Origin of the sequence: Lysinibacillus sp., assembly GCF_032093475.1 — a bacterium.
Classification (GTDB): Bacteria; Bacillota; Bacilli; order Bacillales_A; family Planococcaceae; genus Lysinibacillus; species Lysinibacillus irui.
Map to the genome: position 1 here is coordinate 1 of NZ_DAMDAY010000018.1, position 44435 is coordinate 44435.

General features: G+C 36.2%; 43 protein-coding genes. 6 read left to right on the top strand and 37 right to left on the bottom strand.

The genetic code is table 11. The annotated features are described in order from the left end of the window. Positions 1-105: 105 nt before the first annotated feature. Positions 106-792, top strand: coding sequence for a 2-hydroxy-3-keto-5-methylthiopentenyl-1-phosphate phosphatase (locus RT445_RS06325; protein ID WP_312506976.1), 687 nt, complete (start codon positions 106-108; stop codon positions 790-792). Positions 793-849: 57 nt separating this feature from the next. Here the strand turns inward: RT445_RS06325 and zupT are convergent, their stop codons facing one another. The 8 genes from zupT to RT445_RS06365 all read right to left on the bottom strand — a co-directional run bounded on the left by zupT (position 850) and on the right by RT445_RS06365 (position 7971). Then, complete coding sequence (gene zupT / locus RT445_RS06330) at positions 850-1659, bottom strand: zinc transporter ZupT (RefSeq protein WP_274794723.1); 810 nt, start codon at positions 1657-1659, stop codon at positions 850-852. A 164-nt stretch (positions 1660-1823) separates the two neighbouring features. Next, positions 1824-2432 carry a phosphatase PAP2 family protein gene (locus tag RT445_RS06335; protein WP_274794724.1) on the bottom strand — a complete coding sequence of 203 codons (609 nt, stop codon included), beginning with the start codon at positions 2430-2432 and terminating at the stop codon, positions 1824-1826. Positions 2433-2517: 85 nt separating this feature from the next. Continuing rightward, complete coding sequence (locus RT445_RS06340) at positions 2518-2649, bottom strand: hypothetical protein (protein ID WP_312506977.1); 132 nt, start codon at positions 2647-2649, stop codon at positions 2518-2520. 39 nt (positions 2650-2688) lie between these two features. After that, positions 2689-3588 (bottom strand): hypothetical protein, encoded by a 900-nt coding sequence (locus RT445_RS06345; RefSeq protein ID WP_312506978.1) that lies wholly within the window; start codon positions 3586-3588, stop codon positions 2689-2691. A 420-nt stretch (positions 3589-4008) separates the two neighbouring features. Further along, positions 4009-4629 (bottom strand): response regulator transcription factor, encoded by a 621-nt coding sequence (locus tag RT445_RS06350; protein WP_274794728.1) that lies wholly within the window; start codon positions 4627-4629, stop codon positions 4009-4011. Beyond that, positions 4604-6907 (bottom strand): sensor histidine kinase, encoded by a 2304-nt coding sequence (locus RT445_RS06355; RefSeq protein WP_313470152.1) that lies wholly within the window; start codon positions 6905-6907, stop codon positions 4604-4606. Before RT445_RS06355 ends, RT445_RS06350 begins: the two co-directional genes overlap by 26 nt. Beyond that, complete coding sequence (gene comX, locus RT445_RS06360; protein ID WP_274794730.1) at positions 6898-7056, bottom strand: competence pheromone ComX; 159 nt, start codon at positions 7054-7056, stop codon at positions 6898-6900. Before comX ends, RT445_RS06355 begins: the two co-directional genes overlap by 10 nt. 12 nt (positions 7057-7068) lie before the next feature. Next, positions 7069-7971 (bottom strand): polyprenyl synthetase family protein, encoded by a 903-nt coding sequence (locus tag RT445_RS06365; protein WP_312506980.1) that lies wholly within the window; start codon positions 7969-7971, stop codon positions 7069-7071. Positions 7972-8321: 350 nt separating this feature from the next. On the opposite strand from RT445_RS06365, the gene RT445_RS06370 reads away from it, so the two are divergent. Continuing rightward, complete coding sequence (locus RT445_RS06370; RefSeq protein ID WP_274794733.1) at positions 8322-8858, top strand: hypothetical protein; 537 nt, start codon at positions 8322-8324, stop codon at positions 8856-8858. Between the two features lie 93 nt (positions 8859-8951). Here RT445_RS06370 and RT445_RS06375 read toward each other — a convergent pair whose 3' ends face one another. The 12 genes from RT445_RS06375 to putP all read right to left on the bottom strand — a co-directional run bounded on the left by RT445_RS06375 (position 8952) and on the right by putP (position 22489). Further along, on the bottom strand, positions 8952-9266 hold the full coding sequence (locus RT445_RS06375; RefSeq protein WP_274794734.1) for an antibiotic biosynthesis monooxygenase family protein: 315 nt from the start codon (positions 9264-9266) through the stop codon (positions 8952-8954). A 1-nt stretch (position 9267) separates the two neighbouring features. Then, entirely contained in the window at positions 9268-10287 is a 1020-nt protein-coding gene (locus RT445_RS06380) for a siderophore ABC transporter substrate-binding protein (RefSeq protein WP_312506981.1), read from the bottom strand. 67 nt (positions 10288-10354) lie between these two features. After that, positions 10355-11116, bottom strand: coding sequence for an iron ABC transporter ATP-binding protein (locus RT445_RS06385; protein ID WP_312506982.1), 762 nt, complete (start codon positions 11114-11116; stop codon positions 10355-10357). After that, a complete protein-coding gene (locus RT445_RS06390) occupies positions 11113-12066 on the bottom strand; it encodes an iron chelate uptake ABC transporter family permease subunit (protein WP_312506983.1) in 954 nt (317 codons plus the stop codon). Before RT445_RS06390 ends, RT445_RS06385 begins: the two co-directional genes overlap by 4 nt. Continuing rightward, positions 12059-13009, bottom strand: coding sequence for an ABC transporter permease (locus tag RT445_RS06395; protein ID WP_274794739.1), 951 nt, complete (start codon positions 13007-13009; stop codon positions 12059-12061). The genes RT445_RS06390 and RT445_RS06395 overlap by 8 nt, the downstream gene beginning before the upstream one ends. Before the next feature lie 268 nt (positions 13010-13277). Next, positions 13278-14351: a YkvI family membrane protein gene (locus RT445_RS06400; RefSeq protein ID WP_312506984.1), complete on the bottom strand. Its 1074-nt coding sequence runs from the start codon at positions 14349-14351 to the stop codon at positions 13278-13280. Positions 14352-14400: 49 nt separating this feature from the next. Further along, positions 14401-15507, bottom strand: a complete 1107-nt coding sequence (menC, locus tag RT445_RS06405) for an o-succinylbenzoate synthase (protein ID WP_312506985.1) — start codon at positions 15505-15507, stop codon at positions 14401-14403. A gap of 21 nt (positions 15508-15528) precedes the next feature. Then, a complete protein-coding gene (locus RT445_RS06410) occupies positions 15529-16353 on the bottom strand; it encodes a GNAT family N-acetyltransferase (protein WP_274794742.1) in 825 nt (274 codons plus the stop codon). Continuing rightward, the gene (locus tag RT445_RS06415) at positions 16353-17498 is read right to left on the bottom strand and encodes a M20 peptidase aminoacylase family protein (protein ID WP_313470159.1); all 1146 of its coding nucleotides are present in this window, start codon (positions 17496-17498) and stop codon (positions 16353-16355) included. The genes RT445_RS06410 and RT445_RS06415 overlap by 1 nt, the downstream gene beginning before the upstream one ends. Positions 17499-17701: 203 nt before the next feature. Next, complete coding sequence (locus tag RT445_RS06420; protein ID WP_274794744.1) at positions 17702-19189, bottom strand: peptide MFS transporter; 1488 nt, start codon at positions 19187-19189, stop codon at positions 17702-17704. Between the two features lie 397 nt (positions 19190-19586). Then, positions 19587-20870 (bottom strand): GTPase HflX, encoded by a 1284-nt coding sequence (gene hflX, locus RT445_RS06425; RefSeq protein ID WP_274794745.1) that lies wholly within the window; start codon positions 20868-20870, stop codon positions 19587-19589. A 131-nt stretch (positions 20871-21001) separates the two neighbouring features. Next, on the bottom strand, positions 21002-22489 hold the full coding sequence (gene putP, locus RT445_RS06430; protein WP_274794746.1) for a sodium/proline symporter PutP: 1488 nt from the start codon (positions 22487-22489) through the stop codon (positions 21002-21004). A 185-nt stretch (positions 22490-22674) separates the two neighbouring features. Here putP and RT445_RS06435 point away from each other — a divergent pair, with 185 nt between their 5' ends. Then, a complete protein-coding gene (locus RT445_RS06435; protein ID WP_312506987.1) occupies positions 22675-23835 on the top strand; it encodes a class I SAM-dependent methyltransferase in 1161 nt (386 codons plus the stop codon). 121 nt (positions 23836-23956) lie between these two features. On the opposite strand, the gene RT445_RS06440 is transcribed toward RT445_RS06435, so the two are convergent. Next, the gene (locus RT445_RS06440) at positions 23957-25276 is read right to left on the bottom strand and encodes an ABC transporter permease (protein WP_312506988.1); all 1320 of its coding nucleotides are present in this window, start codon (positions 25274-25276) and stop codon (positions 23957-23959) included. A gap of 1 nt (position 25277) precedes the next feature. Beyond that, on the bottom strand, positions 25278-25964 hold the full coding sequence (locus RT445_RS06445) for an ABC transporter ATP-binding protein (RefSeq protein ID WP_312506989.1): 687 nt from the start codon (positions 25962-25964) through the stop codon (positions 25278-25280). A gap of 419 nt (positions 25965-26383) precedes the next feature. Here RT445_RS06445 and RT445_RS06450 point away from each other — a divergent pair, with 419 nt between their 5' ends. The 3 genes from RT445_RS06450 (at position 26384) to RT445_RS06460 (ending at position 30260) form a co-directional block, all read left to right on the top strand. Next, positions 26384-27004 (top strand): DUF47 domain-containing protein, encoded by a 621-nt coding sequence (locus tag RT445_RS06450; RefSeq protein ID WP_274794750.1) that lies wholly within the window; start codon positions 26384-26386, stop codon positions 27002-27004. 21 nt (positions 27005-27025) lie between these two features. Further along, positions 27026-28042, top strand: a complete 1017-nt coding sequence (locus tag RT445_RS06455) for an inorganic phosphate transporter (protein ID WP_274794751.1) — start codon at positions 27026-27028, stop codon at positions 28040-28042. A gap of 106 nt (positions 28043-28148) precedes the next feature. Then, positions 28149-30260: an MMPL family transporter gene (locus RT445_RS06460; RefSeq protein ID WP_312506990.1), complete on the top strand. Its 2112-nt coding sequence runs from the start codon at positions 28149-28151 to the stop codon at positions 30258-30260. 45 nt (positions 30261-30305) lie between these two features. Here the strand turns inward: RT445_RS06460 and RT445_RS06465 are convergent, their stop codons facing one another. From RT445_RS06465 to RT445_RS06535, 15 genes are all read right to left on the bottom strand, one after another. Next, a complete protein-coding gene (locus RT445_RS06465) occupies positions 30306-30914 on the bottom strand; it encodes an alpha/beta hydrolase (RefSeq protein ID WP_274794753.1) in 609 nt (202 codons plus the stop codon). 17 nt (positions 30915-30931) lie between these two features. After that, positions 30932-31123 (bottom strand): hypothetical protein, encoded by a 192-nt coding sequence (locus RT445_RS06470; RefSeq protein ID WP_004231917.1) that lies wholly within the window; start codon positions 31121-31123, stop codon positions 30932-30934. A 21-nt stretch (positions 31124-31144) separates the two neighbouring features. Continuing rightward, positions 31145-31609, bottom strand: coding sequence for a hypothetical protein (locus RT445_RS06475; protein WP_274794754.1), 465 nt, complete (start codon positions 31607-31609; stop codon positions 31145-31147). Positions 31610-31746: 137 nt separating this feature from the next. After that, positions 31747-32367 carry an NUDIX hydrolase gene (locus RT445_RS06480; RefSeq protein WP_312506991.1) on the bottom strand — a complete coding sequence of 207 codons (621 nt, stop codon included), beginning with the start codon at positions 32365-32367 and terminating at the stop codon, positions 31747-31749. An 11-nt stretch (positions 32368-32378) separates the two neighbouring features. Continuing rightward, positions 32379-33476, bottom strand: a complete 1098-nt coding sequence (locus tag RT445_RS06485) for an AI-2E family transporter (RefSeq protein WP_274794756.1) — start codon at positions 33474-33476, stop codon at positions 32379-32381. Between the two features lie 152 nt (positions 33477-33628). Then, entirely contained in the window at positions 33629-35326 is a 1698-nt protein-coding gene (locus RT445_RS06490) for a M3 family oligoendopeptidase (protein WP_274794757.1), read from the bottom strand. A 142-nt stretch (positions 35327-35468) separates the two neighbouring features. Next, on the bottom strand, positions 35469-36044 hold the full coding sequence (locus RT445_RS06495) for a YdcF family protein (RefSeq protein WP_274794758.1): 576 nt from the start codon (positions 36042-36044) through the stop codon (positions 35469-35471). A gap of 75 nt (positions 36045-36119) precedes the next feature. Next, on the bottom strand, positions 36120-37862 hold the full coding sequence (locus tag RT445_RS06500; RefSeq protein ID WP_274794759.1) for a methyl-accepting chemotaxis protein: 1743 nt from the start codon (positions 37860-37862) through the stop codon (positions 36120-36122). 346 nt (positions 37863-38208) lie between these two features. Continuing rightward, complete coding sequence (locus tag RT445_RS06505) at positions 38209-39504, bottom strand: arsenic transporter (RefSeq protein WP_312506992.1); 1296 nt, start codon at positions 39502-39504, stop codon at positions 38209-38211. 65 nt (positions 39505-39569) lie between these two features. After that, positions 39570-40289, bottom strand: a complete 720-nt coding sequence (locus RT445_RS06510; RefSeq protein WP_274794761.1) for a YebC/PmpR family DNA-binding transcriptional regulator — start codon at positions 40287-40289, stop codon at positions 39570-39572. Between the two features lie 201 nt (positions 40290-40490). Continuing rightward, complete coding sequence (locus tag RT445_RS06515) at positions 40491-40952, bottom strand: low molecular weight protein-tyrosine-phosphatase (protein ID WP_274794762.1); 462 nt, start codon at positions 40950-40952, stop codon at positions 40491-40493. A gap of 60 nt (positions 40953-41012) precedes the next feature. Next, complete coding sequence (locus RT445_RS06520) at positions 41013-41615, bottom strand: lysophospholipid acyltransferase family protein (RefSeq protein ID WP_274794763.1); 603 nt, start codon at positions 41613-41615, stop codon at positions 41013-41015. A gap of 78 nt (positions 41616-41693) precedes the next feature. After that, a complete protein-coding gene (locus RT445_RS06525; protein ID WP_274794764.1) occupies positions 41694-42527 on the bottom strand; it encodes a putative RNA methyltransferase in 834 nt (277 codons plus the stop codon). Positions 42528-42529: 2 nt separating this feature from the next. Then, positions 42530-43897, bottom strand: a complete 1368-nt coding sequence (locus RT445_RS06530) for an MATE family efflux transporter (protein ID WP_312506993.1) — start codon at positions 43895-43897, stop codon at positions 42530-42532. Between the two features lie 138 nt (positions 43898-44035). Next, the coding region (locus tag RT445_RS06535; RefSeq protein WP_313470170.1) for a tyrosine-protein phosphatase at positions 44036-44435 on the bottom strand (400 nt) is incomplete at its 5' end.

Sequence of the window (44435 nt, forward strand, 5' to 3'; positions counted from 1 at the left end):
GGCGTTTTTTCTTGAAAGGAAGTATGGTTAAAACTAATATTATAGAAGTATAAGGTTAGACATTTATAGATTACTAGGAACTTATGTTTCTAAGGAGGAACTATCTTGCAACCAATAATATTCTGTGATTTCGATGGCACGATAACAGAAACTGATAATATCTTTTCACTTATGACTGAATTTGTACCCGAGGAATCTGAGAAAATTGCCAAAGCTATGATGGAGCAAACAATTTCCTTTAAAGATGGGCTTTCAGCTATGTTTCGTTTACTTTCTACTCAACAAAAGGATGATGTAATACAGTACCTTATGAATTCTGCGGTCATCCGTGAAGGCTTTGGCGAATTTGTTCGCTATGCCCAAGACAACAATATTCCATTTTATATTGTAAGTGGTGGGGTTGATTTTTTCATTAAACCTTTAGTTGAGAAATATGGGCCGTTTTCAGGTATTTACTGTAATAAAGCAGATTTTTCTGGTGATCAGATAGAGCTGATTTATCCAAATAGCTGTGACGAGGCATGTACTAAATTTAGCACGCAAGGTTGCGGCTGCTGCAAGCCTAGCGTTATGCGGAAGGTTGCTACAGAAGATCATTATAAAATTGTGATTGGTGATTCTTTATCTGATTTCGAGGCAGCCAAACTAGCCGATATAGTCCTTGCTAGAGACCACCTTATCCAGCGCTGTGAGGAGCTTCATGTTCCTTATAAACCTTTTACTACTTTCCATGATTGTTTACACATTGTCCAAGAACTTCTGGATTCAACAAACACTGTTCCCACTATTTAATGTGAGAATAAACAAGAGAGCCACTTTTACTAAGATGGCTCTCTTGTTTTCTACTTATTATGCTAATAACACTAAGCTAATGGCCATGACCGCCATTCCCCCTACTAAACCATACATCGACAAATGTGTTTCATCGTATCTTTGCGCTGCGGGTAATAATTCATCTAATGAAATAAAGACCATTATTCCAGCAACACCTGCAAAGACGATACCAAACATTACATCCGTTAAAAATGGCATAAGAAGCAAAAATGCTACTAATGCACCGACAGGCTCTGCTAATCCTGATAAAAAGGATAATTTAAAAGCCTTTCGACGATTACCCGTTGCAAAGAAAATTGGAACGGATACAGCAATGCCCTCTGGAATATTATGAATGGCTACCGCAATGGCAATGGCAATCCCAACATTCGGGTCATTAATAGCTGACATAAATGTGGCGATCCCCTCTGGGAAATTATGAATGCCAATAGCGAGAGCAGTAAATATCCCCATCTTCATCAAATGATCTTCATTGACCTTTGGTTTAATCGCATTCACATCTTCAACTAGCTTTACTTCATGAGGATTAGTCGCTTTAGGAATAAATTTATCGATCAAAGCAATAAATAACATCCCCCCAAAAAAACCGAGGATTGTCATCCAATAGCCATTTGTTGTGCCTAATGCATTGGTTAAAGCATCTTTAGCTTTAACAAAAATCTCTACTAGGGAAACATAGATCATGACCCCTGCTGAAAAACCTAATGCTAATGATAAAAATTTTGTATTTGTACGTGATGTAAAAAATGCTATTAAACTACCTACACCCGTTGCAAGCCCGGCAAAAAGAGTCAATCCCAATGCCAGTAAAACATTTCCGTCCATTCCCTTCTTCCTTTTCTCTTTTTCTTATTGTACTCATCTTAACGTAGAAGTTTCCTATACGCAATTCTTTTTTATAAGGTGAATATCATTCTTTACTAAGGCCCAATAGAACATAAAAAAGCAGTATCAATTCACACAAATATTGAATGATACTGCTTACATGTTTATTTATGATTCAATTGAAAGTTTCGTTTACGACGTTCATACCAAATGACACAGATGACAAACCATGTATAGCCCATACACCACCCAGCAAGCACATCTGTAGCAAAATGCCGGGCTCCAGCAATACGTGATAGTCCGATAAGTATCATAAGTATAATTGCTGCAAGCCATAAAAGGATTTTCCGGCTCTTACTATTATTTTCAGCTAAAAGATAAGCAGTTGTGAACAAGTACAAAATACCTGTCATAGCATGTCCAGATGGAAAGCTAAAGGATGTCAGTTGATCCTCCAGTTCTGGTCGTGGTCGTTGAACCCATTTCTTTAGTAATTGATTTAATACGTTGCCCGCAGCAAACGTTAACACAACAAATAGCATACCTCGATAATTTTTTACCTTCCATGCTAAATAAACGATTAACACTACTGCCACAATCACAACAAATTTGGGCTCCCCTATATAATGAAAGAACTCGATAAACCGATTACCTAAAAAAATATCTGCCACTTTCGCATCAAATGTATTCATAAACGGTTTTTGATAAGTTGCTCTTAAAACAATAAAGATAACTAATGTTAAAATTGCTAATGGATAAGCCCATTTTTTCATATTTTCACCTCTAAAACATTTATGCTATGTTCTTCACATCATAACACAAATACGTTCTTCCTAAGTGAAAATATAGGCTTTCGCATTAAGAAAGGTTTATATTCTTGTATTCTTGATAAATCATGATTGATTCTTCATCTTGTCTGTGAAAATAATCGGAAACTGCTAAGGCAACAATAAATAAAATGGCTACTATAGGTAGTATTTTTCTAAACATCCTAAACACTCCCTTATCCTTTTATTGTTCCAACTTTGGTTACTTGATTAATACCGGATCAAACAGCCAATCTGTAGGACCAAAGTTTGGATCTTTCTCTCCTCTTACTTCTCGAGAAATACCATTTTTTATAATAGCTTCTCTAAATCTTTTACTAAACAATGTCTTTCTATAAAGATATAATCCATCATGACTAAACTCAGCTGAGTAGAACACATCACCTTTTAAATCCTTTAAATCCTCATGATGATAAGTATCAGGGCCAGTGATTACTCCATTTAAACCACAGCTACATGGAGGCTGTTCAGTGGCAAAGTATAATTTCACTCTGTCCTTGCTACTTTCAGGTAGCATTTGTCTAGGAATGATTTGATAAGCTGGTTGTTTTCCTTCTTCAGGTCCTTGATGGATAACTTCCAAAAGCTCGTAGCCTTCTAGATTTTCCTTTTTCATTAATGACACCAGTTCCTCAGAGGCTACCCAATAACCATTTACATGGACCAAATGTCTATCCTTCATCTGCGTTGTATCAATTACTATTGGTGATAACTGCTCTTTATCCATAAGACCGCAACATTTACAATGGGTACTTAAAGAGAAGAGTGTCCCTTTGTCTTCTAAAAACATTTCTGGAGAATTCCCTGTTGAATTTAAAGTAAATAAAGGTGCCCTTTCATATTCGATATCTGAAAATTCAAAATAAAAACGTTCTCCTATTGACACAATACCAAATTCACGTTCTAAAGATTCGTACAACGCTGTAACCTTCTCGTATGTTACATCTTCGTTGAGTGTAAAAATGGGATTAAACTTTGTTTTTAAATTTCTTTTTCTAATTTCAGGCGCACCAATAGCAATACCATGACGATTATAAACGTTAATAACTTGATCTTCACTAGTTTCATCTATGGAAAACAAATTTTCAAGTTCTACTTTCACAATACACGCCTACCTTTATAAAGTTTTATGGTGAAGTATATTGACTAGCTAGTAACATTCTACAATCTACTAACGTTACTTTATTCATAGATAGTCAGGCTGCTTTATTAATAAAATCATTTGTATATTACTTACTATAGCAAATCTACTTAACCACGGTTAAATTAAGCGTACCAGTTGTTATACCGTATTTTCAACTTCGGGTTTACGCCAATTTTTTGGCGTGATTCAGGTCAATTTTTGGCGTGATTTGGCGGATATAGAAAAACACCGCCACTTTTTTGGCGGTGTTTTCCTTATACTATAGGCTATTTTACATAGAATTTTGGATTTATTTTACTAAGTTAAGAGTTGGTTATTTATTTTCAATAAGTACCCTCTTTATTGAAAAATATACCAACAGTATAGCATAGTACGAAATTAGAGTAAATTCATTCTTTCAGCAAGATTCACAGCTTCTGTTCGTGAATCTACATTTAACAAAGAAAAAAGTTGAGTTAAATATCTCTCTGTTGTGCGCTGTGGAATATTGAGTTCAATAGCAATGGCTTTATTCGTATGCCCCTCCGCTATTAGTCTTAATATTTTCTTTTCTTTTTCATTTAAATGAATATCTTTAGCATCCTGCAGTTTAAATTTATCATCCAGAAAATCTAAGAAGTTTTTAGGTAAAACAATTTCACCATTTGCAATCGCTCTTACTGTTCTTAAAATTTGCTCCTTAGAGGCAGTTTTAGCTAAAATTCCTTCTATTTTTCTTTCCAAAATGAGTGGATAATAATCCGTGATATCATCCCCTGTATAGAGAATAACGGAAGCATTTGACTGAATGGCTTTAATATTACGAGCTAAGTTAATTCCATTTTCTAAAGGCATATTGATATCGATTAAATAGATATCATATGGCTTATTATTTATTCTTTGAATGACACAGGTCGCATCACTTTCAGTATCAATAATAATATCTTCATTGTCTTGAAATAAATTTTTAGTTCCTTCTAACACTATAGGGTGATCATCCACTATGAGCATCGTAATCATGTGTTTCACTCCCTTCTATCACAATTATTCTAATAGCCATTCCTCTGTTGACGTTTGAGTCAATATAAAATTGTCCATTAAATGCTTTCACACGCTCCTGCATACCTCGAATACCCATCGACTCTGCTACAATTATATCCTCCACGTTACATCCTACACCATCATCTATATATACAATTTCAAAGCCATCATTCTTTTCTTTTAAATGAATCTCAACTGAAGTTGCATAAGAGTGTTTTAAAGCATTATTCAGTAGCTCTTGAAACAATCGATAGATCATTAAATTCATACGCTCATCCTCTAAATAGAGACGATCAATCGTATAAATTAACAAAAAGTTAGCCCTCTCCTGAACTTTTCTTATTAATTTTTCTAATGCTGCGTTTAAACCTAGTGTGTCTAGTAACGGCGGCTTTAGATTTTCACAATAGGTACGTAATTCATGTAGAGAGGTAATCATTTGTTTATGAATCTCTGCCAGCTTTTCTTGCATATTCGTTGTATCTTTTGCATTAACTAGGACATCCACCTCTCGGGCTATATGGAGTTGTTCCTGTAAATTGGTGTCATGCAACTCTTGGGCTAGCAAATACTTTTCTTCTTCGAATCTCATCCATAATAACTTATTCAGCCATGGTAATTGACCATCGTCAGCTTGCTTCATATGCTTTAGTTCCTCTAATAGTTCTTCTACCATCTTTGTATTTTCAATAAAATTATTTACATACAATAGGAGTAACTCAAGCCATAAAAGCTCTTCATCTTTTAAATGAATCGTATTATTATGCCCTAGCACTAAAGCTCTCTTATATCGTGCATCCTGATGAAGAAAGGCTACATAAACCTTGTCAACCTTTCTTATTTCTCCTAACCTTATTTCTTCCATTGTATCAGGATGGATCGTGAAATTTTCCTCAGCAACTGTCATGAATTCATTTGTTTCATAGTTATATGTTAGGACAAAAACATCTTCCAGCTCAAGGTGCATAGAAACCTCATAAGCAAATTTTCCTAAGAGCTCGTCAATTTTAATGGTCTTACCGATTTTATCCACAGCAGTATATAGTTGATGAATATAATCGCCCTTCGTCGAAAATAGTATCTTCCGTTTTCGATAATCGACCTTTTCTTTTATATAAAAAAGGATAACTAATGAGGAAAATGTAAAGAAAGCAACCCCTGATACAGCAGTCATAGTTAAATACTGACCAGCAATAAAATAAAGTCCCACAGTAAACCATACTGTAAAGATTAAAGAAAAAATAACGTAATAACGTAATCTTGTAATATGGTACTCAATATCAAATAACCTTTCTGCTAATTGTGTAAAGATAAAGCTAAAAGGGATAAGCAATAGAAATAATGAGCTAATCTCAGATGAAAGAATGTACGTATGAAAAAGTACTTTTGGGAGTGCATATAAAAATAGGAACGGTAGAAACGGTATTAAAATACTATTTAAGAAAATTTTCAACTGAGGTGAGCTATATTTGAAATAGCTTATTAATAAAATACTAAGGATAATCACAAGGAGAATTAGAAACATAGCTAATACAATATTTGAAAGAATATCGTTAGCAGTAGGGTATATAGTGCCCATTAACCCTAGTATAAAAGCGAATATAGGAAGTATATAAAAGAGCCTGATATTATTGGTAAACATCCAATTTGTTTTCACAAATGAATAATAATTTCTTAAAAAATGTAATAAGACGACTAAACATAACAGCATACTACTACGATTTACAATAATTCCAATAGCATCTAACCTGCCAGAGACACCGCTACTTACATATGCTAATGAAACAGATAATACAAAAAGAATAAGTAAGTCTACTAACTTTGAATTCCTTTGTTTAAAATGTAAGTAGAACGCAACAAATAACGTTAGTAAATAATAACAAGCTGGTATGATTAATACATAGATAAACTGCTGAGGGATGTCCAAATGCTTAATATGTATATTAATTAAATCTCCATTGGGCTTCATTATGGTTAAATCATTGGCAGATAGTATTCTAGATTTATACCTTAGCTGATCAAAAGAGTCAATTGGACGCTTATCTACAGTTAAAATGGCATCGCCAATGGATAAATTTTGCCTATTAGCCCAGTCTTTATAATACAGTCTTGTTACTAGCCACTTTCCATCTTCTTTTTCTACCTCTATTTCAATATACGGCGCGCTATAATTCACATAATTTAAATACAGACCTATAATTAAATAGAGAATTATAGCTGGCCAAAACAATTTATTACGCAATGTTTTTAGTTCCAAATTTCACTTTCTGCATTCATATCACCGTTAAACGATTCTAAAATTGCTTTTTGTTCTGTAGATGAGACACCAATTAATGCGGCTTTTTGTTCCTTTAATAGTGCAACTAGGCTAGGATTTTGCTCTAAATACTGGATTACATTAATCATTTTAATCTCTCCTCATCTCAATAGTTTTTCTAGATACTCTCTACCTAGGTTATTTAAAGCTACATTTTCTAGATAATTCAGCGCTTTAAACTTGTAAATATTCTTTATCGTAATGGCATAACGTATTGCCCCACCATTTGTCAACTCGTTTTCTGTTGCTTTATTATCCAAAACTGTAACTATATCATCATTATAATAGCTGGCAACAGAATTTGAAACATCATTTTTCTTTGATAAGAGATAAATAATAGGCAAGGAGTATCTTTTATTTAGCAGGTCATTTTTAGGGCCCCATACTTTCAAACTTTGAATGTCATTTTTAATTTGTTGGATAATACCTATGTATTTCCCGTATTCCTCTACTTCTTTCGTAACTTCCCCCTTTGCAAGCACCTCGCCTATTAAACAACCCATCGCTGTTAAAGAGCCCGATTTCTGAGTAATCATTTGGACATAAGATTCCTCATCACGACAAATATTAAGTAAGTCTAATTGTTGACCACTAATGCTCATTAAGGCGTATTTCTCAAGTAGTCTTATAGCAGCGCTTTTATGCTCAAATGACGTTTCATTTATTGCTTTAGAGGCCATGATCAGCATTGCTAGGGCAACATTTAATGATAGCTCAGGTGTATTGTTCCAAATATAGTCTGAATCCTTATCTTGCAGATCATCGATAATATCAAAAGACAATATTAAAAGTTCAATTGCTGCAGCTACTTTATAGATATCTTCATTTATGCCATCCGAAAATGCTTCATAATGCAAAAAACATAACTTACCAAAAGAAAAACCTACGGCAGTTTTCTCTTCTAGAAAACTTTTTAACAGCAATTTAAGCTCATCACCAAGTAATGTTTCGTTTTCTATAAGAATGTCCAATGATTCATGAATACGTTCATCAAAACCGTTCAATAGTCCTCTCTCCTCTCCCGTTTATTACTAGATATTATATATATTAGTGGCAAATAATACTAGACAAAACAATTTTAAATACATTTAATACCATCAAATCCCACAAAAAGGTTATGTCCGCCAAAAAGTGGCGTTATTTACATAAAGCACGCCATTTTTTTGTTAATTAATGCTAAAAAAATGGCGGTGGAGAACCATGTCCCGCCATTAAAGTGGCGTAAACTCACCATTGAAATGGCGTTCTGATAGATGTTACGCTTATATTAATAAGATTTTGATAGATATAAAGTCAGAATCGATGTGAATAAATTGATACATATAAATTCTTTTGCACTGGGAGTGATTTAAAAATGAAAAATGGATTAAACGAATCGCTTTTAATACTTACGGCTACTTTTTCATGTAATATCTCTGTCTCAGCTGAAGAAATTACAATTAAACAGCCTACAACTGATCAACTACAGATTGAGCAAATAATTATTCAATCTGAGTTAAAAGCTTATCAAGAAACGTTAGCAACCTATAAAAACATTTCAACCTTTTCATGCCTTATTAGTGACACCCCTGGATTTGAGGATTGTTTCCAACAAAAAAGAGATCAGTATATGGAGCAGTACGGCATTATAAGAATATCGGATGAGAGCTTATCTAGTATGCCATCCATTCATCCATTTCCTTTTGGATTAAATATTGAATCTCCTTCTATTTATGTAACGCCACAATACACCATCATTAATGCTAGAGGACTAGAAACGAAGAAGACTATTCAAGAGTTGGATGGGCTCAATAATGCCAACATCTCAGGATTATCCATTAACGAAAGCTCTATTTCCTTTAATTTGGATTCAACATTTAGCGGATGGAGAAAAACATCGATCAAACATTAAAGTACAATTAACTAAGCAGTCATAATAATTGTGCTGACTGCTTTATATATAACAAAAAAGGTGTCTCAATTTACTTGAGACACCTTTAACGTATTAACCTTTTACGTAATAAACTTCTTGTCCGCTTTCAATGACGTATTCAGGTTTCGGTTTACCTGCGTTTGCCTTATGACCCGCAATGTGCTCGGGACTCTTTTCCCAGTTTTTCCATGCTTCTTCTGATTCCCAGCGAACCATAATTAGCACTTCTTCATCACCACGGCGAACTTTTTTTACAAGCACCTGCTTATCAATATAACCAGGTTGTTGTTCAAGTAATGACGGACCATCAGGTTTAGCGCCAAAACGTTCCACAACCTTATCCGAATTCCCTTCCGTTACAACGATACGTTTAATTTGTACAAACATATTAGTTAAACGCCTTTAATACATCATCAATTTTTTGTGTTTCAGATTGTAAGCCGCCACCTGATAGATACCAAATTTCTGGGTCTAGGTAGAATACTTTGCCGTTTTTCACAGCGTTTGTTGCACTAACGATTTCGTTTTCAATCGCAGCTTTTGTACCTGATTCACCATTTTCATTTACAACAGCGTCACGGTCAACTACAAATAAAATATCAGGATTTGTATCACGCACATATTCAAATGATGCGTTTGCACCATGTGTAGAAGCTTCAATTTTTTCATCAGCAGCTTTCACACCAAATACATCATGAATCACACCGAAACGTGAACCAGAGCCATAGGCTGATAAAGCACCTTCACTACCTAAAACAATTAATGCTTTCTCTTCTGAGGCAGTTGCTTTAGCTTTTACTTCTTCTACTTTTGCTTCATATGCAGCAATCGCATCTGCTGCTTCTTTTTCTTTACCAAAGATTTTACCAGCTAATTCTGTATTAGCTTCAAATGATTCTAAGAATTTTTTGTTATCTACACCAATATAGACTGTAGGCGCAATTTTAGATAATTCAGCGTAAGCAGCTGATGCACGACCAGAGATGAAAATAATATCTGGGTTAATTTCAGATAGTTTTTCATAGTCAGGCTCAAATAAAGTACCAGCATTTACATAAGTGCTATCTTTAAATTTGCTTAAATATGATGGTAATGAATCTTGTACCACCGCAGTAGGCTTAACACCTAAAGCATCTAATGTATCTAGGAAACCATTATCAAAAACAACTACTTTTTCCGGCATCTTATCAAGTGTTACATCTTCAAATGTAGTCTTACCATCTTTTCCTTCAATTGTGCTACCTGGAATTGTTAATGGATATGCAGAAGAATCACTATTTTGCTCCTCTGCTGGTTTATCAGTTGAAGTACCTTTATCTTCTTCTTTTGCTTCGTCTTTTGAACCGCAAGCAGCTAATACTAATAACATCATTGCCATTAATACCGTAAGTAATTTCCATTTTTTCATTATGATATTTCTCCTTTAATTAATTTATTTGATAGTATTTTGATGGTTCGTCCATCTGTAACTATTTTCACGAATTAAAATAAACACAAATTCGACAGCCATTCTGTTCTTGAACAGGGATATCCATATCATAGATTTCCTTTAAAGCATGGGAGTTAATAATATCGTTTGTAGGACCATTTTTAACTACGCGTCCATCTTTTAATGCAACAATATGATCAGAGTATACAGAGGCAAAATTTATATCATGTAAAACAATAACCACCGTTTTCCCTAACTCATCAACAAGCTTTCGTAAAATCTTCATAATCTGTACGGAATGCTTCATATCTAAATTATTTAATGGTTCGTCAAGTAATATATATTCTGTATCCTGTGCAATTACCATTGCGATAAAAGCACGCTGACGTTGACCACCCGAAAGCTCATCTAAATAATTATGTTGAATCTCCTCTAAATTCATATAACGAATAGCTTCGTCAACTTTTTCCTCGTCTTCTGGTTTTAAGTTCCCTTTCGAATAAGGAAAACGGCCAAACGATACAAGTTCACGAATTGTTAGACGAACATTCATAAAGTTTGATTGCTTTAGGATCGATACCCGCTTCGCAAAATCATCTGATTTCCAGCGTCGTACATCTGCTTTATCGAGTAGTACTTCACCAGTATCTGCATTTAGTAAACGGCTCACCATTGAAAGTAGTGTAGACTTCCCTGCGCCATTCGGTCCAATAAATGAAGTGATTTTTCCTGAAACAATATCAACACTTACATCTTGAACGACAGGCTTTTTCCCAAAAAACTTTGTAATTTCTTTGACTTGAATCATCCTGCTGACCTACTTTCTTTTAATAATAAGTAGATGAAGTAGACCCCACCCACAAAATTAATAATGACGCTAAGTGTAGTACTGAAAGTAAATAGTCTTTCAACCATCCACTGTCCACCGACTAAAGCAATAATACTCATCACACAAGAACCAGCAATTAAGATGGAGTGCTTGTATGTTTTGAAATACTGATAAGATAAATTTGCTACGATTAAACCAAAGAATGTAATTGGCCCAACGAGTGCCGTTGATACAGCAATCAGGATGGAAGCTAAGATTAACATACGTTGAACCAACTTATCATAAGGTACGCCTAAGTTAATGGCTGTATCCCTTCCTAATGACATGACATCTAATTGGTTCATATGGCGCCAACCGTAAATAAACGTTAGTAAAATCACGACACCTGCTAGCCAAACTAAATCTGAGTTGACATTATTAAAGCTTGCAAACATTTTACTTTGTAAGCCTAAAAACTCATTTGGATCTATTAATACTTGGAAGAACGTTGTAATACTACCTAAAAACGTTCCGACAATCATACCCACAAGCAGTAAGAAATAAATTGGTCGCTTGCCTTCTTTAAACAATACTCTGTAAAAAATTAAAGCGAATATAATCATTGCTACAATAGCAAGTGAAAAATTGTAGTAAATATTAATTACCAATATCGACGTAGAGCCAAAGAAAAAGTAGATGAATGTTTGAATTAGCATGTATAGTGCATCTAATCCCATGACACTTGGCGTTAAAATACGGTTGTGTGTAATTGTTTGAAAAACGACAGTTGAATAGGCAATAGCTATACCTGTTAACGCCATCGCTATTACTTTTATGACACGACGTGGAAATGCATAATGGTAATTACCGTTTAACTCCCAAAATAAATATAGCAAAACAGCTATGACGGCAATACCTATTAAAATGAACATTCTTGTACGATTACGCATATGCTCTCCCCCTAAACAACATAAATAGGAAGATTGCACTTCCGATGACACCAACAGTCATACTAATTGGTATTTCATAAGGGAAAATCAAGACGCGTCCTAAAATATCGCAGAATAATAAGAATGACATACCAAGTAATGCTGTATGCGGCAATGTCTTTGCCAAATTATCACCTTTAAACAGTGAAATAATATTCGGAATGATCAAACCTAGGAATGGAATGACACCGACTGTTAACACCACTGTTGTAGAGATAAGAGCTACCAATACTAAGCCTAAGTTCACTACAAATTTGTAGGATAGACCAAGATTTTTAGCAAAATCCTCTCCCATTCCAGCCACTGTAAAACGGTTTGCGTAAATGTAAGCTAAAATCAGTACTGGTATACTTATGTATAACAGTTCATAACGGCCTTTCATGATTAATGAGAAATCTCCTTGTAACCATGCAGAAATGTTTTGGATAATATTCGCCTTGTACGCAAAGAACGTTGTAACAGAGGACAAAATATTTCCGTACATTAAGCCAATAAGCGGTATAAAAATCGCATCTTTAAACTTTATTCGATTTAATATTTGCATAAATAGTAATGTGCCGGCTAAAGCAAATATGAAAGCGAAGGAAATTTTTTGAAAATACGTGACGTTCGTAAAGAACATCATGGAAATCAAGACACCCAACCGAGTGGCATCTAACGTACCAGCTGTAGTTGGTGATACGAACTTATTCCTACTTAAGCTTTGCATAATTAAACCAGCAATACTCATACCTGCACCTGCTAGCAAAATTGCAACAAGTCTAGGTACTCGACTAATTAAAAATAGTCTTGTTTCTTCTGATTGGAAGTCTAATAGGTCACTAGGCTTTATATCAACTACTCCTATAAATAGCGACACAATAGACAACACAACAGTTGCTGTTAAAAGATATCTTATTTTCATAGTAATCCCCGGTAGATTTCATTTTTGTGTGTAACGCATTTATTCAATGAAAATGATTATCATTACTCACGATTCCCATTATAAGCATGATTTTATTATCAGTCAACCAACAATTGAGAATTATTCTCGTTTTATTGAGTATTAACTAAAAAACGTGTCTATTTAACGAAATATCAGTTATTTCGCTAATCTTTTCAACTAAAGCATTTCTCTATTTCTACATATTTTTTCTCCAAGCAAAAAAGGTAATTGAGAACAAATTTATATCTCAATTACCCTTTTTATAGTAAACAATTTTCTTTGTTCCGCTTTTGAACCATGCTGAAATAATGAAAATAATTAATATTAAACCTACATAACCCATAACTGCATATAGTTTTGCTACCAATGTTGTGAATCCCACAAGACTCGCTAAAAACCCCAAGCCTCCAATAATAATAACGGCTACCCTAAAGCTACCTCTATTGGGCTTGATAAACCTTACCATGAAAGAATATAGCATCCCCACAGCAGTATTATAGATCATGCCTAAAAGAGAGAAAGTCATAAGCAAGCCCACAATAGGATGTATTTCATTAGCCAATGCAAGCATTGGAATATCTAATCCAACAATAATATTCATTTTTGCAAGAAGAGAGAAATTAATAAGTAATATTAAGGCTCCTAACAAGATACCACCTATTATACCTCCCATACCCGCTACCTTATCATTGCGTATAGAGCCACACATCACGGTTAACAATGAAAAACTAACCCCTACGTTAAATGACATATAAAGTAGGGCTGTGACCCACCACCTGTTCCCGCTTATTTGAGCTTGTTGAGCAATAACTGCCTGCTCTACAAAGGTGAGATCCATAGTTGCGATAGCATAAATAGCGATGATGGACACAATTGTTAATAGGTAAGGGGTGGCAAGAGCAATAATATTAATGATGTTTTTCACATCCAGCATAACGGTAGTTACTGTAAGGATAACCATGCAAATACTACCTAACCAAATAGGTAGTCCAAACATTTGCTGAAAGGTTGCACCCGCTCCCGCAAACATAATGACAGCAACTCCAAATAAAAAGAGCGATAATATTAAATCCAATAAAAAGCCAACAAAATTCCCTGAAATTTGATAAATCAAATCCTTATGAGAGGTTGTGTGCAGTCTTGAACTAACTTGTGCCACACACATTCCGACTATAGAGAAGCCAATCATCGCTAACAATGCACCATATATTCCTTTAAAGCCATAACTTGTAAAGTAGAGGACAATTTCCTGCCCTGACGCAAATCCTGCACCAACGATAATTCCTACATAGGCACCGCCGATTTGCAAGCTTTTTTTCAATCAGTTCTCTCCTCGTTTTTTCTTCTATTAGAGCATTGACAATCAATGTTTACTGATAGACTTCCGTACATATTGTTAACTTATCAATGACAGCCATATTAGGCGCATAACCAATTCCAACTGATTGGGGTACCTCAATATAGCCATCTTTAACTATAACTTCAGGTTCAATTATATCTTCGAACCAATAATGACTAGATCCCGCCGTATCTCCAGGTAATATAAAATGACTTAGTGATGTTAAGGCAATATTGTGTGCTCGTCCGATACCTGCTTCCAACATGCCACCACACCAGACAGGAATGCCGTTTTCCTTACATAAATCATGGATTCGCTTCGCTTCCGTTAAACCACCTACTCGTCCAATTTTGATGTTGATTACACCACAGCTCCCAAGAGTAATCGCCCTTCTTGCATCTTCAAAAGAAGTAATACTTTCATCTAGACAAATAGGCGTTTTTATTTTTCGCTGTAATGTTGCATGATCGACAATATCATCAGGGGCTAGTGGTTGTTCAATCATTAATAATTGATAATCATCTAGCTGCTGCAACATGTTGATATCGTCTAATGTATAGGCAGAATTCGCATCTACCATCAAAGGTAGATCTGGTAGTTCAGCACGGATTGCTTGTACTACCTCGATATCATAACCAGGCTTAATTTTCACCTTCACTCTTTTGTAGCCTTTTTCAATATGGCCTTTTATCAACTTTATTAATTGAGCGGTAGAAGGTTGGATACCTACACTGACGCCGACCTCGATTCGTTGCTTATGACCGCCTAATGCCTGTGCAAGTGATTGCTTTGTTTGTTGGGCATAAATGTCCCATACAGCCCCTTCTATCGAAGCCTTAGCCATACAATTACGACGAATAGGGGCAAACAACGACGTTACCTCATCAGGATGCCCAATCTCTTTATTTAACAAGATAGGTATTAAATAATCCTTGAGCATATGCCATGTCGTCTTTAAAGTCTCCTCTGTATACCAAGGTGCTACAAATGCTACCGTTTCTCCCCAACCTGTTATTCCTGATGCATCTTTTGCCTCTATTAATAACAGTTCTTTTTCATCCACTGTTCCAAAACTCGTTGTAAACGGAGCTTTCATTGGCATTTTAATGTGCCTTAAAATAATCTTTTCTAATCTCACAACATTCACTCCTCAGCCTTATTATAAGGCTAATAAGGAGCGTCTGACTAACAGATAGCTATGAACATATTCCTTGTGCTTCTTCACGCGTACAATGGCGTAATCTTGATTAAATAATGTAGTTAAGATTGTCCGTATTTTATAACGCCAGTCCTCAGCAAGTTTTGGACTCTCGACTTTCATCTTCTGTAAAGATTGAGGGATTGCTAATAGATAGGCATCATTGTAAAAAGATTGTTCCATCTGAAATTCATTTTCTATATCAAGTACTGGCAAACCATCTACGGTTAATGTCCACGGCACGATTTCCTGTGCTATTTCTTCTAACTCATCAAGGCTATCTGTCACCTGTTCACGTTCGATCCACCACTCAACGACCAACCTATCCGAAGGTAGTCCTTCATTAAAATCATCTTGGAGCGGGCCATAGTAATCATTTTCATATTGAAAGCTCGTAGCATTCAGTTTAAGAAATGCTAGATTAGCTAAGCCAGCTTCTAACGGCTCAATTAACCAGCGAACAAGCTGAAATCCATTCTCTTTTGCGTATTCTTGTTGTGCGTGCTTCAATAACTCACCTACACCTTGTTCACGATATGCCTTTTCAACACCAATCATGTGCGAATGTAAATACATTTCTCTATCTCGATAGCCAACGAAGCAATAATTAAAACCAATTAATTTTTCATCTAAATATGCCCCTAATACTAATCCGCCATTTTGAACAGCAGCTAATAATTGATGGGAGGGAATTGCTTGGCTGCCCCAAATTTCTGCATTCAATTTCTGTACTTCTGCAATTTCTATAGGTGTCACTACTTTGTGAATACGCACTTTCTCTAACATTATGCTGACGCCTCCTTTATATGCCTAGACTCCAATGCTAGCAAGACCGCTCTCGTCAGAATTTCAACTCCTGTGACAAGTCTTGCTTGTTTAAATTTCATTTTAGGATGATGCAAGCCTGGTGTAAGCCCACAGCCTAAGCCCAGCATCGTTGTTTTTAAATGTGGTCGTTGTACAGCATAGTGATGAAAATCCTCACCACCAGGCGTATGAACAGGCTTTCTTAAATTCGATAAACCAGCTGCTTGTATAATTGCTTGCTCCATAATATATTGAGCACTTGTATCGACCTCAGCAGCTACAATATTGGCAACAGTACGTAATTCAATTTGCACCTTATGCAATATTTTAGAGGAATCAATTACACGTTTAACCCCTTGAGCTAAATCATCCATTACATTGTTTTGTTGCGCGCGGATATCAATAGTGAATGAAGCATTGCCAGGGATAATATTGCCTGACTCTCCTCCAGCATGAAATTTGGTCATTTTAACAGACACAGGTACCATAGGATCTGTATGGATGGTTCGTAAATCTTCAATGATTGTTGCACCTACTTCAATTGCATTGACGCCCAGATGCGGCCTTGCAGCATGGGCATCCTCTCCAATAATCTCACCTTCTAGTAAGCGAGAAGCCCCGTGATATAAGGCAGCACAATAAGTACCATCCTCTAATTCATGAACAGGCCTTAAATGAACACCGAATAAATAATCTAAATCATCTATAACGCCTTCTTCTAAAACGGATAACGCCCCTGTCCCTTTTTCTTCAGCAGGTTGGAAAATAATACGAATTGTACCATTGAATGATTGCTTTAGTTCTTTTAGAAGTAATAACGTACCAATGGCCATCGTCATATGTCCATCATGTCCACAGGAGTGATTCGCTCGAAAATGACCATCAACCTCCTGCCATAGTGCATCTATATCTGTTCGTAACCCCACTTTCGGATTTCCGTTGCCCACATCAACATATAGCCCTGTAGAATGCTTAAAGCGTATTGGTGAAAATCCTTCTTGAGTTAATAGCTCCACTATATAATTGGTTGTTTCTACTTCGTGCCAGCTAATTTCAGGATGAGCATGTAAGTATGTAAAAATCTCCATTAGCCTTGGCCTCAAATAATCTAACTCTTCTTTCATGGCTTCCAACCCCTTAAATTTTCTTATTATTAAAATTATTATAACGAAAATAATCATGTTCTACATAGAAACTTATACCCGCATTCAACAAAATAACTACTTATGATAATATATTTCATTCTAAAGCTCATAGATAGACATTTATTTAGACAGCAAAAAAAGATGCAAGCACAGTTACTAACTACTGTACTTACATCTTTTCTTTAGTTAATACCTTTCATCGCCTTTGAAATAACCGGTGAAAGAATTAATATTATAATTCCAATCACTATAGATAGTGATCCTAAGAAACCAAAGTATGTGAATTCGCTTACAACTTCGTAAACTCTTACTAATTGAGCATTAATAGCTTGTGCTGCTGCACTTGTTAAGAACCATAAAGACATTGTTTGTGCTGCAAAGGCTTGTGGTGCCAGTTTCGTTGTAGCTGATAAACCAACTGGTGATAATAATAGTTCACCAACAACTACTAGGAAGAATGACAGAACTAACCATAAAGGACTTACTAACGTTTCTCCACCAGATAAGTGTGCTGGAATCATCATTACGATGAATGATAGACCCGCAAAGAACAATGCATATGAGAACTTGCGTGGTGTTGTCGGTTGCTTGTCCCCCCATTTAAGCCATAGCATAGCAAATAATGGAGCTAATGTTATGACAAATAACGGATTCAACGACTGGAACCATGAAGATTGAAGCTGAATACCACCAATACTTAACTGTGTACGCTCATCTGCATACGTCGCTAAAATCGTTGCTCCTTGTTCTTGAATAGCCCAGAACATTACCGCTGATAAAAATAATGGAATGTAAGCGAGTAGACGAGATTTCTCATCCTTCGACGTCTTTTTACTGCGGTACATATAAATAAAGAACACCGTTGGGATAATCACACCAAGTGCTGTAATAATTAAACTAAATACATTCATTGTTAATGTACCCGTTTTAATACCAATAGCACCTAAAATGATAAGAAGTAATGCTACAATCCCGAATTGTGTAAAGACTTTTTTACGTTCTTCAGGCTTTAATGGATTATTTACTTGTAAGCCAGCTAAGCCTAAATATTTTTTCTCTGTTAATTTGTAGACAATTAAACCAACAAACATCCCAAGACCTGCTAAACCAAAGCCAAGGTGGAAACTATACTTTTGTCCAATTGTTCCGACAATAAATGGTGCAATGAATGCCCCCATGTTAATACCCATATAGAAAATAGAAAAACCTGCATCGCGACGACTATCTGTTTCAGCATAAATGTCCCCAACAATACTTGAAACGTTTGGTTTTAATAAACCTGTCCCCATAACGATAAATGCCATTGAGGCAAATAGCATGCTGACACCACCAGGCAATGCTAGTAGCAAGTGACCGATCATAATTAAGACACCACCATAAAAAATGGTTCTACGTGTCCCTAAAACTCGGTCGGCTATCCAGCCACCAATAATACCAGACATATAAACGAGTGAACCATAGATGGCCATAATTGAGTTCGCTGTTCCGCGGTCTAGACCTAATCCACCCTCATTCAATTCATAATACATAAAGAAGATGAGAATTGCCCGCATACCATAATACGAGAAGCGTTCCCAAAATTCTGTGAAAAATAAAGTAAAGAGCCCTTTAGGGTGTCCAACAAAGCCATTTTGAGGGACAGATTTTACAACTTCATCTTTACTAGACATACAATACCCTCTCCCGATTAAATTATTCTCTAAAAAACATCATTACCCTAATTTAAGGATAAAAAATCTTTGTTTCATCATACTAAAGCGTTTTTTAAACTTTAGCAAGAGTTTTAAAAAATGTTGAAAATTTATCATTTTTCAATAAATTCTGACTGATTGATAAAGAAATTATTAAATCCTTTGATATATCTAAGTTTTCTCACTCTTTAATTGTCGATAAACACCATAATAACATTAAATTATTCTAAAATATCTAAAATTCAGATTTATAACTTTATTTACAAATTTACACTATTGCGTCTAGGATTTTGATTACAGCTTTGTTCTAGATTCTACTATTCCCCCTAATGATAAAAAGCATGCCAAAATTTCTTTTGGCATGCTTGGTTTCATTTTATTTTACATATTGCTGGTACTTTGCATAATCAGATGCTTTTACTTCAAGGGATAATAATGTACCATCCTCTTCATAAGAAGTATTAAAAACAGAGGCATATTCATTTAAATAAGAAACAACATTCCCTTGATCATAGGGTATTAACATATCACACGTTACATAGTGGGAGAAGATATGCTGACGAATCAATTGTAATAACTCCTCTAAACCAATCCCTTGTTTCGCTGATATCCAAATATTATCACCACTTACTACAGGGTAAGGAACATTTGCAATATCCGCCTTATTGTATACATAGATAGTTGGAATGTCTTCAACGCCAACTGCCTTCAATGTCTCATTTGTTACATCCATCATAAATGCGTGCTCTGCATTTGAAACATCTACAACATGCAATAAAAGATCAGCATCTCGCGCCTCTTCTAATGTAGATCGGAATGCTTTTACCAGATGATGTGGTAATTTACTTACGAAACCTACTGTATCTGTAAGTAAAAACGTCTTTTTATCAGGTAATTCTATCTGACGAACAGAAGTTTCCAATGTAGCAAAAAGCATATCTTTTTCAAATACTTGTTTATGCTCTTCCTGCCCTATTTGTGTAAGTAACTGATTCATGATTGTTGATTTACCAGCATTTGTATATCCAACGATTGACACAACGGGAAGTGCATTTTTACGGCGTTGTTTACGTTGTGTCTCTCGTTGCTCTTTCACGTGTTCGAGATCCTTTTTAATTTTGGCAATTTGATCTTCAATTTTCCTTCTATCCAGTTCAAGCTTCGTTTCACCAGCTCCACGGTTTTTAAAGCCACCTCCAGTACCACCACCCTGACGACTTAGAGAAGCATGTAGGCCTACTAAGCGAGGTAGCATGTATTGCAACTGAGCTAATTCCACCTGCATCTGTGCTTCTCTTGTTTTTGCTCGTCTTCCGAAAATATCCAAAATAAGCATCGTACGATCAATAACTTTCGTTGCTAAATCACGCTCTAAATTGCGGATTTGTGAAGGAGACAATTCATCATTAAAAATAACAAGATTTGCTTGTGCTTCTTCATAAAAACTTTTGATTTCCTCTATTTTACCTGTACCAACATAGTGTGAAGGTGTAACACGCTCTAAATTTTGTGTAACAATTCCTACCACTTCTACATGCAAAGCCTCGGCTAAATTTTGTAACTCTTCCATTGAATAATCAAAATGCTCGTCATTTCGTAAATTGACGCCAACAAGTATGGCCTTTTCAACTAATACATCAACTTCCTTAATTCTATCCATTAGAAACCTCCCACCAAAGCCTGGTGTCCCTACGACAAATTTTCTTCATCTTACCATAAAATACTCTTTTTCGTATTTGTGGACCATCCGTATTTTTTAAAAAATGCGCCTCTCTAAAAGGCGCATTTTCATTACTTTCTTTCTTCTTTTAGTAATACTTCTGAGCGAGTAAATTCTTCTTCAATTTCTTTATTCGGCTTATATGTCAGCATACTAACAACAACCGCAACGATTAAACAAACAAAGAAACCAGGAACAATTTCATATAAAGCACTTGATAAAGCATCCACTTTACCCCAAATAAACGCAGTTGCGGCACCTGTTATCATTCCGCTTAGCGCTCCATAATTGGTTAATTTTCTCCAATATAAAGAAAGCAATATAACAGGTCCAAATGCTGCACCAAACCCTGCCCAAGCAAAACCAACTAGGCTTAAGATAGAGCTATCTGGATTCCACGCTAGGATACCGGCAATAATCGCTACTACTAATACCGCCATTCGTCCAACAAAAACATAATGTTTATCATCGGCTGTTTTGTTGAACAACGCTTTATATATATCCTCAACAAGTGCTGAAGAAGTGACGATTAGTTGTGATGAAATAGTACTCATAACAGCTGCCAAAATAGCCGCTAACATAATACCCGCAATAAATGGATGGAATAAAATTTGCCCAAGTACAATGAAAACAGTTTCGGCATCCTTTAACTCACCAGCGTTTTGCTCATAATAGGCAACACCTACTAAAGCTGTCCCAATGGCCCCGAATAAGCTTAACATCATCCAACCAATACCAATACGTCGAGCCTGCTTTGTTTCCTTTACTGAACTAATAGCCATAAAGCGTACAATAATATGTGGCTGTCCAAAATAGCCTAATCCCCAAGCAAGAGAAGAAATAATCCCTGCTGCTGTTGCAGTGGCTGGTAATAAATTTAAAAGATCTGGACTAACGGCTTTAATTGAAGAAATTGTATCCCCTAATCCACCCGTTACAAATAAACCAAATAGCGGTACAGTAATAAGTGCTAAAAACATAATAAGTCCTTGTAAAAAATCTGTATAACTAACCGCTAAAAATCCTCCAAATAGTGTATAGGCAACTACTACTGCCGAAACAATTAGTAATCCTGTGTGATATTCGTAACCAAATGAACTATCGAAGAATTTACCACCTGCTACCATTCCTGATGATACATAAAATGTAAAGAATATTAAGATAATAATACCTGACGCAATTCTTATTAGCTTCGTATTGTCACGTAGGCGGTTATCCAAATAACTTGGAATCGTAATGGAATCATTCGTAACCTGTGTGTAAACACGTAACCGTGGAGCAACAAGTAACCAGTTTAAATAAGCCCCTATTGTCAGTCCTATTGCAATCCAAGCCTCTACAAGTCCTGATACAAATATTGCACCTGGTAAACCCATTAGAAGCCATCCTGACATATCTGCGGCGCCTGCACTTAGCGCAGTTACTGCTGGACCTAAGGAACGACCTCCTAGCATATAGTCTGTTAAATTCGACGTTTTAGCAAATGCATACCAACCAATTGCTAGCATGGCTATCATATAAATAATAATCGCCAATAATTGATACATGTTATCCGTCATATTTTTCCTCCTTTGTTCAATCTTTAATTTTACTATCTATATTAAAGATACCACGATTATACAACACTACATATGATTACTCTAAATTTTCGTGAAATTTTTTCTGAATGCCAAAGTAGTCATTGTACATTATAAAATGTGATAAACTAGTGCCATCTATTACACAATAAAGTAGGCGAAAATGTATGACATTTGAAGAAATGAAAACTCTGCTCACTGAGCAAATTTTGCAGCAACAACTTGTGACTGCTACTATTAGTCAACCACGTATGAAATCGAATGAAATAAAACGTATAAAATTAAAGCCTTTACTATTAAAAAATCACTACCATATACAAATTGAATACCAATATGAACGCATTTTAAAACATGAGAATATTTTATTGGCTGACTTCCCTTCTAAGCTAGAAGCCATTTTTGAAGATTATCGACAAGCTCATATTGATTTCTTAGATGAAAAAGTACAAATCCAATTATCGAAAAAGAATAAAGTACTTTGGAAATCAGATAAATCAGCTTCACCGAAAGAGGTTAATTTAGCCCATAATCGGAAGAAAAACTACTTACTTTCAGATGATCAACCATATCCTTTTTTAATTCGACTAGGAGTTCAAACTGAGGATGGGAAAGTTAAAAAACAAAAATACGATAAGTTTAAACAAATTAACCGCTTCATTGAATTTATTGATGATGCTTTATCTTATTTACCTCAGAATCGACAAGTGCGTATTTTAGATTTTGGTTCAGGAAAATCTTACTTAACCTTTGCTTTGTATCATTATTTAAAAATCGAAAAGGGCTTAGATATTCGTGTTACTGGTTTAGATTTGAAAAAAGAGGTTATTGAAGAATGTTCAAGAATCGCACAGGATTTAGGTTATGACCAGCTTGAATTTCTGGTAGGAGATATTAATGATTATAATGAAGAATCGTCCGTGGATATGGTAGTGACCTTACACGCTTGCGATGTTGCCACAGATATGGCATTAGCACGCGCTGTAAAATGGGGAGCAAGTGTTATATTAAGCGTTCCTTGTTGTCAGCATGAGTTAAATCGTCAATTAAATACACCAGCTCTTGATATTATGTTGCAACATGGACTTGTCCGAGAGCGTTTTGCAGCACTGGCTACAGATGCTATTCGTGCAGAAATTTTAAACCTCGTTGGCTATGAGGCTCAACTTTTAGAATTTATTGATATGGAGAATACACCTAAAAACATTTTAATTAGAGCATATAAAACAGGTAAAAAACCTAGTGAAGAGCAGCGTACTAGCTATAATGCCTTTCTACAATTACTAAATGCCACACCATTTTTAGCAAATGAGCTAAAAGACTACTTATGAAAATCTTCTCAAATAAAAAGGCGCCCCAAACAATATTGGACGCCTTTTTATCTTTGTTTATCAAACCCACAGTGGCTGAGGGTGTTTCAAGTGTTTGTACACCCCGCCGATTTGTCGTAGATTAAAGCTCTTGTCGTAAAGCTTGAATAACATCAATCTTTGTAGCTTTCCGTGCTGGACGATAGCCTGAAATCATCGCTACCCCTATACTAATGGCAGCTGCAATAATGACTAGTTGCCACGGAATAAGAGAAAATGTAATATCATTTGTGGCAAAAGCATCCTCTCCTGTTGCTGCTTTAAGAATCAAGGGTAATGCTGCATTTGCCGCAAAGCTAATGGCATACGAGATGGCAACTGCAATAAGCGTCCCCAAAATACCAATAAACGTACTTTCCATTAAAAATAGTCTTTGGATAAGCTTCGGACTTGCACCAATAGCTTTTAACACACCAATTTCTCGAGTACGCTCTGTGACAGCCATTGTCATTGTATTAAAAATACCAATTGAAGCAATCAATACAGCAATTGTCCCTACAAAGATTAAGCCAATTTTTAAGACAAGGAAAAATACATTCATTTGATCTAATTGTTCAGTTACTGAATATACACTATAGCCTTTATCTTTTAATTTCTCTAAAATCGGCTTTACATTTTCTAAAGTATCAGCATAAATATTAAATTCTGAGTAAAACAACTCATCCTCTTTACTAGCACTATCAGTGGATAAATTTTCAACCAATACTGACTTTTGAGCTTTATCCATATGAATGGAATTATCAACCATCCAGTCATAAGAAGGCTTCTCCATCACACCAACAATTGTATAGCTCATTTTTGGCGAGTTTTCATTTGTGCCAGTCTGAGGCACTAAGGACAGCTCAATATTTTTATCAATCAACGACTCTTTATAGCCTTCTTCACTGCCATCATAGTAGGTTCCTTCTGCCTCAGCCTTTTTACTCTTTTCTTCGATAATATCGCGTTCTTTTTCATTCAATAATGTTTGAGCGAAGTGATAACCTACAACGATTTCATTTGGTTTTGTTGGATAACGACCTTCCGCAAGCTTACCATTTACCTGCTCAAAGTCCTGCATATCCGATAAAGTCAAAGTAGAGGCTGTCTCACGATCTCCTAAAAACGACTGTGCAGAAGCATTCACATTAATCGTTTCAAGTACTGTTTCCACATGGTCCAACTTTTTAATTTCTTGAACCTGTTCTTCGGTGAATTGATTATCTCCATATATTTGAATTTTCGTAACGGTTTCATTCGAAAGAATATCATTGCGTAGTGATTCCTGTAAACCAAAGCCAACCGAAGCTAGCACGATAAGGAACGCACAGCCCATTGTTGCTGCTAAAATTGTCATAAACACACGTAATTTATTTTTCTTGATATGCTGTGTTACAAAATCGATTTGGTCCTTAAATAACATTTTAAGCCTCCTCCTTTACGAGTTCGCCATCATACATACGGAGTCGTCTATGTGCGATAGAGGCTACTTCTTCATCGTGTGTAATAATGACAAAGGTTAGCCCCAATTCACGATTTAAACTTTGAATAAGCAATAATATATCTTGCTCTGTTTCTGAATCAAGACTTCCCGTTGGCTCATCAGCAAGCAATATTGGAGGGTTTGTAATAAGCGCTCGGGCAATGCTGACACGCTGTTGTTGCCCACCCGATAGTTCATTTGGATAATGGTCTGCTACTTCAGTCAAACCAACCTTGTCCATCAATTTCTTTACTTTTTCCTTACGTACAGCCTTACGTAAACCTTGTAGTTTTAAAGGCAATTCAATATTTTCGAAAGCAGATAAACCAGGCATCAATTGAAAGTTTTGAAAAATAAAGCCGAATTGGCGTAAACGAAATGCAGCACTTTCTGTTTCAGTCAGATTGGCAGTTTCCTTACCATTCACACTAATAGATCCTTGTTCAGCTTTCATAAATCCAGCTAATACTTGCAATAAGGTCGATTTACCAGATCCACTTTTTCCCACAATAGCAACAATTTCTCCTTTATTGACCTCGAAGTTCACACCCTTCAATACTGGTACTTGTTTCTCCTTCCCCTTTTTTCCAATTAAAAATGTATGTTGTAAGTTTTCAACTTGAATCATTATAAATAATGCTCCTTTCTCCTTCATTTCCCATTGTAGAGAATAATTCTTAATAAAGAGGAAGGATAAAAATGAAGATATTCTTAAGAATAAGAAGAGAGTCCTTCAAAAATAAAACGTATTTACATTCCCTTTACAATTCAACATGCTAAATCAAATGTTTACACTATTTTTCTCTTATAAATCTGTATTAAACAGAGGAGAACTCTTCAAAAAACCTAGTATTAAAGGTAATTCTCTGTACTACAAAAAACAAATACAGTGGAGTCATCATTATTTTGTGAACGAATTGTATATTACAGCAATGTAAATTTTATTGTCGAATAGTAAATTTTTATGTAGATAAATTAAAGATTTTGTTATGATAGTAAAGTTTAGAGGTCGATTAATTTATTTATATCCAGGAGGATTCGATTTACATGCTTAACTCAAAAAAACAAGACCCTTTCTTTATTGCATTGCATAAAATTGCTGAAAATATGAGAGAGGCTGTACATTACGCAAATGATTTTCGTATTCACAGTGTAGCTGACCTTAAAGAGATTAGCATTACAATGAAAAATTACGAAACTGCTGGCGATAAGCTCATTCACGAACTGATCGTAATGTTAAACAAATCATTTATGACACCTATAGAACGTGAGGATATTTTAGAGTTTGCCATTCGTATGGATGATATTTTAGATGGCACAGAACATTGTATTGCACACTTTGAAATGTTTTCACTTACAGAGATTGATGAATCCATGCGCACTTTCCTAGGATATATCTCTAAGAGTGCTGATGAAATTGTCAAAGCGACTGAAGAGTTAAAGAAAAAGAATCTAATTGGCATGCGTCCACACGCCATTCTTATTAAAGACTATGAACGTGAATGTGATGAGGTACAGCGTACTTCCATCAAAAAACTGTTTTTAAACGAAAAAGATCCGATTCGTCTTATTAAATTTAAAGATATATATGAACAACTTGAAGATATCGCTGATCATTGTCAAAACGTAGCCAATACTATGGAAACAATTATCATGCGTAACGCATAATTAGGAGATGGGCAATTTACAATGAATACAATCATAATACTAACCATACTGGTCGTCATCTTTGCCCTTACATTTGACTTTATCAATGGCTTCCATGATACAGCAAATGCTATCGCAACTTCGGTTTCCACTCGGGCATTGCCACCTCGCACAGCGATCATTATGGCAGCGACTATGAACTTTATCGGTGCCATCACCTTCGTAGGAGTTGCTAAAGCTCTAACTAAAGACATTGTAGACCCGTTCTCTTTAAATGCCTTTGAAGGAGACACAACAGGTTCAGTTGTTATTTTAGCTGCATTAATTTCAGCTATTATTTGGAATTTATTGACTTGGTACTTTGGTATTCCATCTAGTTCTTCACATACGTTAATTGGTTCGATTGCAGGTGCTGCTATCGCATCAGCAGGCTTTAACGTGTTAAACTACGGCGGCTTTACTAAAATTATTATGGCATTAGTGCTATCCCCACTACTTGCCATTTGTGCTGGCTTTATCATGATGACACTTTTTAAATTATGGTTTAAAAATTTAAATTTATATCGAACAAATAAAGGTTTCCGAACAATGCAAATCTTCACCGCAGCCATTCAATCGTTTACTCACGGGACAAACGATGCACAGAAGGCAATGGGGATTATGACAATGGCGCTAATTGCTGGTGGCTTGCATACTGGAGATGAAATACCTTTCTGGGTACGTGCTGCAGCCGCTACAGCAATGGGTCTAGGTACATCTATTGGTGGATATAAAATCATTAAAACAGTTGGCGGTAAGATTATGAAAATTCGTCCAGTTAATGGTGTTGCGGCGGATTTAGCATCCGCTACAGTTATTTTTGGTGCTACGTTAATTCACTTACCAGTATCGACAACACATGTTATTTCTTCCTCTATTATGGGTGTTGGTTCTGCACAGCGCGTACGTGGTGTAAACTGGGGAATGGCTCGAAAAATTGTTACTACGTGGGTAATTACGATGCCAATTTCAGCAGTGATGGCATCCGTTATTTATTTCATATTATCATTATTCTTTTAACGAAAAAGGCTCCTATCCAATGGCTGGATGGGAGCCTTTACTTTGTCACACGACAAAAAGCGACACATCCATTACACTAATTGAAAAGGGGGATACATAAATAACTATGAAAACAATTTCGACATTTATTACAGCACATGCGAAAGCAATCGTAGCTATATGGCTTATTATTTTTCTAGCTATGGCTTATTTTGCTTTACAGCTTCCGGGTAAACTTCAAGGGGATGGCTTTTTTGTTGAAGGCGATCATACCTATGTTACAAATGAGCTAGCAGAAAACTTTGATTTGCCTTCTGATACGATTTTGATTGTCTTTGATCAAGCAAAAGATCAAAAAATTGAAGATACTTTAAAAAAACTCGATCGTATAAATGAAATACATTCAATTCAATCGCCTTTAGAAGATTCCTCTTTACGTAAAGATGACATTGCCTATGCGATGGTTCATTTAAAAAATGATGTTGAGAATCTTCCGGAGATTGTCGAGGAATTCCGTTCATTAATTGAACGAGACGGCATTAGCATTACTGGAGGACCCGTTATTTCTGCTGACATTAATACAGCCAGCCAAAAAGATTTAGCGTCAGCTGAAGCCATTGGGTTACCAATTGCCATTGTTGTTCTTTTATTGGCTTTTGGTACAGTGATTGCTTCTATCCTACCCATTGTCATTGGTATTGTTACAGTCGTTACTGCCTTCGGAATAATGACATTACTTAGCGGCAGTGTGAATCTATCTATTTTCGTGTTAAATATTGTTCCAATGCTTGGGCTTGCTTTAAGTATTGATTTTGCCCTACTGTTTATCAATCGTTACCGAGAAGAGCGTGCACATACCTCTATTGGACAAGCTATTCAAACTGCTATACAGACAGCAGGACGTTCCATTATTTTCTCCGCAGTTTGTGTCATGATAGGTTTAGGCGCAATGATTGTTATTGATGTAGAGATTTTTCACAATATCGCTCTCGGGGGCACAATCGTCGTCCTATTAGCCGTTCTTTCTGGTCTAACATTACTCCCTGCCACAATGATGCTTTTAGGAGATAGACTTAATAAATGGCGTATATTGCGTGTTAAACCAGGTGGTGCGAACCGTTGGCGTGGCTTCGCTGGTTTTGTCATGAAACATCCAGTTGCGATTGTCATTTCAGCATTATTATTACTTGGTATTGGTATGCTCCCATTAAAGGACATCAAACTAGTGATTCCACAGGTTGACTCCTTACCAACCAAATATGATGCACGTTCAGCATATGACCAATTAGATAAAACATTTGGACTCGGTGAATCATCTACTTTATATTTGTTAGCTGAACGCAAAGAAGGTTGGGAAGATAGTGAGGCACGAGAGCTTATTTATACTATTCAAGAAAAGCTATTAAAGGATCCGTTAGTCTTAGAGGTCTCTACAATATATACAGCCGCGAATATTCAAACACCTGAAGAATTATCAGCATCTTTAGCTATTCCACAGGTCGCGGAACAATTAAAACCTGTTATTCATACCTTTTCAAAGGATACACAACTATTTATCCCAATTACCATTGATGCAGCAGGTTCTTCCACTACTGCTCAAACGTTTGCACGAACATGGATGGAAAAAGATTTAAATGTAAGTTTTGCTCTTGGGGGGCCAGCTAAATTTAACCAAGAGATTTTCGATGAAATTGCTAGTAAAATTGTTTTGGCTATCGCCATTATCATCGTCTCTACATTCTTTATTTTAATGCTTGCATTCCGCTCAGTCTTAATTCCATTAAAGGCGATTATCATGAACATTATTGGTCTTTCATCTGCATTCGGTATACTCGTTTATATTTTCCAATATGGACATTTTGGTATTGAGGCAGGCTCAATTGTCTTGATTATTCCTGTCATTGTTTTCTGTCTCGTGTTTGGTTTAAGTATGGACTACGAAGTCTTTTTAATTTCTCGTATCCAAGAGGAATATTTAAAAGGGGCAGATAATACACGTGCAACCATTGATGGGCTGACATCTACTAGCCGTATTATTACATCGGCAGCGCTTATCATGATTGTTATCACAGGAGCATTTGCTTTTACGGACGTCATGCCTGTAAAACAAATTGGTGTAGGGATAGCCATTGCTGTTGCTATTGATGCGACAATTATTCGTCTAATGCTTGTACCTAGTCTCATGAAACTATTTGGCGATTGGAACTGGTGGCTACCATTTTCAAAGAAAAGTAAATAAACGAATTAAAATCCGCCTCTCCATAAAAAGAGGCGGATTTTTCAATTAAGCATAGATACTGTTATACCATTCTTTTGCTGCATGTACTTCAGGAATAGTAAGCTGATGTCCAAAATCAAACCATTTTGTCGTAACCTTAGCACCTGCTGAAGTTAACAGTGTTTCTAAATCCTCAGATTCTTGTGCAGTACACATCTGATCATTCGTACCAGCACCGATAAATACAGGAATAGAAGAAAGTTGCGGTAATTCAATTCCACGTCTTGGTACCATTGGATGATGTAAAATAGCTCCCGCTAATGCATCATCATAATGGAATAGCAAGCTTGCCGCAATATTAGCACCATTTGAATAACCTATCGCTACAATTCGTTGCCGATCAAAGCCATATTGCTGTGCTGCCTCCTGTAAAAATTCATATAGCTCCTTTGTACGAAAAATTAAATCCTCTATATCAAAGACACCTTCTGCTAGTCGACGGAAAAATCGCGGCATTCCATGTTCAAGTACATTTCCACGTACACTTAAAATATTAGCTGTTTCATCTATCTCTTTTGCCAGCCCAATTAGACTTTCTTCATTACCTCCCGTGCCATGTAACAACAATAACGTCGGTTTTGTTTCATCTGTCCCTTTATAAAAAATGTGTTGCACTGACAATCACCTCTCAATTATCTTGAATTCGAGATAATTGTAGCCTGTGGCAAAATTAAATTCAAGCTTTTTGACTTATTAATTTCTCGATTCTCTCGATTTGGTTGTTCTTCGTGATTTTTATAAAAATTAGTAATGGTATAAACTGAAAATAAACATGCTGCAATCACCACAACAATAACAATTCCCACTAATTTTTTCCCGTTCATTGATATTTATCCCCCGTATTTTTATTTCTTTGTACGAAAGCCCTCTTCTAGTAAATATTCCTTTGCTGCATCATACGTACCAAATGCCTCTTCAAGATTTTCCCCATGATATACATTCCAAGAACGTTGCTCAAAAGCAAGTTGCAATTGAGCACCTTCTCGGCTATGCCAAATCTCTATAATCGGCTCCTGCTCTTCTACTTCTTCTGATAAGTACTGAATCGAATCTTCAATAATTTCACGAAGCTGTTGCTCATCAAAATCACGAATATTCACTAATCCTTTTTCGTTAGCCACATGCTCATAGCGTAATAAATCCCCAACAAAGACAAATCCATTGCCATTGGGATGTAGCTTTTCAACTACAACTGTCTTTTCATAAAGACTGTCCATATAGTGATAATTTAAGCGTTTTAATGAAATTTCCTTTCTTGTTAGTTCAGTAAACGATTCAATAACCGCTTGTTTTTGTTCAAATGTTAGCATATAAAAAATGCTCCTTTTCTTTACAATCTATCTTACAGTATAACGTATTTTTCGTTTTTTTATCGTGACGTTTCTAAATCATTTTTGCCAATAAAAATAGGACAAGCTTATACTAACAGCCTATCCTATAAAAAATATCATGTCTGATTAAATATTTTTTCGCGTGCAAATTTTATTACTTGTGCAACATATAGTTCTCGATAAGGAACAAATTGTGCGTTACTAACTGGTCGGACAATATTCATGCGTTGACCATCTGGAAAATATTCGTAGCCTTCAATATTTAACGTCGTTGTTTCGCCTAAGAAAAATGCCTCTGCTTCATCAAGTCTTGCTCTCACTACACCAGAGACTTCTTCATACTGTAATACAAAGGAATCCCAATCATGTTGGAAGGGATATATGTAGACATGGCAAAATTCATTGTCGATCATATTTTCAGAAACGATACTACAAGAGGTCATGCCCATTTTCACTACTTCATGGACATCTATATCGAGACCCAGTTCTTCTTTTACTTCACGAATACCTGACTCAACTGTTTCAATAGCTAATAGATGCCCTGCTGCTGTAATATCAAGCAACCCTGGGTAATCCTTTTTCTGCGAACTACGTACTTGAAAATAAATATAGTCTTCATTGACAAGCCAGCAATGAAATGTCTCATGCCAAAGCCCTTTTTCATGTACTTCTGCCCGTGTCGCTGTGCCAATTTGCTCATGCAGTTCGTTAAACACTTTTACAATTTCTTGTTCCATTTTTTCGGCTCCTATACTGACTTCGTCGCTTTTTTCTTAATCGCATTACGTTGATCATAAATATTAGATACGATAACCTTTAGTACCGCGTAAAATGGTACAGCAATAATAATACCAATAAAGCCTGCAATATTACCCGCTGCTAAAATAATTGTAATAACGGTTAATGGGTGAATATCGAGTGATTTCCCCATGACATTTGGTGTAATAAAGTTGCTATCTATTTGCTGTGCAACAAGGGTTACAACAGATACCCAAACAACTAGAATAGGATCTTGAATAACTGCCACAATCAATGCTGGAGCAAAGGCTATCCAAGGCCCAATGAATGGGATCATATTCATAAAGAACGCAAAGATCACTAACAGTAACGAATATTCTAATCCAATAATTAAATAACCGACATACATGATGAGTGCTAATAAAAAGCTAATCTGCAGTTGTCCCTGAATATAACTGCGTAATACATCATCAATTTCACTTAATGTCTTTTTTACCCATTGTTGACGCTCGCCACTGAAATATTTATAGATAGATGGGGCAAATTTTTCATGATCCTTTAGCATAAAAATAAAGAAGAATGGAATTAAAATAGCTAATAACGACACAGAAACAATGGATTGTAAAAAGGACACAAATCCCTTACTCGCTACTACTGCGATATCCTGTACAGAATTCGCCATTTTTTCAATAACATCATTTAATTGCTGTGGGAAATTATCTTTATTTTGCGTTACATAGTCTGTTAGTTGTTGGATGCTCGTACTAATACTCGTACTAATCATAGGGGCATTCTTCACTAATTTATTAACTTGCTCGGCAATCGGATTACCGATAATCCAGCCAAATATCCCCGCAATCGCTATTAACCCAAATACAATTGTCAATATACTTGCCCATCTAGGCATTCTCCGTTTTTCTAAAAATCTCTGAATCGGTTCAGTCACATAATATAGGACACCACCAAGTAATAAAGGCACAAAAATAGCTTTTAATATAATGACTAGTGGTGAAAAAATCCAATGAATCTCTATAAAATATTTAATGATTAGTAGTGTAAGTAATATCCCTACGCCTACTTGAAACCAAACTTTCCTCGTCACTTTCATTCACTTCCTTTTATCACAGTTACTGAAAATACTACTGATATATTAACCATTTCGCAAGTATCCTAGTATTTTTAGACAAAATAAAATTGTATGGAGATGATCAATTAAAAAATTCGCTCACTTCATGGAAGTGGAGCGAATTTATAGATTAATTAAAGTGAGGAGTCATCAACTGAATTTAAGTATGCCTCAATTTCCCCAATAACCGATTCAACACAGCCGTCCTCAAATGGCGAAATTAAGCCTGCCTCTTTTACTAGCTTTGTAAAGGACATAGATCCTCCTAAGCCGCATAAATGTATATAATCTTTCCAAGCAGCCTCAAATTCTTCACGTGAACGCTTCCAGAACTGGAAGGCGCAAATTTGGGCTAGCGTGTAATCAATATAATAAAACGGGCTCGCATAAATGTGACCCTGACGTTGCCAAACGCCCCCTGCTGCAAGATAGCTATTATCGTCATAGTTACGGTGTGGTAAATATGTTTCCTCTATTTTCTTCCATGCTGCCTTACGTTCAGCTGGTGTCATTGTAGGATTTTCATAAATAACATGTTGGAACTCATCTACTGCAACACCATATGGTAAGAATAGAAGACCGCTACTTAAATGTGTAAATTTATATTTCTCTGTATCTTCTTTAAAGAATAGTTCCATCCATGGCCACGTGAAAAACTCCATACTCATTGAGTGAATTTCACAAGATTCGTAGGTTGGCCACAAATATTCTGGTATGCCAATATTACGACTTGAATACACTTGGAAGGCATGTCCAGCCTCATGTGTTAACACATCAATGTCACCTGACGTTCCGTTAAAGTTCGAGAAAATAAATGGGGAATGATAGTTTTCAATAAATGTACAATAACCACCACTCTCTTTACCTTTCTTCGCTACAAGGTCCATTAATTCATGCTCAATCATGAAGTTGAAGAATTCTCCTGTTTCTGGTGATAACTCCTCATACATTTTCTTACCATTTGCTACGATCCACTCTGGATTACCCTTCGGTGTAGCATTGCCTGATAAGAAGTTTAATGCTTCATCATAGAATTTAAAATCTTCAATACCAATACGCTTTGCCTGGCGCTCATATAGCTTCGTTGCAACAGGTACGATTAAATCTCGAACCTGATCACGGAATTTTTTTACCATTTCAGCATTATAATCGATACGATTCATGCGAATATAACCTAGCTCTACATAGTTTTTGTAGCCTAGTTTAACAGCAATTTCATGACGCACCTTTACAAGCTCATCATATAAACGATCAAATTCTTCCTCATGTTCAGCAAAGAAGCCAAAACGAGCATCTGTCGCAGCCTTACGTGTTTCTCGTTCAGTTGATTCCGAAAATGGGCCAAGCTGAGCAAGTGTTAATGTCTCTCCATTAAATTCGATTTGTGCGGAAGCAACAAGCTTATTATATTCAGAAACAAGCTTATTTTCTTTTTGCATTAAATCAATCACTTCTGGGGAGAACCCTTTAATTTGATAGGTTGCTAGATCGAATAATTGCTGACCCCATTTTTCTTCTAATTGCTGACGGAACGGTGAAGCAATTAATGCTTTATAGTATTCTGTAGTTACTTCCTCTAGCTCTGGACCAACTTCATCGAAATAATCACGTTCTGCTTGATAAAATTCATCATTTGTATCAATAGAAGCACGAATATATACTAAGTTAGCCATTGTAGCAAAGTCATTACTAATTGTATTTAACTGTTCAATGATGCCACTTTGCTCGTCCATAGATTGTGCATTTTTAAATTGTTCGATGAGAGCTAATTGTTGCTCTTTCATAACTGCCACATTTGGACGGTTGTATTCATAGTCTTTAAACGTTTTCATTGAAGTCCCCTCTTTCTGGCCTATCCCCGTAATATTTCTATTATATGCCAAATGAAACCTATTAAGAAACAATTATCTACACTGAGCAATAGTTTTTTTACGAGGAAGCACTAGATAATTTTTCAACGAAGGACATAATTATTTAATAGCCTATAATATATGTTTTTAATAATGCGGCTCTTTCTCTTATTCTTAGTTTAGCTTCTACTGACTTAGGTGTTTTGGCCGCTACGACATCCACTTCAAAATTTAATGCTTCAGCTAGATATTTGGCACGTTTCAAATGAAAGTCATTAGAAACGATGGTGATTTTCTTTGTCTCTTTTGGTAATAGTTCTTTAGAAAATACTAAATTTTCATAAGTCGATGTAGATTGATCCTCTATGATAATTCTTGAAGCCTCAATACCTTTCTGTTCCAGATAATCTTTCATGACAGATGCCTCTGTTCGATCTTCATCAGGTCCTTGCCCACCTGACACAATAACCTTAACATGCGGATAGTTTGTTAAGTATTGTACCGCCACCTCTAATCTACTTTTTAACGACAGCGATGGTACACCACCAGGCTTTACTTTTGCTCCAAGTATAATCATATAATCGGCAGAGCCATTGGCATTTGGTTCAACTCCCTGCTCGATTTCTTTTCCCAACCAGATATAAAGAACAATGCCCATACCTACTAGAAGAATACATATACTTATCACCCATTTTTTCACAAATCACCCCTCCTTTACCTTTTATTAACGTGGATAAAGTAAAAAGGATGCTTGGTCAACAAGCATCCTGAAACATCATCTCAATATAAAGCGTTTAATGGACTCCTGTAATGCAGATATTTCATCAGTTAGATCATTAGATGATTCACTAACAAGCTGGATTGCTCGTTGTTGCTCATCTACAGACGCAGTGACCTCTTCAGATGCAGCAGCATTCTTTTCACTAATCAAGGCTATGCTTTCGATCGATTGCATCATATCATTCTTAGAGTTATTTAAATATTCTACACCCTCTGTCATATCTCCTATGAAGGCTATTATCTTTTCAACAGCCAATTTAATTTCTTTAAAGGACGTCTCTGTTACTATGACAGAGTCATTTTGCTGACGCACAATCACATGTGTCTTCTGCATCTCATTGTTGACTAAGTTTGTTTCACTTTCAATACCCTTTAACGTCGTGCGTACAAGCTCAGTCGCTACAGCTGTTTGATCAGCAAGCTTTCGTACTTCCTCTGCAACAACTGCAAATCCTTTGCCCTGTTCTCCAGCTCTAGCTGCTTCTATTGAAGCATTAAGAGCAAGTAGGTTCGTTTGATCTGAAATTTCGGTTATCGTCCCTACAATACCTTCAATTTCACGCACCTTGACAATTAGACTACTAAAAACAGACTGCATGTTCTGAATCAACGTTGAAGACTCATTGGATTTTACTTTCAAGCTATCTATATTAACAAGACCTTCTTCATTTGATTCCTTCATATGCTGGGATGCATCGAGCATTAATTCATTTTTTTCATGTAATCCTTCTATTAGACGCGCAAATTCTATAGCTGTTCGATTTGTATCTTCCGCATCAGATGCTTGCTGGACTGCGCCTTCCGATACTTCATTAATGGCTTTAACAATCTCATCTCCATACGCATTTGTTTCTTCAGCTACTGCTGATAGGTTCGCTGATGTTGATTGAATTTCTACTATCGCTTCCTCTACATCCGAAATAAGCGTTTTGAGCTGATCAACCATTTCATTAAAGCCTGCATTTAACTGTCCAATTTCATCTGAACGCTTTAAATGTTCAATGTCTACAGTTAAATTCCCCTTAGCTACTTCGAGCACACGCTTCGATAATTTTTGTACGGGCAATGCCAGATGTCTAGATACTAAAATAACAACAATGGTCCCTATAATAATGGCACCAATTAATGTTACAGCAATCACTATCAGTAAGGAATGTGCCCCTTGGTTAAAGTCTTGCATATACGTACCAGATGCAATAATCCATCCCCAATACGGATCTTTCTCAGAATAGATAATTTTATCAGCTAAAACATCCTGACCTGGAAGTTCAAACTCATATTCTGTAAAGCCACCACCATCAAGTGCCTTTTCTGTTACTTCTCGAATAAAATAATTACCACTACTATCTTGGTCATTCCATAGATTGTCTCCTTCTCTAGTAGGGTGTGTTGTTAAAGTACCCTTATCATCTAGCACATAAATATAGCCATATTCACCTAAATTACCAGGATAGTTAATTGGTCGCTTCCCTTCACTATCTTTAGGACCAAGTAAAGCTTCTCGTACTCGCTCTTGTGCTACTTCTAAAGGAATATCGCCCTTTTCAACACTCTCATTTGCGAGTTCAATCAATTGCAAAGCCGATTCAACACTATTGTATAGTACTTGCTCTCCAATCTCCTCCATTCCATTTTTCGCCTTACCGTAACTAACCATTCCAATAATCAAACTTGGAATAGTCAATAGTGCTAATGAAATAATAATTAGTTTCCCCTGTATCGAACGTAAAAATCTCATACTTTAGACCCCCCTATTTTCTTCGTTCAAATATATTAATTTATATTATGTTATGGTTTGATAGTTTTCACAATGGGTAAACGACAAATTATTTTCTAATTTCCCTTAATCTGGTTTAATTATACATTTAATATGCAAAATGACACATTGATGGTAGTACTGTTTAATTTATGTAATAAAATAAAAAACTATTTTTCTACAAGATCTACGCTCATAGAAAAATAGTTCAAATTAATCAATAGCTTGTATTTAAGAGCTCTTCAGTGCAGACATCCAAGCCTTTTTTATTTGCCTTATAACTTGTCCTTTTAAAAAAATCGAATTGTGCCCTATTTCAATAATAAAACTAAGATATGATACTTATCCAAATAACTAATCCGACTAAAGTAGCGAACAATGTTGGAATTGTAAGAATAATGCCGATTTTAAAATACTGCCCCCAGCTAATTTTAATGCCCTTTTGAGCCAATATATGAAGCCATAATAATGTCGCGAGTGAGCCAATCGGTGTCATTTTTGGTCCTAAATTGGTGCCAATGACATTTGCATAAATTAGACCTTCTTTCATCATACCTGTTGCGCTTGTTTCGGAAATAGCTAAAGCATCAATCATGACAGTGGGTAAATTGTTCATAACCGCTGATAAAATGGCTGCTACAAATCCCATAGTGATAGTGGCTACTATAAAGCCTTGCTGCACAGCTTGGTCTAGCAAACTTGCCAATAACCCCGTCATACCTACATTTTTCAAGCCATAGACAACCACATACATACCAATTGAGAAGAACACAATATTCCACGGGGCCCCTTTTATAACTCTCTTTGTATCAACAAACGTACTGCGTTGTGCTAAACATAAGAAAATTGCCGCAACACCGCATAAAATAAAGGATACAGGGATGTGCAAAACTTCACCAATCACGAACCCCACTAATAGAATAACAATCACATACCAAGCTATTGCAAATAGTTTCGGGTCTCGAATTGCCTGCTTAGGATGCTCAACTGCCTCCAGAGAATAATCTTGTGGAATGGATCGACGAAAAACAATGTACAGGACTACTATACTTGCTATTAAAGAAAAGAAGTTAGGTACAACCATATGAATAGCATAATCTATAAAGCCGATCTCAAAGAAATCAGCTGATACGATATTTGTTAAATTACTAATAACAAAGGGTAAAGATGTGGTATCTGCAATAAAACCACTTGCAATGATAAATGGAAAAATCATTTTTTCCGTTAAGTTCAGCTTTCTCACCATTGCTAAAACAATGGGCGTTAATATTAAAGCGGCACCATCATTAGCAAATAAAGCCGATACAATAGCTCCTAAACAGGCAATATAAACGAATAAACGAATCCCGCTCCCCTTAGCAAGCCGTGCCATATGCAGAGCTGCCCATTCGAAAAAACCAATTTCATCTAATATAAGCGAAATTAAAATAATACCGATAAATGAAAGCGTGGCATTCCAAACAATCCCAGTTACCTCTAATACATCTTGCCAGGTGACTACGCCAATTAATAGCGCAATAGCTGCTCCTATACAGGCTGACCAGCCAATTGATAGTTTACGCGGCTGTACAATAACGAAAAATAATGTAACTAAAAATAAAATAATCGCTAAAGTAGTCTGCATATTTTCCTCCCTAATTAAAAACCAGTAGCCTTATAGCTACTGGTTTACTCATTTAGATTAGCGGTTTATTCACCTAAATCTGCATTGTGGAAGACGTTTTGTACATCTTCTAAATCTTCTAAAGCATCTATTAGTTTTTCAAACTTCACTACATCGTCACCAGTTAATGTTACTTCAGTTTGAGGTAGCATAGATAGTTCTGCTACTGTGAACTCTTCAACACCTGCAGCCTTTAATGCTTCTTGTGTAGCAAAGAATTGATCTGGCTCTGCATAAATAATAACTGCTTCATCTTCTTCTAGAATATCACGAGCATCAATATCTGCTTCCATTAAAATTTCTAGTACTTCATCAGCAGTTTTGCCCTCTAAACCAATTACTGCTGTTGAATCGAACATATAAGCTACAGAACCACTGACACCCATATTCCCATTATTTTTACCAAATGCTGCACGAACATCAGATGCTGTACGATTCACATTGTTTGTTAAAGCATCCACGATAATCATTGTGCCTGCTGGTCCAAAGCCTTCATAACGTAATTCGTCAAAGCTTTCATCACCGCCACCTTTTGCTTTATCGATGGCTTTTTCTATAATATGTTTTGGAACACTATATGTTTTAGCACGTTCAAGAACTACCTTAAGTGCACGGTTTGACTCTGGATCTGGTTCGCCTGATTTAGCTGCCACATAAATTTCTCGACCAAATTTGGCATAGACACGGCTTGTGCTTTGATCTTTAGACGCTTTCTTTTCTTTAATGTTATTCCACTTACGACCCATTGTTTCCACTCTCTTTCAAAAGATAATTTTATAAAAATAATAGATACACATTTGCATATCTGAAAATGGTAATTAAATACTTATCGTATCTTTACTCTGCAAATAATAACACAATGATGCTTACAAAGCTAGATATACCAATGTTTAAGCGAACTTTTTCTAAAGCAATAACTGTTAAAATTTGCGCTATTTAGTATCGCCTTACAACAACTCTTGTTTTATTTTTACGAGTAACGCCTGACATCCCTCACGTACTAAATCGTAGGTTTCTTGAAAATCTCCCGTATAGTAAGGATCAGGGACGTCCTTATGATGCTCTGTTAAATCTAAAAAACGAAATATCTTTGGTGAATGGGGATCACCTAACATCGTACGGATATTGCGAATATTACTTTCATCCATACCTATAATGTAAGCAAATTTTTCAACATCAGCTTGTTGCAATTGTCGACCACGCATTCCTGTAGTAGAAATGCCATACTCTTTAAGCTTATCTTGTGTACCACGATGAGGGGGCTCACCAACATGCCACGAACTCGTAGCAGCAGAATCCACTTCAATTTTATCATTCAAATGCTCTTTCTCTATTAAATCACGCATGACAGCTTCTGCCATTGGAGAGCGACAAATATTGCCTAAGCACACGAAAAGTACTCGAATCATTCTACTATCCTCCCACAATAAAACACTCAAAATCAAGTTGATTCTGAGTGCCACTTTATTTTATTTGACTGCAATTCGTTTCTGTAATTCTTCTGTTAAAGCAATCAGTTCATGTTCAAGGTGTTGTGTAAATTGTTCACGACCTTCTTTACCTTTACCTGTTACATAAAACGGCTCACCATAAATTAAATAGCCTTTGCCACGCTTCATTACATCTCCAGCATTGCGTGCACCAACATAAGCAGCAGGAACAATTTGCACCTTTGCCAGCTGTGCAATTGTAATCGCTCCTTGTTTTAAATCAGAGCCTTCTGCATTTCGAGTTCCAGATGGGAAAATCCCCACGATTTTGCCTTCCTTCAATAACTGTGAAGGAATTTTAATCACGCTTGGACCAGGATTATCACGGTCTACCGGAAAGGCATTTAAACGCTCAATAAGCCATCCAAGGCCTTTCATTTCAAATAATTGCTTCTTTGCCATAAAATGAATTTCCCGTGGATACATGGCTACACCAAGGTTTAAAATATCAACATAGCCTGTATGTGTACAAGCTATAATAAACCCACCGTCTTTTGGTAAGTTTTCTTCTCCATATACACGAGCCTTTGAGCCCATTAATTTCAATATTACTTTGACAACATTTGCTGCTAATTTATACACTGTTACATTCCTACCTTATTCAATAGTTATTCCCATTGTAATCGAAAAGACCAGTATACTGCAATTGCCTGCGACCATCTAAACCTTCCCCACTAGTAGATCTACATCGATTGTAATTGCATTTAATATGAGGTCTTTATCCTCTTTTTTATGCCAGCCCATTGGTGTCATTTCTAATAACGCGGGCACAAGATTCTCATCAAGTGGTAGAGTATAGGTAACACGTTCTTTGGTAACCTCATGAAAGCTATCTTGAAAACGTGCAACAATCTGCTCGTTAGAATAGGTTTCTTTGCTTGAATCTGCATATAATTGAGCACGCAGTTCCTGTAAGTATCCGCTTTGTGGCACAACCTTTACAATACAGCCATCAGGCGCAAGAAGCCGTTTAAACTCCTCATAATTGGCAGGTGATAAAATATTTAAAATTGCATCAAAGCTTGCTTTCGCAAACGGGCTTTTCGCCAAATCACCTACACACCAAATTTGTTGTGGATAATGACGAGCTGCAGCCATTATGCCTTCTTTTGCTATATCAATTCCTATACCTATTCCATACTTTTTGGCCTTCATAATTCGAGCTAAATGTGATCCTTCTCCACATCCAGTATCAAGCACTGTTTTTGCAGGCGCTACAATCTCACTGATTTTAGCTTCCACTACATCATAGATTCCGCTATCAATTACAGCCTTGCGGGATTCAAAAAGACTCTTACTATATTTAGAGGAGACGCTATTCGTTAGCATATTGACATAGCCTTGCTTGGCAATATCAAATGAATGGTTGGCAGAACAAACCAACCTCCCTTGCTCATAAACATACATCGATTGCTGACAAACCGGACAAGCAAAAAGATTAATCTGTTGATCCATTAATGCTGCCCCTATTGCACGTTTAGATAATGCACCCATTGCTATGCCTCCTTCTGTTCGTTAGGTGAAACGAGGGCAAATCGCTCCCATTTACGGCTCTTCCATCTAAAGTATACGATAATTGCCCGCAACCATTCATCTGCTGAAATGGCTAGCCAAATTCCAATCAAGCCCCAATCCAGTACAAAGACAAATAAATAACCCAATGGAAGACTCATGCAAACCATTGACAGAAATCCGATTTTCACAGGGAACCTCGCATCCCCTGAAGCACGTAACGAGTTAATGACAACAATATTCATCGTGCGGCCCGTCTCAAGTAAAATACTTAAAGCTAACACGGATGCTCCAATTGCTATAACGTTAGGGTTATCTGTAAAAACATGCATTAGCTGCTTGCGGAAAATCGTGACAAAAGCGACCATTATAATCGTAAAAACAAATGCCGCACGTACGCTAGTCCAAAGCTGATGATAAGCATCGTCCTTTTTCCCTGCACCTACATGACGACCAATAATGATTGCTGTTCCTGTACCAATAGCAATCGCAAATAAATAGGTAAACATTGAAATATTCATGGCGTATTGTCGTGCCGCTAATGTTTCTGCTCCTAAATATGTTGCATAATACAAGAAGATGATTTGACAAAACTGATAAAGAACCTGCTCAAATGCAGACGGTAGGCCAATGTTCAATATTTTTTTTACATATTCCTTAGAATACTCGAAATAATATTGAATCTTTATACGCACTTCCATGACCTGATATAACAACCAGAAAAATACGAGTACCGCTAAACCTCGACTAATAACAGAAGAAATAGCTGCACCTTTAACACCAAGCTCTGGAAAACCTAAATTCCCAAAAATAAGACCATAATTTAAAACCACGTGCAATATATTCATACCAAGTGATACGTACATTGTTTGCTTCGTCCAACCATGTACGCGGATAATTGCAGCTAAAGCATTGATAATAGCCTGAAGGAAAATAAAACTCCCGATGATTGCTAAATAGCTTTGCGCATAGTGGAGTACTTCTCCCTGTAAATTCATCATTGTCATTAAATGATCAGCAAAGAAGAAAAATAGAATACTCATCAAAAGCCCAACGGCCAAATTCATTGTAACAGCTAAAGCTGATATTTTTGCTGCTTCGAAGAACCGTCTTGAACCTAAGTATTGGGAAACTACAATGGATGCACCATTACCAACCACTTCAAGAATCAAGATAGCTATATGGATATATTGATTGGCTGCACCTACTCCTGATACAGCATTATCTGATAAAGCACTGAGCATAAAAGTATCAGCTAGTCCCATTAACATAAATAAAAATACTTCTAAGAAGATAGGCCACGTTAAATGGAATAGACTTAACTTATTTGTCTCTTTAATTGTGTCTGCCAATACTTTCACTTCTCCTATCTTTTTCTTGAAAATCTATTGTATCTTATCACAAATTTTCAGACTGTAAAGAGGTTTATGATAAGACAGCGCTTCCACACAAAAAATCCCCTTCACATAGCTTTGTGAAAGGGCTTTTCCTTACGTCAAACAGTAAGACTGTAATTGCTTACGTTTTTCAGCTGTTAGTCCAAATTCCTGTTCCATAAAGGCAGTCTTTGAGCCATAGAGATCATCCATAGCATCCAATGCTGCTTGTAAATAATCTTCACGAGCAGACATCAATGCATAAAATTGCTGTAATTCTTGTTCATTATACTGATGCTGAATAGCTTGAGCCATTTTTTCCACCATGGGTTGTAAGTGTATATTAGTGTCTAGGTAGTCTTCCATGATTGTTTCCTCTGGTACATCTAAAGCTAGTAAAATCAGGGCGCCTCCTATACCTGTTCTATCTTTTCCAACTGCACAATGGTGAACAAGACCTAAATTATCAGGATTTTGAATGGTTTTTATTAGCTCCTTAAATGAGGGATTATTA

Coding starts and splice junctions, on each gene's coding strand:
- zupT (WP_274794723.1), bottom strand. CDS start 1,659: ATGGACGGAAATGTTTTACTGGCATTGGGATTGACTCTTTTTGCCGGG.
- RT445_RS06335 (WP_274794724.1), bottom strand. CDS start 2,432: ATGAAAAAATGGGCTTATCCATTAGCAATTTTAACATTAGTTATCTTT.
- RT445_RS06340 (WP_312506977.1), bottom strand. CDS start 2,649: ATGTTTAGAAAAATACTACCTATAGTAGCCATTTTATTTATTGTTGCC.
- RT445_RS06350 (WP_274794728.1), bottom strand. CDS start 4,629: ATGATTACGATGCTCATAGTGGATGATCACCCTATAGTGTTAGAAGGA.
- comX (WP_274794730.1), bottom strand. CDS start 7,056: ATGATTAATGTAATCCAGTATTTAGAGCAAAATCCTAGCCTAGTTGCA.
- RT445_RS06370 (WP_274794733.1), top strand. CDS start 8,322: ATGAAAAATGGATTAAACGAATCGCTTTTAATACTTACGGCTACTTTT.
- RT445_RS06375 (WP_274794734.1), bottom strand. CDS start 9,266: ATGTTTGTACAAATTAAACGTATCGTTGTAACGGAAGGGAATTCGGAT.
- RT445_RS06380 (WP_312506981.1), bottom strand. CDS start 10,287: ATGAAAAAATGGAAATTACTTACGGTATTAATGGCAATGATGTTATTA.
- RT445_RS06385 (WP_312506982.1), bottom strand. CDS start 11,116: ATGATTCAAGTCAAAGAAATTACAAAGTTTTTTGGGAAAAAGCCTGTC.
- RT445_RS06390 (WP_312506983.1), bottom strand. CDS start 12,066: ATGCGTAATCGTACAAGAATGTTCATTTTAATAGGTATTGCCGTCATA.
- RT445_RS06395 (WP_274794739.1), bottom strand. CDS start 13,009: ATGAAAATAAGATATCTTTTAACAGCAACTGTTGTGTTGTCTATTGTG.
- RT445_RS06410 (WP_274794742.1), bottom strand. CDS start 16,353: ATGTTAGAGAAAGTGCGTATTCACAAAGTAGTGACACCTATAGAAATT.
- RT445_RS06415 (WP_313470159.1), bottom strand. CDS start 17,498: ATGAAAGAAGAGTTAGATTATTTGAGGCCAAGGCTAATGGAGATTTTT.
- RT445_RS06420 (WP_274794744.1), bottom strand. CDS start 19,189: ATGTCTAGTAAAGATGAAGTTGTAAAATCTGTCCCTCAAAATGGCTTT.
- hflX (WP_274794745.1), bottom strand. CDS start 20,870: ATGGATAGAATTAAGGAAGTTGATGTATTAGTTGAAAAGGCCATACTT.
- putP (WP_274794746.1), bottom strand. CDS start 22,489: ATGACGGATAACATGTATCAATTATTGGCGATTATTATTTATATGATA.
- RT445_RS06435 (WP_312506987.1), top strand. CDS start 22,675: ATGACATTTGAAGAAATGAAAACTCTGCTCACTGAGCAAATTTTGCAG.
- RT445_RS06440 (WP_312506988.1), bottom strand. CDS start 25,276: ATGTTATTTAAGGACCAAATCGATTTTGTAACACAGCATATCAAGAAA.
- RT445_RS06445 (WP_312506989.1), bottom strand. CDS start 25,964: ATGATTCAAGTTGAAAACTTACAACATACATTTTTAATTGGAAAAAAG.
- RT445_RS06450 (WP_274794750.1), top strand. CDS start 26,384: ATGCTTAACTCAAAAAAACAAGACCCTTTCTTTATTGCATTGCATAAA.
- RT445_RS06455 (WP_274794751.1), top strand. CDS start 27,026: ATGAATACAATCATAATACTAACCATACTGGTCGTCATCTTTGCCCTT.
- RT445_RS06460 (WP_312506990.1), top strand. CDS start 28,149: ATGAAAACAATTTCGACATTTATTACAGCACATGCGAAAGCAATCGTA.
- RT445_RS06470 (WP_004231917.1), bottom strand. CDS start 31,123: ATGAACGGGAAAAAATTAGTGGGAATTGTTATTGTTGTGGTGATTGCA.
- RT445_RS06475 (WP_274794754.1), bottom strand. CDS start 31,609: ATGCTAACATTTGAACAAAAACAAGCGGTTATTGAATCGTTTACTGAA.
- RT445_RS06480 (WP_312506991.1), bottom strand. CDS start 32,367: ATGGAACAAGAAATTGTAAAAGTGTTTAACGAACTGCATGAGCAAATT.
- RT445_RS06485 (WP_274794756.1), bottom strand. CDS start 33,476: ATGAAAGTGACGAGGAAAGTTTGGTTTCAAGTAGGCGTAGGGATATTA.
- RT445_RS06490 (WP_274794757.1), bottom strand. CDS start 35,326: ATGAAAACGTTTAAAGACTATGAATACAACCGTCCAAATGTGGCAGTT.
- RT445_RS06500 (WP_274794759.1), bottom strand. CDS start 37,862: ATGAGATTTTTACGTTCGATACAGGGGAAACTAATTATTATTTCATTA.
- RT445_RS06505 (WP_312506992.1), bottom strand. CDS start 39,504: ATGCAGACTACTTTAGCGATTATTTTATTTTTAGTTACATTATTTTTC.
- RT445_RS06510 (WP_274794761.1), bottom strand. CDS start 40,289: ATGGGTCGTAAGTGGAATAACATTAAAGAAAAGAAAGCGTCTAAAGAT.
- RT445_RS06515 (WP_274794762.1), bottom strand. CDS start 40,952: ATGATTCGAGTACTTTTCGTGTGCTTAGGCAATATTTGTCGCTCTCCA.
- RT445_RS06525 (WP_274794764.1), bottom strand. CDS start 42,527: ATGGGTGCATTATCTAAACGTGCAATAGGGGCAGCATTAATGGATCAA.